The organism is Leisingera sp. SA32 (assembly GCF_056033425.1).
The window spans coordinates 110,110-165,587 of the sequence record NZ_JBVYHB010000009.1; the positions used below are offsets into that span (position 1 = coordinate 110,110).

The 55,478-nt window shown below is 64.7% G+C and carries 55 protein-coding genes (2 of these 55 only partly in view); 31 read left to right on the forward strand and 24 right to left on the reverse strand.

Annotated features, from left to right (window positions below; translation table 11 throughout):
* The 5 genes from AC0IPL_RS14110 to fabA all read right to left on the reverse strand — a co-directional run.
* Positions 1-185 carry the 5' end (the start) of a TetR/AcrR family transcriptional regulator gene (locus AC0IPL_RS14110; RefSeq protein ID WP_474275188.1) on the reverse strand. It extends 433 nt beyond the left edge of the window, so 185 of the gene's 618 nt are visible here — the first part of the coding sequence; its start codon is at positions 183-185; its stop codon lies beyond the left edge, outside the window.
* A complete protein-coding gene (locus tag AC0IPL_RS14115; RefSeq protein ID WP_474275190.1) occupies positions 182-814 on the reverse strand; it encodes an HD domain-containing protein in 633 nt (210 codons plus the stop codon). Before AC0IPL_RS14115 ends, AC0IPL_RS14110 begins: the two co-directional genes overlap by 4 nt.
* 146 nt (positions 815-960) lie before the next feature.
* Entirely contained in the window at positions 961-1,752 is a 792-nt protein-coding gene (locus AC0IPL_RS14120; protein WP_474275191.1) for an enoyl-ACP reductase FabI, read from the reverse strand.
* A gap of 5 nt (positions 1,753-1,757) precedes the next feature.
* Positions 1,758-2,987 carry a beta-ketoacyl-ACP synthase I gene (fabB, locus tag AC0IPL_RS14125; protein ID WP_474275192.1) on the reverse strand — a complete coding sequence of 410 codons (1,230 nt, stop codon included), beginning with the start codon at positions 2,985-2,987 and terminating at the stop codon, positions 1,758-1,760.
* Between the two features lie 45 nt (positions 2,988-3,032).
* Positions 3,033-3,542 (reverse strand): bifunctional 3-hydroxydecanoyl-ACP dehydratase/trans-2-decenoyl-ACP isomerase, encoded by a 510-nt coding sequence (gene fabA / locus AC0IPL_RS14130; RefSeq protein ID WP_474275194.1) that lies wholly within the window; start codon positions 3,540-3,542, stop codon positions 3,033-3,035.
* A 216-nt stretch (positions 3,543-3,758) separates the two neighbouring features.
* On the opposite strand from fabA, the gene irrA reads away from it, so the two are divergent.
* Complete coding sequence (gene irrA / locus AC0IPL_RS14135; protein ID WP_474275195.1) at positions 3,759-4,175, forward strand: iron response transcriptional regulator IrrA; 417 nt, start codon at positions 3,759-3,761, stop codon at positions 4,173-4,175.
* On the opposite strand, the gene AC0IPL_RS14140 is transcribed toward irrA, so the two are convergent.
* On the reverse strand, positions 4,140-5,069 hold the full coding sequence (locus AC0IPL_RS14140; RefSeq protein ID WP_474275197.1) for a LysR family transcriptional regulator: 930 nt from the start codon (positions 5,067-5,069) through the stop codon (positions 4,140-4,142). The two genes, irrA and AC0IPL_RS14140, sit on opposite strands and share 36 nt — an antisense overlap.
* Before the next feature lie 98 nt (positions 5,070-5,167).
* Between AC0IPL_RS14140 and AC0IPL_RS14145 the strand changes: the two genes are divergently transcribed.
* Positions 5,168-5,965, forward strand: a complete 798-nt coding sequence (locus tag AC0IPL_RS14145; RefSeq protein WP_474275199.1) for a phytanoyl-CoA dioxygenase family protein — start codon at positions 5,168-5,170, stop codon at positions 5,963-5,965.
* A gap of 109 nt (positions 5,966-6,074) precedes the next feature.
* Here AC0IPL_RS14145 and tolA read toward each other — a convergent pair whose 3' ends face one another.
* From tolA to AC0IPL_RS14170, 5 genes are read right to left on the reverse strand one after another with little or no spacing between them, the layout of a single operon-like run.
* On the reverse strand, positions 6,075-6,905 hold the full coding sequence (gene tolA / locus AC0IPL_RS14150; protein WP_474275200.1) for a cell envelope integrity protein TolA: 831 nt from the start codon (positions 6,903-6,905) through the stop codon (positions 6,075-6,077).
* Positions 6,902-7,285: an ExbD/TolR family protein gene (locus AC0IPL_RS14155; RefSeq protein WP_474275201.1), complete on the reverse strand. Its 384-nt coding sequence runs from the start codon at positions 7,283-7,285 to the stop codon at positions 6,902-6,904. The genes tolA and AC0IPL_RS14155 overlap by 4 nt, the downstream gene beginning before the upstream one ends.
* Positions 7,286-7,295: 10 nt before the next feature.
* Entirely contained in the window at positions 7,296-7,673 is a 378-nt protein-coding gene (locus AC0IPL_RS14160; RefSeq protein ID WP_474275202.1) for an ExbD/TolR family protein, read from the reverse strand.
* A 5-nt stretch (positions 7,674-7,678) separates the two neighbouring features.
* On the reverse strand, positions 7,679-8,671 hold the full coding sequence (locus AC0IPL_RS14165) for a MotA/TolQ/ExbB proton channel family protein (protein WP_474275204.1): 993 nt from the start codon (positions 8,669-8,671) through the stop codon (positions 7,679-7,681).
* Positions 8,668-9,720 (reverse strand): siderophore-interacting protein, encoded by a 1,053-nt coding sequence (locus AC0IPL_RS14170; RefSeq protein ID WP_474275205.1) that lies wholly within the window; start codon positions 9,718-9,720, stop codon positions 8,668-8,670. The genes AC0IPL_RS14165 and AC0IPL_RS14170 overlap by 4 nt, the downstream gene beginning before the upstream one ends.
* A 282-nt stretch (positions 9,721-10,002) precedes the next feature.
* Between AC0IPL_RS14170 and rimO the strand changes: the two genes are divergently transcribed.
* The 6 genes from rimO (at position 10,003) to rpsA (ending at position 18,754) form a co-directional block, all read left to right on the forward strand.
* Positions 10,003-11,421, forward strand: a complete 1,419-nt coding sequence (gene rimO / locus AC0IPL_RS14175; protein ID WP_474275207.1) for a 30S ribosomal protein S12 methylthiotransferase RimO — start codon at positions 10,003-10,005, stop codon at positions 11,419-11,421.
* A 127-nt stretch (positions 11,422-11,548) separates the two neighbouring features.
* On the forward strand, positions 11,549-12,001 hold the full coding sequence (locus AC0IPL_RS14180; RefSeq protein ID WP_474275209.1) for a MarR family winged helix-turn-helix transcriptional regulator: 453 nt from the start codon (positions 11,549-11,551) through the stop codon (positions 11,999-12,001).
* Between the two features lie 35 nt (positions 12,002-12,036).
* Positions 12,037-15,234, forward strand: coding sequence for a 2Fe-2S iron-sulfur cluster-binding protein (locus AC0IPL_RS14185; RefSeq protein WP_474275211.1), 3,198 nt, complete (start codon positions 12,037-12,039; stop codon positions 15,232-15,234).
* Positions 15,235-15,384: 150 nt separating this feature from the next.
* The gene (zigA, locus tag AC0IPL_RS14190) at positions 15,385-16,587 is read left to right on the forward strand and encodes a zinc metallochaperone GTPase ZigA (protein WP_474275213.1); all 1,203 of its coding nucleotides are present in this window, start codon (positions 15,385-15,387) and stop codon (positions 16,585-16,587) included.
* The gene (locus tag AC0IPL_RS14195; RefSeq protein WP_474275215.1) at positions 16,580-16,870 is read left to right on the forward strand and encodes a DUF6525 family protein; all 291 of its coding nucleotides are present in this window, start codon (positions 16,580-16,582) and stop codon (positions 16,868-16,870) included. The genes zigA and AC0IPL_RS14195 overlap by 8 nt, the downstream gene beginning before the upstream one ends.
* 201 nt (positions 16,871-17,071) lie before the next feature.
* Positions 17,072-18,754 (forward strand): 30S ribosomal protein S1, encoded by a 1,683-nt coding sequence (gene rpsA / locus AC0IPL_RS14200; protein WP_474275217.1) that lies wholly within the window; start codon positions 17,072-17,074, stop codon positions 18,752-18,754.
* 155 nt (positions 18,755-18,909) lie between these two features.
* Here rpsA and AC0IPL_RS14205 read toward each other — a convergent pair whose 3' ends face one another.
* The gene (locus AC0IPL_RS14205) at positions 18,910-19,641 is read right to left on the reverse strand and encodes a hypothetical protein (protein ID WP_474275219.1); all 732 of its coding nucleotides are present in this window, start codon (positions 19,639-19,641) and stop codon (positions 18,910-18,912) included.
* A 279-nt stretch (positions 19,642-19,920) separates the two neighbouring features.
* Entirely contained in the window at positions 19,921-20,583 is a 663-nt protein-coding gene (locus tag AC0IPL_RS14210) for a ZinT family metal-binding protein (RefSeq protein WP_474275220.1), read from the reverse strand.
* A gap of 317 nt (positions 20,584-20,900) precedes the next feature.
* Here AC0IPL_RS14210 and ihfB point away from each other — a divergent pair, with 317 nt between their 5' ends.
* The 4 genes from ihfB to trpB all read left to right on the forward strand — a co-directional run bounded on the left by ihfB (position 20,901) and on the right by trpB (position 23,972).
* Positions 20,901-21,185: an integration host factor subunit beta gene (gene ihfB / locus AC0IPL_RS14215; RefSeq protein WP_222478932.1), complete on the forward strand. Its 285-nt coding sequence runs from the start codon at positions 20,901-20,903 to the stop codon at positions 21,183-21,185.
* Positions 21,185-21,535: a lipopolysaccharide assembly protein LapA domain-containing protein gene (locus AC0IPL_RS14220; RefSeq protein ID WP_474275222.1), complete on the forward strand. Its 351-nt coding sequence runs from the start codon at positions 21,185-21,187 to the stop codon at positions 21,533-21,535. The genes ihfB and AC0IPL_RS14220 overlap by 1 nt, the downstream gene beginning before the upstream one ends.
* Before the next feature lie 7 nt (positions 21,536-21,542).
* A complete protein-coding gene (locus AC0IPL_RS14225; protein WP_474275224.1) occupies positions 21,543-22,196 on the forward strand; it encodes a phosphoribosylanthranilate isomerase in 654 nt (217 codons plus the stop codon).
* 516 nt (positions 22,197-22,712) lie between these two features.
* Positions 22,713-23,972, forward strand: a complete 1,260-nt coding sequence (gene trpB, locus AC0IPL_RS14230) for a tryptophan synthase subunit beta (protein ID WP_474275226.1) — start codon at positions 22,713-22,715, stop codon at positions 23,970-23,972.
* An 89-nt stretch (positions 23,973-24,061) separates the two neighbouring features.
* Here trpB and hmuQ read toward each other — a convergent pair whose 3' ends face one another.
* From hmuQ to ychF, 3 genes are all read right to left on the reverse strand, one after another.
* The gene (gene hmuQ / locus AC0IPL_RS14235) at positions 24,062-24,382 is read right to left on the reverse strand and encodes a heme-degrading protein HmuQ (protein ID WP_474275228.1); all 321 of its coding nucleotides are present in this window, start codon (positions 24,380-24,382) and stop codon (positions 24,062-24,064) included.
* A gap of 178 nt (positions 24,383-24,560) precedes the next feature.
* Positions 24,561-24,938, reverse strand: a complete 378-nt coding sequence (locus tag AC0IPL_RS14240; protein WP_474275230.1) for a DUF2237 family protein — start codon at positions 24,936-24,938, stop codon at positions 24,561-24,563.
* Positions 24,939-25,134: 196 nt separating this feature from the next.
* Positions 25,135-26,232, reverse strand: coding sequence for a redox-regulated ATPase YchF (gene ychF, locus AC0IPL_RS14245; RefSeq protein WP_474275232.1), 1,098 nt, complete (start codon positions 26,230-26,232; stop codon positions 25,135-25,137).
* A gap of 204 nt (positions 26,233-26,436) precedes the next feature.
* Here ychF and AC0IPL_RS14250 point away from each other — a divergent pair, with 204 nt between their 5' ends.
* The 12 genes from AC0IPL_RS14250 (at position 26,437) to AC0IPL_RS14305 (ending at position 35,116) form a co-directional block, all read left to right on the forward strand.
* Positions 26,437-26,934, forward strand: a complete 498-nt coding sequence (locus AC0IPL_RS14250; RefSeq protein WP_474275233.1) for an acyloxyacyl hydrolase — start codon at positions 26,437-26,439, stop codon at positions 26,932-26,934.
* A gap of 95 nt (positions 26,935-27,029) precedes the next feature.
* Positions 27,030-27,821 (forward strand): tryptophan synthase subunit alpha, encoded by a 792-nt coding sequence (trpA, locus tag AC0IPL_RS14255; protein ID WP_474275235.1) that lies wholly within the window; start codon positions 27,030-27,032, stop codon positions 27,819-27,821.
* Between the two features lie 77 nt (positions 27,822-27,898).
* Positions 27,899-28,642 (forward strand): hypothetical protein, encoded by a 744-nt coding sequence (locus tag AC0IPL_RS14260; protein ID WP_474275236.1) that lies wholly within the window; start codon positions 27,899-27,901, stop codon positions 28,640-28,642.
* Between the two features lie 145 nt (positions 28,643-28,787).
* Complete coding sequence (locus AC0IPL_RS14265) at positions 28,788-29,954, forward strand: alpha-hydroxy acid oxidase (protein ID WP_474275238.1); 1,167 nt, start codon at positions 28,788-28,790, stop codon at positions 29,952-29,954.
* 127 nt (positions 29,955-30,081) lie between these two features.
* Positions 30,082-30,717, forward strand: coding sequence for a 50S ribosomal protein L25/general stress protein Ctc (locus AC0IPL_RS14270; RefSeq protein ID WP_474275240.1), 636 nt, complete (start codon positions 30,082-30,084; stop codon positions 30,715-30,717).
* Positions 30,718-30,874: 157 nt separating this feature from the next.
* A complete protein-coding gene (locus tag AC0IPL_RS14275; protein ID WP_474275242.1) occupies positions 30,875-32,116 on the forward strand; it encodes an NAD(P)/FAD-dependent oxidoreductase in 1,242 nt (413 codons plus the stop codon).
* A gap of 77 nt (positions 32,117-32,193) precedes the next feature.
* The gene (gene pth, locus AC0IPL_RS14280) at positions 32,194-32,880 is read left to right on the forward strand and encodes an aminoacyl-tRNA hydrolase (RefSeq protein WP_474275244.1); all 687 of its coding nucleotides are present in this window, start codon (positions 32,194-32,196) and stop codon (positions 32,878-32,880) included.
* 20 nt (positions 32,881-32,900) lie between these two features.
* On the forward strand, positions 32,901-33,821 hold the full coding sequence (locus AC0IPL_RS14285) for a nucleoside hydrolase (RefSeq protein WP_474275246.1): 921 nt from the start codon (positions 32,901-32,903) through the stop codon (positions 33,819-33,821).
* A gap of 309 nt (positions 33,822-34,130) precedes the next feature.
* Positions 34,131-34,262, forward strand: coding sequence for a hypothetical protein (locus AC0IPL_RS14290; protein WP_474275248.1), 132 nt, complete (start codon positions 34,131-34,133; stop codon positions 34,260-34,262).
* A gap of 3 nt (positions 34,263-34,265) precedes the next feature.
* Positions 34,266-34,409: a hypothetical protein gene (locus tag AC0IPL_RS14295; protein WP_474275297.1), complete on the forward strand. Its 144-nt coding sequence runs from the start codon at positions 34,266-34,268 to the stop codon at positions 34,407-34,409.
* 14 nt (positions 34,410-34,423) lie between these two features.
* Entirely contained in the window at positions 34,424-34,780 is a 357-nt protein-coding gene (locus AC0IPL_RS14300; protein WP_474275250.1) for a cupin domain-containing protein, read from the forward strand.
* Between the two features lie 81 nt (positions 34,781-34,861).
* On the forward strand, positions 34,862-35,116 hold the full coding sequence (locus AC0IPL_RS14305) for an RraA family protein (protein ID WP_474275252.1): 255 nt from the start codon (positions 34,862-34,864) through the stop codon (positions 35,114-35,116).
* Positions 35,117-35,244: 128 nt separating this feature from the next.
* On the opposite strand, the gene AC0IPL_RS14310 is transcribed toward AC0IPL_RS14305, so the two are convergent.
* From AC0IPL_RS14310 to AC0IPL_RS14320, 3 genes are read right to left on the reverse strand one after another with little or no spacing between them, the layout of a single operon-like run.
* Complete coding sequence (locus tag AC0IPL_RS14310) at positions 35,245-36,525, reverse strand: TRAP transporter large permease (RefSeq protein ID WP_474275254.1); 1,281 nt, start codon at positions 36,523-36,525, stop codon at positions 35,245-35,247.
* Positions 36,522-37,085, reverse strand: a complete 564-nt coding sequence (locus AC0IPL_RS14315) for a TRAP transporter small permease (RefSeq protein ID WP_474275256.1) — start codon at positions 37,083-37,085, stop codon at positions 36,522-36,524. The genes AC0IPL_RS14310 and AC0IPL_RS14315 overlap by 4 nt, the downstream gene beginning before the upstream one ends.
* 60 nt (positions 37,086-37,145) lie before the next feature.
* Positions 37,146-38,126 (reverse strand): TRAP transporter substrate-binding protein, encoded by a 981-nt coding sequence (locus AC0IPL_RS14320; protein WP_474275258.1) that lies wholly within the window; start codon positions 38,124-38,126, stop codon positions 37,146-37,148.
* Between the two features lie 256 nt (positions 38,127-38,382).
* On the opposite strand from AC0IPL_RS14320, the gene AC0IPL_RS14325 reads away from it, so the two are divergent.
* The 7 genes from AC0IPL_RS14325 to AC0IPL_RS14355 all read left to right on the forward strand — a co-directional run bounded on the left by AC0IPL_RS14325 (position 38,383) and on the right by AC0IPL_RS14355 (position 50,094).
* Complete coding sequence (locus tag AC0IPL_RS14325) at positions 38,383-39,558, forward strand: L-rhamnonate dehydratase (protein ID WP_474275260.1); 1,176 nt, start codon at positions 38,383-38,385, stop codon at positions 39,556-39,558.
* Entirely contained in the window at positions 39,555-40,466 is a 912-nt protein-coding gene (locus AC0IPL_RS14330; protein WP_474275262.1) for a dihydrodipicolinate synthase family protein, read from the forward strand. Before AC0IPL_RS14325 ends, AC0IPL_RS14330 begins: the two co-directional genes overlap by 4 nt.
* A gap of 1 nt (position 40,467) precedes the next feature.
* Positions 40,468-41,169 (forward strand): GntR family transcriptional regulator, encoded by a 702-nt coding sequence (locus AC0IPL_RS14335; RefSeq protein WP_474275264.1) that lies wholly within the window; start codon positions 40,468-40,470, stop codon positions 41,167-41,169.
* Positions 41,170-41,190: 21 nt separating this feature from the next.
* Positions 41,191-42,198, forward strand: a complete 1,008-nt coding sequence (locus AC0IPL_RS14340; protein WP_474275266.1) for a 4-hydroxythreonine-4-phosphate dehydrogenase PdxA — start codon at positions 41,191-41,193, stop codon at positions 42,196-42,198.
* Positions 42,195-43,706 (forward strand): aldehyde dehydrogenase (NADP(+)), encoded by a 1,512-nt coding sequence (locus tag AC0IPL_RS14345; RefSeq protein WP_474275268.1) that lies wholly within the window; start codon positions 42,195-42,197, stop codon positions 43,704-43,706. Before AC0IPL_RS14340 ends, AC0IPL_RS14345 begins: the two co-directional genes overlap by 4 nt.
* Before the next feature lie 162 nt (positions 43,707-43,868).
* On the forward strand, positions 43,869-49,373 hold the full coding sequence (locus AC0IPL_RS14350; RefSeq protein ID WP_474275269.1) for a hypothetical protein: 5,505 nt from the start codon (positions 43,869-43,871) through the stop codon (positions 49,371-49,373).
* A 13-nt stretch (positions 49,374-49,386) separates the two neighbouring features.
* On the forward strand, positions 49,387-50,094 hold the full coding sequence (locus AC0IPL_RS14355; protein WP_474275271.1) for a CpXC domain-containing protein: 708 nt from the start codon (positions 49,387-49,389) through the stop codon (positions 50,092-50,094).
* A gap of 6 nt (positions 50,095-50,100) precedes the next feature.
* On the opposite strand, the gene AC0IPL_RS14360 is transcribed toward AC0IPL_RS14355, so the two are convergent.
* The 5 genes from AC0IPL_RS14360 to AC0IPL_RS14380 form a co-directional block, all read right to left on the reverse strand.
* Entirely contained in the window at positions 50,101-50,802 is a 702-nt protein-coding gene (locus AC0IPL_RS14360; protein WP_474275273.1) for a FadR/GntR family transcriptional regulator, read from the reverse strand.
* 144 nt (positions 50,803-50,946) lie between these two features.
* Positions 50,947-52,473, reverse strand: a complete 1,527-nt coding sequence (locus AC0IPL_RS14365) for a tripartite tricarboxylate transporter permease (RefSeq protein ID WP_474275275.1) — start codon at positions 52,471-52,473, stop codon at positions 50,947-50,949.
* Between the two features lie 3 nt (positions 52,474-52,476).
* A complete protein-coding gene (locus AC0IPL_RS14370; protein WP_474275277.1) occupies positions 52,477-52,926 on the reverse strand; it encodes a tripartite tricarboxylate transporter TctB family protein in 450 nt (149 codons plus the stop codon).
* 185 nt (positions 52,927-53,111) lie between these two features.
* Positions 53,112-54,077: a Bug family tripartite tricarboxylate transporter substrate binding protein gene (locus tag AC0IPL_RS14375; RefSeq protein WP_474275278.1), complete on the reverse strand. Its 966-nt coding sequence runs from the start codon at positions 54,075-54,077 to the stop codon at positions 53,112-53,114.
* 507 nt (positions 54,078-54,584) lie between these two features.
* A protein-coding gene (locus tag AC0IPL_RS14380; RefSeq protein ID WP_474275280.1) for an aldehyde dehydrogenase (NADP(+)) crosses the window boundary here: on the reverse strand, positions 54,585-55,478 show its 3' portion. 627 nt of this gene lie beyond the right edge of the window; only the last 894 of its 1,521 coding nucleotides appear in the window; its start codon lies off the right edge, out of view — the gene reads right to left on this strand; it ends in the stop codon at positions 54,585-54,587.

Here is a 55,478-nt window from a genome sequence, read left to right on the forward strand (position 1 = left end):
GCGCCCAGGAACATCTGCTCCTTGCTGCCAAAGGCGGCATAGAGGCTGAGCCGCACCAGCCCCGTAGCCCGCGCCAGGTCGTCCAGAGAGGTTGCAGCAAATCCCTTGCTGCGGAAACAGTCGACAATCGCCTCTCGCACCGCGGTCTCGTCGAATTGGCGCGGCCGCCCGCGGCCGCGGCTCATTCGGCAAAATCCGCGCCGTGCAGCATGTCGCAGAAATGCGGCACCGCAAAGCCGGGCACGTTGCGCTGGGCGATGTCGGTGCCGAAATTGTGCAGCGCGGTCATTGGTTTGCGGGTATAGACCCGGCTCAGAGCGTCTTCCATGGCCCGTTTGAACCCCAGACGCGGGTAGGCGTCAAGCAGCTGCTCCATCACCTCTGGCGTGATCTGGTCGTGCGGCAGCACGCCAACATCCACCCCGGCGCCGATCTGCACCAGCGCCGCCTCCGGCGACTTCTTCTGCGGAATCGAGAAGGTCGTGTGCAGCGCAATCGCGTCCCAGACCCGGTCAATGCGGGACTGCTCGACGTTCTGGCGCGCCAGGAACGCCGCCGCCGCCTCGGCGCCATCAACCTCGAAACGGTCGTCACCCTGATGCGCCTCTGTCAGGCCCAGATCATGCAGCATGGCGGCAACGTAGAACAGTTCCGGATCATAGCGCAGCCCCGACTGGCGCGCGGCCAACACGCCAAAGGCATAGGTGCGGCACACATGGTTGTAGAGGAACGGCTGGCTCGCCATGCGCGCCATCTCGGCGGCGGCGGTGCAAAGCGCGGTGTCGGGAATGGTGATGTGATCACTGAGACGCATGTCGAATTCCTGCTGAAGTGGCGTTCCTTTGTTTTCATGCGACTCGATATATAAATAGAAGCGACGGCAACGCGCAGCAGGAGCGGGCGTAAAAGAAAAGGCGCCCCGAGGGGCGCCTTGGCTTCGTCGCGACTGACAGCAGAGGTTTACAGGTGATCCTGCTGAGGCATCCCCAAAACGTGAAAACCTCCGTCCACCCGAATGATTTCACCGGTGGTGTAGGCGCCGGCGTCCGAGGCCAGGTAAACCGCGGTGCCGCCCACCGCCTCAAGCGTTGCGTTGGAGCGCAGCGGCGCATTCTGCTCGGTGTGCTTGTAGGTCTTGCGCGCACCACCAATGGCAGCCCCTGCCAGCGTTTTCATCGGACCGGGGGAGATCGCATTCACCCGGATGCCATCCGGGCCCAGATCGTTGGCCAGATAGCGCGTTGCGGCTTCCAATGCCGCCTTGGCGACGCCCATCACGTTGTAGTTCGGCGTCACCCGGTTGGAGCCGCCATAGGTCAGCGTCAGCAGGGTGCCGCCGTTTTCCTGCATCATCGGATAGGCGCGGCGCGCCACCTCGATGAAGGAATAGGCGGAGATGTCCATCGAGTTCTTGAAGTTGGCCCGGCTGGTGTTGATGAACCGGCCGGTCAGTTCTGTCTTGTCGGAATAGGCAATCGCATGGACCGCGAAATCAATCGTCGGCCATCGCGCGCCCAGCTGGTCAAAGGCCGCATCCAGCGACGCGTCATCGGTCACGTCCACGTCGACCATGAAGTCCGAGCCAACACTGGCGGCCAGCGGTTCCAGCCGCTTGCCAAAGGCCTCTCCCTGATAGGTAAAGGCCAGTTCGGCACCGGCATCGGCCATCGCCTTGGCAATGCCCCAGGCAATCGAGCGTTCGTTGGCCACACCCATGACCAACCCGCGCTTGCCGCTCAGCTGTCCTGCCATCTTGCTTATTCCTTGTACTTGCTCAGGACCATGGAGCCATTGGTGCCGCCAAACCCGAAGCTGTTGGTCATCACCGAATCCAGTCCGGCGTTTTCCACCAGATCGGTGGCGATCTCGCCCGGCTGGATGCCTTCGGCGAGGGTGTCGACATTGATCGACGGGGTGATGAAATCCTTGTCCAGCATCAACAGGCAGAAGATCGCCTCCAGCGCGCCGGCGGCACCCTGGGCGTGGCCGGTCATCGACTTGGTCGAGGAGATCGGCGGCACTTTTCCGTCACCAAATACCCGGCGTGCGGCCTCGACTTCGCCCACGTCACCCACGGGGGTCGAGGTGCCATGCGCATTGATGTAATCGACCTTGCGGCCCTCGGGCAGGGACTGTAGCGCCAGCCGCATCGCCCGCTCGCCGCCCTCGCCTGACGGGGCCACCATGTCATGCCCGTCGGAGGTCGCGGCAAAGCCGGTCACCTCGGCATAGATCTTCGCGCCACGCGCCAGCGCGTGCTCCAGATCTTCCAGCACCACGATGCCGCCGCCGCCCGAAATCACGAAACCGTCGCGGTCCTGATCGAAGGCGCGCGAGGCTTTCTCGGGCGTGTCGTTGTACTTGGAGGACATCGCGCCCATGGCGTCGAACAGGCAGGACAGCGTCCAGTCCAGCTCTTCGCCGCCGCCGGCGAACATCACGTCCTGCTTGCCCATCATAATCTGCTCCGCCGCGTTGCCGATGCAGTGCAGCGAGGTCGAACAGGCCGAGGTGATCGAGTAGTTGATGCCCTTGATCTTGAAGGCGGTCGCCAGGTTGGCCGAAATCGTCGAGGACATGCATTTCGGCACCGCGAAGGGCCCAATACGCTTGGTGGCACCGGTTTTCAGCACCACCTGATGCGCGGCCAGCATCGCGCTGGTCGACGGGCCGCCGGACCCTGCCACCAGGCCAGTGCGCTCATTCATGACCTGATCGTCGCTCAGGCCCGCGTCGGCGATTGCCTGGCTCATGGCGATATGGGCATAGGCGGCACCGGCCCCCATGAAGCGCAGGGTGCGCTTGTCCACGTGCTCGGCCACGTCGATCTTGAGCGTGCCCGCGACCTGGCTGCGGAACCCATGTTCGGTCATCTCGGGGCTGGCGACGATGCCGGATTTGCCCGCTTTCAGCGAGGCGGTGACTTCTTCGGCATTGTTCCCGATGGAGGAGACGATCCCCAATCCGGTGACGACGACGCGGCGCATTAGCGTACTCCTGTTTCTCTGCGGTTGGTCTCGTGCGAAAGCGGCTCAGCTTTCGGACAGGGCCACCTTCATGTCCTTGACCTGGTAAATCACGTCACCATCGGCCTCGACGATGCCATCGGCAACGCCCATTGTCAGACGGCGGGTCTGAAGGGCCTTGGTGAAATTGATGCGGTAGGTCAGCATCTTGCGGTCCGGGCGCACCATGCCGGTGAGTTTCACCTCACCCACACCCAGCGCATAGCCGCGGCCCTGCCAGCCACGCCAGCCCAGGTTAAAGCCGGTCAACTGCCACAGACCATCGAGCCCGAGGCAGCCCGGCATGATCGGATTGCCGGGGAAGTGGCAGTCAAAGAACCACAGGTCCGGGGTGATGTCGAACTCGGCGATCACATGGCCCTTGCCATGCTCACCGCCATCGCCGGAAATCTCGGTGATGCGGTCCATCATCAGCATCGGCGGCGCCGGCAGCTGGGCGTTGCCCGGCCCGAACAGCTCTCCCCGTGCGCATTTTAGCAAATCTTCCTTGTCAAAACTGCTGGGGTAATCGGCCATCCGGAACTCTCTCTCGCCATTTGGGTCTGGTATTTATATCTGGCCCCCTGTAGCACCCGGCCTCAGGGTCCTGCAAGGGGACCCCACGTCACTTCCTGCGCTCAATCTGCCACAGGCGGGCCGGAAAACGACGCGGAGCTGCAAATGAATTTCATTTGAAATCCCCCCAAAGGTGCTCCTATATATACGGTCAGCAACGCGATGCAGGAACTGCTCATGACGCCAAACAGCGAAGAAGTGGCCACACGCTGGCTGACCGACGCCGGGCTGCGCCCCACCCGGCAGCGGGTGGCGTTGGCTGAACTGCTGGTGGGGGACGGCAAGCACCGCCACATCACCGCCGAAAGCCTGTTTGAAAGCGCCCAGAAAAAAGGCGCGGCGGTGTCACTGGCCACCGTCTACAACACGCTGCGCGCCTTCTGCGATGCGGGTGTCTTGCAGGAAATTCCGCTGGACGGCTCCAAGAGCTATTTCGACACCAACACCCACGACCACCCGCATTTTTTCTGGGAGGATGAGGGCCGCGTCAGCGATGCGCCCGCCCAGCAGCTGGTCATCAAGAAGCTGCCTGAGGCACCCGAGGGTATGGAGATCGCCTCAGTCGATGTGGTGATCCGCCTGCGCAAGGTCTGAGCGCCCGCGGCTCAGCGCCTGGCACAGAATGTCATGCGCCGTTTCGGTCAGGGACCCTTTTGGCAACGGTGCGTGGGCGGCCAGAATCACCGGTTCCTGCGCCTCCGGGTCGCGGACCGGCACCGCGCGCAACGGTTTTGCGTCATAGCTGATGCCGCCCGGTGGCAGGCTGTAGCTGATACCGACGCCTTCGTCATTGGCGGCAAGGCTGCGCAGCAGCTCCAGCGTATCGGCTCTGTGGGCGATGCGCGGCACCAGCCCCTGCGCCCGGAACAATCCCAGCATATGCTGCACCGACAGGCCTTCCTGTGACAGCACCAGCGGTTGAACCGCCAGCTCTGCCAGTGTCAGGCTGGGCCTTGCCGCCAACGGATGCTGCGGCGGCACCAGCGCATGTGGGCTCAGCCGGTCCAGCTCGCTGCGGCTGAAGCTAGCGTCGAGACCCAGGTCATAGGTGATGGCCAGATCCGCCTCGCCGGCCGTCATCGCCGCGATCAGCGGCTGGAATGCGCAGCTGCGGTGGCGGATCTCCACATCTGGCAGGGCATGGCGTAGCGCCTTCAGCGCCGGGGCCAGCAGAAACGGCGCCAGATCGGAAAAACACAGCAACACCAGCCGCTGCTGCGCCGCCACCGCGCCGGGGTCCTCCAGCCGTGCAGCCTGCTCCAGCAGCTGGGCGGCCCGCTGCGCGAACCGTTGGCCTTGCGGCGTCACCGCCAGCGCCGCGCCGCGGCGGCGCAGGAACAGGCTGTGGCCCAGATGCGCCTCAATCCGCGCCAGCGCCGCCGACAGCGCCGGCTGGCTGACGTGCAGCGCCTCGGCGGCCGCCGACAGGCTGCCGTGGTGGGCCACCGCGCAGACATATTCGTAATGGCGCAGGGTTAGATATAACATGTGCCGAAGGGTATCTTAATCAGATATGATTTGAAACTATGTCTATGGGCGCGGCAAGTAGAGGCATCACTTATGCCCAATCACCAGCGGAGACAGCCATGGTTCACCCCCTCATCACCCCGGAACACGTCGAAGGGTTTCAGCGCGACGGCGCCGTGCTGATCCGCGGTCTGTTTGCCGATCAGGTCGACCTGTTGCGCGCCGGCGTTGCCGCCAACATGAAGACGCCTGGCCCCTATGCCTCAAACAACGAAAAGGCAGGCCACACCGGACGGTTTTTTGACGACTACTGCAACTGGACCCGGATCCCGGAATTCCAGCAGGCGATCGCGCAATCGCCGGTGGCCGAGGTCGCCGCCGACCTGATGCAATCCACATCGGTGCAGATGTTCCATGACCACGTGCTGGTCAAGGAACCCGGCACCTCGATGGCGACTCCGTGGCACCAGGACGGGCCGTATTACTTCGTCGAGGGGCGGCAGACCGTCAGCTTCTGGTCGCCGCTGGATGTGGTCACCGACGCCACCCTGCGCTGCGTGGCCGGCTCTCACAGGTGGGAGAAGGAGGTGCTGCCCACCCGCTGGACATCACAAGCGGATTTCTTCCCGGATGAGGGCCAGTACATGGCGGTGCCGGACCCCGACGCTGAGGGCATGACGGTGCTGGAATACGCGATGCAGCCGGGCGATGCGGTGGCCTTTAACTACCGCACGCTGCATGGCGCGCGCGGCAACACCAGCAGCACCCGCCGCCGGGCGTTCTCATTGCGGCTGGTGGGGGACGACGCCCGCTACGTGGAGCGTCCGGGCCCGACCTCGCCGCCATTTCCGGGCCATGACATGCAGCCCGGCCAGCGTCTGCGTGAGGATTGGTTCCCGGTTCTGTTGCAGCGCTGACGCGTCGGGGACGCAAGGGGCGGGAGGGGGCGTTGCCCCCTCAGGCCGTCCGGCCTTCACCTCCAGAAAGCTTTTGGCAAAAGGCAGGGCCGGGCGCGCCCTTCTGGAGTCATCGGCTGAACTGGATCGGCAGGTTGAAGCTCATCTGTGCCAGTTTCAGCTGTTTTGGCGCGGCCGGGAAGCGTCCGGCCCGTTTCACCGCCGAGAGCGCGGCCTGATCCAGTGTCGCATCGCCGGAGGATCGCGCGATGCGGCTGCCCAGCAGCTGGCCGCTGCGGGCCACGGTCAGATGGACCACGACCTTGCCGGTCCCCTTGCCGCGCGGCGTGCGCCGGGCCACCCTGGCACGGATCTTGGCGCCCCAGACGTTTTGCAGCTTGGCCTGGCGTCCGGCATCGGCCGTCGCCGCCTGAGCGCCGCCTGCCTGCCCTGCCTGTGCGCCGCCGCCGGAACCGGCGGCCTTCTGCTCCGCGCGCCCGGCAGAGGTCTCCGCGGCGTTCTGCGCCTTTTGCGGACGCGGCTGCGGCTTGGGGGTCGGTTTGGGGGCGGGCTTTGGGTCCGGCTTGGGCTGGGGCTTTGGCGGCGGCGGCGGTGGTGGGGCGGTGTCGACCTGCGGAGCCGCGCTCCGCTGCGGTTCGCTCAGGGCGATCAGTGCCGCCGCGCGGGGTGTTCGTGCCAGCTCGAACTGTGGCAGTACCGGTGTGCGGGCCCGGGGCAGCGGCTCCGCCATTTCGGTTTCCAGCTGCGGCTGGGTTTCGGGTGGGCGCTCCCAGGCGTCCACCATATTGGCGATCGTCTCCGGCGCGGCCTGGATCGAGACCATGGCCTCTCCGCCCGAACCGCTGGATTTGGCACCGCTGTCCGGGGCGCTGCTGAACAGCGCCACATGGATCACCCCGGCAAGCGCGGCAAAGACAATGAGTTCCGCGGTGCGTTTCATGGCTGCCGCACCACCAGTTCCGCATGGCTGAGGCCCGCCTCGGCCAGTTGACGCAGGATGGCGGCCAGGGCGCTGGCCTCCAACCGGGCGTCGGCGCGCAGCTGCACCACCGGGCTGTCGGCACTGGCTGCGGCCAGCGCGGCCAGCGCCGCATCGCCGTCGTTGCCGCCGTAGTGCAGCCTGCCGTCGGCGCTGATGAACAGCACCGGCTCTGCCTCGGGTTCGCCGTCCAGCGCTGCATCGGGCGGGGTGACCTCGAACGGTTCCGGTTCAGCCAGACGTGAGGTCATCAGGAAGAAGATCAACAGCAGGAACACCACGTTGATCATCGGCACGATGCTTTCCCCGCGGGGGCGGCGGGGCGGGTCGGTCAGATCCATCTGCTGCTCCTCATTCCACCAGTACGACGTTGGTAAACCCCGCCTGCCGCAGCAGCGCGGTGACCTCTGTTATCCGTTGCAGGTTGGCACCGTCCCGGCCGCGCAGGATCAGCATGTCGGTGGAAGTTTTCGTCAGCGGTGCCAGCGCCTGCGTCAGGTTGCTGTCGGCCACGGGCACGCCGTTCACATCCAGGTTGTTTGCGCCGATGCCGATCAGCCGCGGCGGCCCGTCATAGGTGCCGCCCTTGCCCGCAAGCGGCAGCTGCAGCACCGCGTCCGTGCCAAAGCGCGACGCCAGCATGAAAAAGACCAGCAGCAGGAACACCACGTCAATCATCGGTGTCAGGCTGGGCTTGCGCCGGGGCTTGTGGGCTTGGGTGAACTCCATCCGGGTTACTCGGCGGCCAGTTTCAGTTGCTGCGGTTCCGGCGCCACGAAGATCCTTGTGGCGCTGTCCTCAACGTCGCGACGGATGCGGGCGATCACCGCCTCGAACCAGGTCAGCGCCGCCGAGGCGGGGATCGCCACGGCCATGCCGGCCGCCGTGGTCAGCAGCGCTTCCCAGATGCCACCGGCCAGCAGCGCCGGGTCGGCCTTGGACCCGGCCGCCTGCAACGCCTGAAAGGCGGCGATCATGCCCAGAACCGTGCCCAAAAGGCCCAGCAGCGGCGCGATCGTTGCGATCAGCTCCAGCGCCCCCAGACCGGTGCTGGCACTGGCCAGATGCAGCTTGGCCACCCGCGCGGTCTCCTCGCGGGCACGGTCCTCCGGCAAAGTCGCGCTGGCGGTCAGCGCGGCGGCGACAACGCGCGAGCGGATGCCGCGGCGGCCCTGGACGATGGCCAGCGCAGCCTCGGCCTCGCCGCGTTCATAGGCGTCGACGGCCCGGCCCGCCTTGCCGCGCGACCAGGCGCCGATCAGCGCCAGCCGCCAGATCTTCCACAGGATCAGCGCCAGGGTGGTCACCGAGAGCGCCGCAATCGCCCAGATCGACGGGCCGCCGTCGCGCAGGAAAGTCACCGCCTTGGCAGAGGCATCGCGGGCCATCGCCGCCAGTTCCTCCTGCCGGGACAGGGGCGCAGGCGCTGGGGCAGGCGCGGGCGCTGTCGTCGCCGGGCTGTCTGTCGCAGCCTCCTGCTGGACTGGCGCATCGACTGGCACCGTCGCCTGCGGCGATGCGGGGGCGGCGGGCGGTGCGTCCGTTGCCGCCGGGATCAGCGGCGCCACAGCCGGTGCGCCGGAGCCGTCACCGGGCAAAAGACCCTCGCTGCCCGGCGCGTCCAGCGCGATGAAGGGGACCGGCGGTGTGGCGGGGGCGTCCTGTGCCAGCAGGGCAGGGGGGCTCATCAACAGCGCTGCAAGTGCTGCGGAGAAACGAAGGGTCATGACTTGCTCCAATAGGCTGCAATATAGGTGGTGCCAGGGTCGGCCTGCACGTCCTTGACCGCCTTGCGCAGCTGCTGTGCTTGCGACTTTTCGGCGGCAAACCACAGGAAATGGTCGCGATTTAGGGGCCAGGCCGCCAGCGCCCGTGCGGCCAGCGCATCGCCCTCGCGCCGGTCCAGCCAGCGGAGGGTCATGCCCGCCGGGGTGCTGAGCGGATAGCCGCACGCCGCGCCGCCATCGGCCAGCACAGTCGCCGCGCCGCAGGCATCGGCGGGCAGGCTGTCCAGAGTGCGGGCGATCGCGGGCAGGGCGGTTTCATCCCCATAGATCAAAAGCTTGCGCGCTGCGGGTATGCCGCCGCCGCCCGGTCCGGCAATGGCCAGCCGGTCGCCGGGCTTGGCACTGCGCGCCCAGGCGGTGGCGCGGCCACCCTCGTGCACAAAAAGGTCGAACTCCATCTCGCCGGTGCGATGACAGATCCGGCGGGTGGTATAGACCGGCCGGTGCAACGCTGCGTCACCCTTGGGCCAGATCGTGGCACCGTTTTCGCCCAGCCACGGCCACTCCGGCGCCGCAGCGCCCGTGGGCGGGAGCAGCAGCCGGAAATGGATGGCATCATCCTGAAAGCCGCTGAGGTCGCCGCCCTGAACCTGCACACGCACAAAGCTGCGCCCCAGTGGCGTGACCGACTGGACGGTGGTGAAATGCACGTTCGGCGGCAGCGCGCCCGCTGCCTCGCCGCCCTGCCAGCGCAGAGCGTCGGCGGCCTGCGGGTGCAGGTCGCGCAGCTGCGCGACGAAACTGTCCTGCAACATCTGTAGCCGGTCGGGCAGGGCGGCGCGCAACCGGATTGTGCTGCCGCCGGGCTGTGCTTCGGCCTGCATGCATCCAAAATCGCGCACCTCGACAACCAGCCGAGCGGCGGTGTCCTCTGGAAGGTCCAGCCCGTAGCTCTGCGCCTGCGCCCGCATGCCACCGGCCAGGTCGGCAAAATCCAACCCGGCCAGCACCGCACGGGAGTCCATCGTGAATGTCGGATTGATCGTCATCTCGGGCCTTCCCTGATGCCAGCAATGCCGCAGGATCGTCCTCGCGCGGCGGTGCCGGTTCCGGGGTGTCCTGACAGCTGTTCGATTGTGCGTGGCTGGGCACGGCGGCGGGATCTATACGCCGGGGCCGTAGCTGGAGACGCGCCTGATGGCGCATCGCTGCGCCTAAAATAACCAAGTTCTTTTGTCAAGAAACTTGTCGCGCGGCGTCGGGCCGCTCAATCCGCGCCGCGCGGCATTCTGTCGTTCCCAAACCCCGCGCCGCGCGGTATATGCGCGCGCATGACCAGTGATGCGCCCAGCAACCCGCCCAGCCTCCGCCCCGATATTGCACCGCAGCCGCAGTTCCGGGATGCCCCGCGTGATGACCAGCCGACGCTCGGCATGGTCTCGCTCGGCTGCCCCAAGGCGCTGGTGGACAGCGAACGTATCCTGACCCGCCTGCGCGCCGAGGGCTATGGGATCTCGCCCGACTATGCCGGCGCCGATGCGGTGATCGTCAACACTTGCGGCTTCCTCGACAGCGCCAAGGCCGAAAGCCTGGAGGCGATCGGCGAGGCGCTGAAGGAAAACGGCAAGGTGATCGTCACCGGCTGCCTGGGCGCTGAGCCGGACTATATCCGCGAGCACCACCCGCGCATTCATGCGGTCACCGGCCCGCACCAGTATGAACAGGTGCTGGACGCGGTGCATTCCGCGGTGCCGCCCAGCCCGAACCCTTACGTGGACTTGCTGCCTGCGGCGGGGGTGAAGCTGACCCCGCGGCATTTCAGCTATCTGAAGATCTCCGAGGGCTGCAACCACAAGTGCAAGTTCTGCATCATCCCCGACATGCGCGGCAAGCTGGCCTCGCGCCCGGTTCACGCGGTGCTGCGCGAGGCGGAGAAGCTTGTCGAGGCCGGCGTTCGCGAACTCCTGGTGATTTCGCAGGATACCTCGGCCTATGGGCTGGACCGCAAGTATTCGACCCATCCGTGGCGGGGCGAAGAGGTGCGCAGCCACATTCAGGATCTCAGCCGCGAACTGGGCCGTCTGGCCCCGGCGGAGGACCTGTGGGTGCGGCTTCACTATGTTTACCCGTACCCCCATGTACGCGAGCTGATCCCGTTGATGGCGGACCCGGACAACGCTCTGCTGCCCTATCTGGACATTCCCTTCCAGCACGCCCACCCGGACGTTTTGCGCCGCATGGCGCGGCCTGCGGCGGCGGCCAAGACGCTGGACGAGATCCGCGCCTGGCGCGAGACCTGCCCGGACATCACCCTGCGCTCCACCTTCATCGTCGGCTACCCCGGCGAGAGCGAGGCCGAGTTCCAGCACCTGCTTGACTGGATGGACGAGGCGCAGCTCGACCGCGTCGGCTGCTTCAAATACGAAAACGTCGATGGCGCGCGCTCCAACGATCTGCCGGACCACGTGCCGGAGGAGGTCAAGCAGGAGCGCTGGGAACGCTTCATGGAGAAGGCGCAGGCGATCTCCGAGGCCAAGCTGGCGGTCAAAGTGGGCCAGACCATGCAGGTGATCGTGGATGACATCGACGCGGACGGCATCGCCACCTGCCGCACCAAGGCAGACGCGCCGGAGATCGACGGCAACCTGTTCATTGATGAGGGCACCGAGGGGCTGAACCCCGGTGATCTGGTCAATGTCATCGTGGACGAAGCTGGCGAATATGATCTCTGGGGCGCGCGCGCCAGCTGACCGGCAGCGCCGACCCCGTTAATTTGACTGAACCGGCCCGCCCCGTGTGGGCCGGTTTTGCATTGGCATCAGGGGGCGGAGATTTTTCTGGCGTTTCACGGTGAAATAGTTGACAGTGTCAATCATCATGACAGATGACCGTTTCCAACTCCACAGCTCACTGGGCTATCAGATCACCATGCTGGCGCGGGTGATCGAACGTCGCTTTGAACAGCGCATCGCGGAATACGGGCTGACCCGCCCGATGTGGTGCGTCTTGCTGGCGGCCGGGCAGGAGGGGCTGCACAGCCCGTCCGAGATCGCAGACTTCATCGGCATCGACCGCACCGCCACCTCGCGCACCCTGCGAAAGATGGAAGAGCGCGATTTCATCACCCGCGGAAGCGGACAGGGCGACGGGCGCTCGATCCACGTCACCCTGCGCCCCCGTGGCCGACAGGCGCTGGAGGCGGTGCTGCCGATCGCGGCAGAGAACGCCGCCCATTTCGAGGCCAAGCTGACCGCGCAGGAACTGCACCAGCTGCGCGCCACCGCTGTCAAACTGCTGCGGGACGAGCCGCGCATCGTCTCCAAACTCTAACCGCTCCCCCAGCGACCGAACCGCAAGGAAGAACCATGGGCAAACTGTTTTCCTACCGTAATCGCCCGGTGCATCTGGGTGCCTACCCGATGGAAACCCTGGCCCGGCAGGCGTCGGCCTCTGCGCTGGATGCCATACCTGTGCTGCCGCAGACCCGTTTCCGCCGCGCGGATGCCCCGCTGTCGATCGTGAACGCCATGCGCGACTATCAGGCGATGCTGGACGCCACCCGCGAAGGGCCGGTGAAACGCGACCGCGCCGAGATCCCTGCCGACCCGCAAGAGCGCACCGACCATCTCAAGGCCTTTGGCTATTTCTGCGATGCGTCCATCGTCGGCACCTGCGCGGTGCCGCCGTCGGCCTGGCTGGACACTCCGCTGGCCAACCCGGACGTGGACGCGCTGGCCGATGCGCTGCGCAGCAAGCAGACCAAGACCTTTGCCTCGGGCATCGACGCGGTGATGGCGACCCTGCGCGAAACCATGGATGCACCGCCTGCCAGCTGCTGCAACCATGATAACGCGCTGGTCTTCCTGTACGAATTCCCCCGCGACCCGGCGGCGGATGAGGACGGCACCGACTGGCTGGCGGACGCGCAGGACCAGCGCGCCTGCCTGCGCGCGGCGGAAACCGTGGTGACGCTGGCCAGCTATATCCGTCTCCTGGGCTGGGAGGCCCGCGCCCATACCGGTGCTGCGACCGATGCTCATCTGGCGCAGCTGGCGGTGCAAGCGGGGCTTGCCACCTACGAGAACGGCGAGTTGGTGAACCCCTTTCTGGGCAACCGCTTCGGCATCGCTGCCGTCACCACCACGCTGGAGCTGGCCCATGACCTGCCGCTGGTGCCGGGCCAGAAACCGGGGTTGGGATACCGTTACGGGTTTGGCCGCCACGCCAAAAGTGCCGCCAATCGCGATCCTTTTGCCAAACGCCGCTTTGCCGATGGGCCGCACCCGTTTGAAACCCTGAAGCGAGTGGACGACCCGACAACATATATTGATGAGGTCAACGTCGCCCGCGTGCCCAAACGCGCCGACATGTTCGCCCGCACCCTGTTTGGTGACCTTGGCAAAGGCCCGCAAGAGGCCGCCAAGAACGGCAACTACGTGCGCAAATCCTCCTCGGCCTTCGCCTTCCGCTTTTCCCTCGCCGCCTTTGTGCTGTTGCAAGACGGCGAAGTCGCGCCCGAGGTTCATCCCTCTGCCACGGACGCCGTTCGAAACGCCGCCAATATCAAGGCCACCGCCTATTTCCTGGGCTGCGATGCCGTCGGCATCTCGCGCTGCCCCGACTGGGCCTATTATTCCCATGACGCGGCGGGCGAAAAACTGGATCCCTACCACGAAAACGCCATCAGCATCATCATCGACCAAGGCCACGAGACGATGGACGGTGCCTCCGGCGACGACTGGATCGCCTGCGCGCAGTCTATGCGCGCCTACCTCAGGTTCTCGCTGCTGGGCGGGGTGATCGGCCAGCAGATCCGCAATCTGGGCTATTCCGCCCGCGTCCATTCGGTGATGGACGGCGAGGTGCTGCAACCGCCCCTGCTGCTGCTGGCCGGGCTGGGGGAGGTCTCGCGCATCGGCGAGGTGATCCTGAACCCCTTCCTCGGGCCGCGACTGAAATCCGGCGCCATTACCACCAACCTTCCGATGACCCACGACAAACCGGTGGACTTCGGCTTGCAACGGTTCTGCGAGGCCTGCAACAAATGCGCCCGTGAATGTCCCTCCGGTGCCATCACCGCCGGACCAAAGCTGATGTTCAACGGCTACGAGATCTGGAAATCCGACAGTCAGAAATGCACCACCTACCGGGTCACCGTGCCCGGTGGCGCGATGTGCGGGCGCTGCATGAAAACCTGCCCGTGGAACCTCGAGGGGCTGTTTGCCGAGGCGCCCTTCCGCTGGGCCGCGATGAACGTGCCGGGCAGCGCACCGGTGCTGGCGAAACTGGACGATGCGCTGGGCAACGGTGAGGTCAACACGGTCAAGAAATGGTGGTGGGATCTGGAGATGGAGGACGACGGCGCCTATCTGCCGTCGAAACACCCGGTCAATGCCCGCAAACTGTCCAAGGAGCTGGACCTGAAATACGAGGATCAGACGCTTGCGGTCTACCCAGCGCCGTTGGCGCCGCCGCCCTATGCCTGGCCCGCGCCGATGGACCGCGAGGCGGGGATCGCCGCCTATGAGAACATGATAACCGCGGAAGAACACAAACGTCGCCGCGCCGCAGGCCAGCCGCCTGAACATGTCTATGCCGCCGATCAGGGGGATGCGCCGGTGATCCGGGTGAAGCTGTCCAAGGTCGAACATATGACCGATGCGGTGACCAAGTATGAATTCTCCATGCCTGATGGGTCGCCTTTGCCGCCCGCCACCGCAGGCGCGCATATCGACGTTGTGGTGGCGCCGGAATATTTCCGCCAGTACTCGCTGTCGGGGGATCCCGCCGATACCTCAAAATACCAGATCGCGGTGCTGCGCGAGGATGCGGGTCGGGGCGGGTCCAAGCTGCTGCACCGGATCTTCGAGGAAGGCCGCATGGTCTTTGTCTCCAGGCCCATCAACCACTTCCCGCTGCACGAGGATGCGGAGAAAACTTACCTGATGGGCGGCGGCATCGGGGTGACGCCGATGATCGCCATGGCGCATCGTCTGCACGCGCTGGGGCGGGATTTCGAGTTCCGCTATTCCTGCTCCCAACAGGCCAATGCCGGTTTCCTGAACGACCTGACGCAAGTGCCATGGGCCGACAAGGTGCATCTGCATTTTTCCGATCAAGGAACCCGCGCCGACCTGGCGCAGGTGCTGCAATGGGCGCCGGGCCGCCATGTCTACACCTGCGGGCCGGAGGCCTACATGCAGGCGGTGCTGGACACCGCCCGCGACAATGGCTTCCCGGAGGAAAACCGCCATATGGAATACTTCTCGGTGCCGGAGCAGCCCGAGTATGAAAACCACGACTTCACCCTGAAGCTGGCGAAATCGGGTCGCGAGATCATGATCCCTGCCGACAAGACCGCCACCGACGTGCTGGCGGAGGCGGGTATTCATGTCGATGTGAAATGTTCTGACGGCATCTGCGGGGTCTGCAAATGCGGATTGATCTCGGGCGATGCCGAACACCGCGATTTCGTGCTATCCAACAAGCAGCGCGAGGACGCCATCATCCTGTGCCAGTCTCGCGCCGCAGAGCCGGGCGGCGTGCTGGAGGTGGACCTCTAACCACCCGCCACGCAATTTTCTTGATCGAGAAAACTTTTGGCCCCGCCCGAGGCATCCGGCGGGGTGATCCCGGCGACGGGCTTGCCGGCGGCGGGCAGGGGTGCTATGCGCGTCGCTAGAGTTGTTATGATATAACATAAAGGGTCTAGCATGACGGACAACAGGCTGCCGGTGACGGTGCTCTCCGGCTTTCTCGGGGCGGGCAAGACAACGCTGCTCAACCATGTTCTGAACAACCGCGCGGGCCGCCGGGTGGCGGTCATCGTCAACGACATGAGCGAGGTGAACATCGACGCCGATCTGGTGCGCGGCGACACCGCGCTGTCACGCCAGGACGAAAAGTTGGTGGAGATGACCAACGGCTGCATTTGCTGCACCCTGCGCGACGACCTGCTGCAAGAGGTCCGCCGCCTCGCCGCCGAGGGGCGGTTTGACTATCTGTTGATCGAAAGCACCGGCATCGCCGAACCGCTGCCGGTGGCCGCGACCTTCGATTTTCGCGATGCCGAGGGCAACAGCCTGTCCGATGTGGCGCGGCTCGACACGATGGTGACGGTGGTCGATGCGGTAAACCTTCTCAAGGATTTCTCCAGCCATGACTTCCTCAGCGACCGCGGCGAAAGTCTCGGCGAAGAGGACGACCGCACCCTGGTCAACCTGCTGACGGACCAGATCGAATTTGCCAATGTCATCATCCTCAACAAGGTCGCCGACGCGGGCCCGCATCAGACACAGGCGGCGATCACGGTCATCAAGGCGCTGAACCCGGATGCGGAGATCATCCAGACCGACCATTCGCAGGTCGATGCCAGTCGCATCTTCAACACCGGCCTGTTTGATTTCGACCGCGCCCATGAACACCCGCTCTGGGCCAAGGAACTCTATGGCTTTGAGCACCACGTCCCGGAAACAGAGGAATACGGCATTTCCTCCTTTGTCTACCGCGCCCGCCGCCCGTTTGATCCGGCCAGGATTCATGCCGCGCTGAACGGCGACCTGCACGGGGTGATCCGGGCCAAGGGCCACTTCTGGGTCGCAAGCCGCCCCGACTGGGCGGCGGAATTCTCGCTGGCCGGGGCGATCTCCTCTGTGCGGCCGATGGGGCTGTGGTGGGCGGCGGTGCCGACCGAACGCTGGCCCAGCCGCCCCGAGGCCCGCAGCGAATTCCTGCGCAACTGGGACGAGGTCTGGGGCGACCGCCGTCAGGAGCTGGTGTTCATCGGCGCAGGTCTCGACCCGGCCGCGCTGCGCGCGCAGCTGGATGCCTGTCTGATGCCCGACACTGCGGAAGGGCTCGATCCTGCCTGGGCAGACCTGGACGACCCGTTCCCGGGGTGGCGGCGCAATGGCTGACCGCCGCGCCCGGCGCAACCTCAACAGCACCCTGCGCCGCCGCCGCAGGGTGGGCGACCCGATGCAAACCTACGACGCGTTGCCCGCGCCGCTGCGCCGCTGGCTCGCTGCCGCCTGTCTGCCCTGGAGCCCGGCCTCGGCGCTCAAGCTGTGGCGCAAGGCGGGCGGCAGCCGCGATCCGGCGGCGGCCCTGGCCCGGCTGGATGCCGCCGAACAGGCGCTGTTGCAGCGCGACGCGGGTGTGTGGCAGGACAGGGGCCGCACCTCTGCCCCCTTGCGCTGAGCCGGGAATCCGCTTATACGCGCGCTGTCGAGACAGGACGGCCAACGTCCGGGTGACATGTCTGAGCAGGGCTGGGGACTACCTCGGCCCTTTGTGTTTGTTTGATCGGACATGTTCCGGGCCACGTTCTGGACTGGCTAACCAAGACCGGCGGAGACAACCGCCCGGCCGGAAAACTTAGCAAAGGAAACCTGAGACCTCATGGCTCAAAACACATCGATGGAGGAATTCGAAGCCCTCCTGAACGAAAGCTTCGAAATGGACACCCCGGACGAAGGTTCGGTTGTCAAAGGCAAAGTGCTGGCAATCGAAGCCGGCCAGGCCATCATCGACGTCGGCTACAAAATGGAAGGCCGCGTTGATCTGAAAGAATTCGCAAACCCCGGCGAAGCGCCCGAAATCGCAGTTGGCGACGAAGTTGAGGTTTACCTGCGCGCAGCAGAAAACGCCCGTGGCGAAGCCGTCATCTCCCGCGAGATGGCCCGCCGCGAAGAAGCCTGGGACCGCCTGGAAAAAGCCTACGCAGACGACCAGCGCGTCGAAGGCGCGATCTTCGGCCGCGTCAAGGGTGGCTTCACCGTCGATCTCGGCGGCGCCGTGGCCTTCCTGCCCGGCTCCCAGGTTGACGTACGCCCCGTGCGCGACGCCGGCCCGCTGATGGGTCTGAAGCAGCCGTTCCAGATCCTGAAAATGGACCGTCGTCGTGGCAACATCGTTGTGTCCCGCCGTGCGATCCTCGAAGAGTCCCGCGCCGAACAGCGCGCCGAAGTCATCGGCAACCTGTCCGAAGGCCAAGCGGTCGACGGTGTGGTCAAGAACATCACCGAATACGGTGCGTTTGTTGACCTGGGCGGCGTTGACGGCCTGCTGCACGTCACCGACATGGCATGGCGCCGTGTGAACCACCCCTCCGAGATCCTGTCGATCGGCGAAACCGTCAAGGTTCAGGTCATCAAGATCAACAAGGAAACCCACCGTATCTCCCTCGGCATGAAGCAACTGCAGGAAGATCCGTGGGATCTGGTTGGCGCCAAGTACCCGCTGGCCTCCGTGCACAAGGGTCGCGTCACCAACATCACCGATTACGGTGCATTTGTTGAGCTGGAGCCTGGTGTCGAAGGTCTGGTCCACGTCTCCGAGATGTCCTGGACCAAGAAGAACGTGCACCCTGGCAAGATCGTCTCCACCTCGCAGGAAGTGGACGTCATGGTTCTGGAAATCGACGGTGCCAAGCGCCGCGTGTCCCTGGGCCTCAAGCAGACCATGCGCAACCCGTGGGAAGTGTTCTCCGAGAACAACCCCGAGGGCACTCAGGTCGAAGGCGAAGTCAAGAACATCACCGAATTCGGTCTGTTCATCGGCCTCGAAGGCGACATCGACGGCATGGTTCACCTGTCCGACCTGTCCTGGGACGAGCGCGGCGAAGATGCGATCCAGAACTACCGCAAAGGCGATGTGGTTCAGGCCGTTGTCTCCGAAGTGGACGTCGACAAAGAGCGTATCTCGCTGTCGATCAAAGCTCTGGGTGGCGACAAGTTCGCAGAAGCGGTTGGCGGCGTGAAGCGCGGCTCGATCGTGACCGTGAACGTGACCGCCATCGAAGACGGTGGCATCGAAGTGGAATATGAAGGCATGAAATCCTTCATCCGCCGCTCCGACCTGGCCCGTGACCGTGCCGACCAGCGCCCTGAGCGTTTCTCGGTTGGCGACAAGGTCGACGTGCGCGTCACCAACGTCGACTCCAAGACCCGCCGCCTGGGCCTGTCCATCAAGGCGCGCGAGATCGCGGAAGAAAAAGAAGCTGTCGAGCAGTATGGTTCCTCGGATTCCGGCGCATCGCTGGGCGACATCCTGGGCGCCGCTCTGAAGACCGGCGACGAGTAATCGTTCCGGCCTTCTGGCAGACAAGACAAAGCCCCGCAGGACACTGCGGGGCTTTTTTTGTGTGATGCGCTGTCTGCTCAGCGTGGTGTCCGGGCGGTGCAAGTCTTCTCGCCGGGACGAGAAGGCGACGCGCAACATCCTGCGACCGGGGTGAATCAGACAAGAAGTAGGATTGCAGCGTAGCCGCCCAGCCCGACCGCGAACGGCAGGAAACGGCTTTTGCGCTCCTCGGGCAGTTCTTCTTTAAGGACATTCAGCACGACGCCGCCTGCCAGAAAGGCGAAGAAGAATCCGATGACCAATTCGGACAGGCTCATAAACGTGCCAAGACACCAGCCGACCATGACCGCGGCGGCGAGGAACCAGCGGCCGCGTCGATCATAGTGGTTCCTGTTATCCTCTCGAAGACCGAAATCGTTCGTCACAAAGTGCAGGCTCATGGCCACGAAGTAGATGACCAGCGACCCTAGGCCGGTTTCTTCCCGATGCAGCAGCAGGTAGCCGATAAGCACGTTGTAAAGGCTGAACGAACCGATGTGCAGCCAGAACACATTTGCTTCGACCGCGTCGCTGTCGCTTGTGCTGCGCGAACGGCTGCGAGAGACCTTGGCGGCGCGTTCGAGACCGTAGAAGACCCCCAGACCCGCAAGTGCGACAAGGTACACCCATCTCTCGGCCGCCTGTTCGGTCAGGCCCAGACCATCAGCGAACGTTTCGCGGTGCGCGCTCAGCTCGGGCAGAATGTGCAGGAAAACATAGGCAACGGCGACCCCACCGGCAGCGGAGAGCCAGCGACTGCGGGGCACCGCTTCGAGAAAGCGCAGCTTGTGGATGAACAGGTGGATCGCGGCGAAGGTCCCAGCGAAGACGGCGGTGAGGTACATCATTACCAAGAAACGGCCATGTCGCTGGAAAGGTTCCAAAGTCGGCGTATGCGCAAGAAAAGCTTCGTGCCAGAACCGGAGTTTTGTTCAAGGGCAGCTAAGCGCCTTGCCCGCCACGCCAATCGCCGCCTGCCGCACGTGCGCACACAGCGCGCGCAGCATGACTGCTCATTTCGGGCTGGCGACGTCCTTACCAACGCTCTTTTGAATGCAGGACTGGCAGGAACAATTCGGGGCGGGCAGGGCCTGGCCTGAATTCCGCTCCGCCCCGTCTGGCGCGACTTAGTGCGCCAGCATATCGTGCAGGATGTCCTCGCCGCTCATCGACGCCGGGTAGTAGGTTGGCCAATTGGTCAGCTCCTTCAGCACCTCGGCGCGGTCGTCACCCCAGTACAGGTGGTAATGGCTGACCTTCTTGGGCGCGATGTGGTGGTCGCTGAACTGGATATAGCCGGGCGCTGCCGCGTCGCCGCTTTCCTTCTTGAAGACATAGCGCACGCCGCGGTTGCCCTTCTTGTAGGTCAGGACCTCATGCCCGTCGGACACGTAGGTACCGCTCACGCGGCCCGCATCACTGGTGAAAGTGACAGTCTGCCCGTCGATGCGAATGGCATCGGTATCGGTGCCATACCCGGTGGTGTAATAGGCGCGATACTCCTCAACCGTCTTGCTGCCATGCGCGGCGCGGTCCTTCAGCACCGGATCCAGGGTGCCGTCCTCCAGGTAGGTAAACACCGATTGCCAGTCGCCTTCCCAGTCGGACAGGGGGCGCGGCTGGATCTCGGCGTCCTCAAAATACCCTTTGTAGATGCGCTTCTCCGCCTCGGTCTGTGTACGGCTGTGGTCATGGCTGTGGGTGTTGGCAGCAGCCGCAGGCAGCGCCGCCGTCAGCAGCAGCGCGCCAGCCGCAAGGGCGGGCAGGGAGATCAGTTTTGTCTTGGTCATGCGAGGGTCTCTTTCTGTATGTAATAACATAACAGTATCCGCATAAAACGTTTCCCGCCTTCATGCAAGTGCGGCGCGTCCCAACCGCGGCCCAAGCTGCCGAATCATGCAGCGCGGCGTTGCATCCCACCGCCGCCGATGCCGCATTGCGGCGGCGATCTGTAGCCCGGTTATGGGGGGCAGGGGGGGCGAAACCTGGCCGATAGGCCCGGAATACCCCGCCCCGGCGCCGGCATTTTATTCCCCTGCCACTGGTTTTTTCCTATACTCTCAGAATAATAGCCGAGATAAACCGGTGACCTGGGAGGAAACAGACGATGATCCGCTCTGAACTCATTCAGAAGATTGCAGACGAAAACCCGCACCTGTATCAGCGGGACGTAGAGAGGATCGTGAACACGGTGTTCGAGGAAGTGACCGATGCCATGGCGCGGGGCGACCGGGTAGAGCTGCGCGGTTTTGGTGCCTTTTCGGTCAAGAAGCGGGACGCACGCGTCGGCCGCAATCCCCGCACCGGTGAAACGGTCAATGTCGAGGAAAAACATGTGCCGTTCTTCAAGACGGGGAAACTCTTGAGGGACCGCCTGAACGGGAAAGCCTGATGCGTTACATTCGCTACGCGGTTCTTGCGGCCCTGGCCATTGTGCTGGTGTCGGTATCTCTGGCCAACAGCACCGTGGTCCAGCTTCGGCTGATGCCCGATGCGCTGGCCGATCTCTTCGGCTTCAACCACGGCATGGCGCTGCCGCTGTTCGTGGTGGTGCTGGGCGGGGTGGGTGTTGGTCTTGTGATCGGCTTCCTGTGGGAGTGGATCCGCGAGCACAAACACCGCAGCGAAGCCGCGCAAAAGGCGCGCGAGGCGCGAAAGCTGAACCGCGAAGTAAAGCGCCTGAAAAGGCAGAAGCACGAGGGCAAGGACGAGGTCCTGGCCCTGCTCGACGACGCGGGTTGACCCGGGGATGACGGACATCCGGGTCAAGATCTGCGGGCTGCGCACGCCCCGGGACATGGCCGCTGCCGCCGCGGCGGGGGCGGGCTATGCCGGTCTGGTGTTCTTTGCCAAATCGCCCCGCCACGTCAGCATCGATGCGGCTGCCGCGGCGGCAGCGGCGGCCCCCGTGGGCCTGTGCAAAGTGGCGCTGACGGTCAATGCCAGCGATGCCGAGCTCGATGCGATCACCGCTGCGGTGCCGCTGGACATGCTGCAACTGCACGGCCGCGAGACGCCGCAGCGGGTGGCAGAGGTCCGCGCGCGCTACGGGTTGCCGGTCATGAAGGCGGTGGGCATCGCCGATGCGTCGGACTTGCCGCAGATTGCCGATTATGAACAGGTGGCCGACCAGCTCCTGATCGACGCCAAGCCGCCTAAGGATGCTGTGCTGCCCGGCGGCAACGGCCTGGCGTTTGACTGGCGGCTGCTGGCAGGGCGCAAATACTGGCAAAAACCCTGGATGCTGGCCGGAGGGCTGACCCCGGAGAATGTCGCAGAGGCAATTCGCATGACCGGCGCCCGCCAGGTCGATGTCTCATCGGGGGTCGAACGTGCGCCCGGCGAAAAACACGCGGACCTGATGGACGCCTTCACCAAGGCCGCCCACGCCGCCCGCGCCTGATCCCTGCGCATCTTTGCTGGCGGCAGCGGGCCTGTCGCCTGTCGCCTGTCGCAGATGCGTATTTGGAGAAAGATGAAAGCAGAAGCGCTGCGGCTTCATCATTCCAAAAATACTCATATGACGACGACCGCCGCCAGATGCTCCGCCCCAGGTGTTGCGCAGCCAGCGGACGCAGGTCTGAGGCAAATTTAAGGGGCACCTGTCACACTCGTGCGCGATCGCGATCACAGCCGGGTCTGACTCGCCCGGCAGCATGGAACAGGGCCCCGTGGCAGGGGCACGCAGAGACAACGTTTAGCGTGCGGGAGGAACCTCCCGTCCCGCCTCCGCCTCTTTGGCGGCGCCGCCATTCTTTACTCCCCCCGCAATGGGGACAGGCCAGCAGGCAGGAAACCGCAGCAGCACACCGGCAGGGCCAGGCCCGGCGCCGGGCAAATCCGCGTGCGCAATCTCCCTTTACCAAGGCCGCGCCGCGCTATACTCAGGGCAAGCGCTGCGAAAGTGAGAGGGAACACCATGGCCGATGATCTTTTCAACAGCTTCATGAACGGGCCGGACGAACAGGGCCGCTTTGGCATCTTTGGCGGGCGCTTTGTGTCCGAGACCCTGATGCCGCTGATCCTGAGCCTGGAAGAAGAATACAACCGCGCCAAGGATGATCCCTCCTTCTGGGCCGAGATGCAGGATCTGTGGACCCATTATGTCGGCCGTCCCAGCCCGCTGTATCACGCCGAACGGCTGACGGCGGAACTGGGCGGCGCCAAGATCTACATGAAGCGCGACGAGCTGAACCACACCGGCGCGCATAAGGTGAACAACGTGCTGGGCCAGATCCTGCTGGCGCGGCGTATGGGCAAGACCCGGATCATCGCCGAAACCGGCGCCGGCCAGCACGGGGTGGCCACCGCCACCGTCTGCGCCAAGTTCGGGCTGAAATGCATCGTCTACATGGGCGCCCATGACGTCAAACGCCAGGCACCCAACGTGTTCCGCATGCGCTTGCTGGGCGCCGAGGTGATCCCGGTGACCTCTGGCCGGGGCACGCTGAAGGATGCGATGAACGACGCGCTACGCGACTGGGTGACCAATGTCCGCGACACGTTTTACTGCATCGGCACCGCTGCGGGGCCGCACCCCTATCCGGCAATGGTGCGCGATTTCCAGTCGATCATCGGCAAGGAAGTCCGCTGGCAGCTGGCCGAGCAGGAGGGCGAAGGCCGTCTGCCGGACACCGTGATTGCCGCGATCGGCGGTGGCTCCAACGCCATCGGCCTGTTCCACCCGTTCCTGGACGACCCGTCGGTAAAGATCATCGGCGTCGAGGCTGGTGGCAAGGGCGTGGATGACCGGATCGAGCATTGCGCCTCGCTGACCGGCGGCCGTCCGGGTGTGCTGCATGGCAATCGCACCTATCTGTTGCAGGACGAGGACGGCCAGATTCAGGAAGGCTATTCGATTTCCGCGGGTCTGGATTATCCCGGCATCGGGCCGGAGCATTCCTGGCTGCATGACACCGGCCGCGCTGAATATGTGTCGATCACCGACAAGGAGGCGCTGGAGGCGTTCCAGGTCAGCTGCCGCACCGAAGGCATCATCCCGGCGCTGGAGCCCTCTCATGCGCTGGCGCATGTGATCAAGATCGCGCCGGACCTGCCATCGGACCACATCATCGTGATGAACATGTGCGGCCGCGGCGACAAGGACGTCTATACCGTCGCCAAGCATCTCGGCTTTGACATGTCCGACACCGAGGAAGGCCGCACCTTCGAGGAGTGAGCCCGCCCCACAGAGGCAATGATAAAGGCGCCCACGAGGGCGCCTTTGTCGTTCTGGGTCATGCCGTTGGCGGGTCAGCTCCCCGCGGCTCAGACCTCGTGCAGCACGGTCTCGAACCCTTCGAACTGCGGATGCCCCATGATCGGGCTTTCGCCCTCGCGCTTGCCCGCGTTGCGGTGGGATGCGCGGAAGTGTTCGGATTTGGTCCAGGCCTCGAAATCCGCGCGGCTGTCCCAGATCACATGGCTGGAATACAGCCGGTGATCTTCACCTTCTGGGCCTTTCAGCAGGCGGAATTCGCGAAAGCCCGGCACCTCTTTCAGGCGGCTTTCACGCGCGGCCCAGATGGTTTCGAAATCGGCTTCGCGGCCAAGGCGGATCTTGAAGCGGTTCATGGCGATATAGCTCATGCGGAGCGGCCTTCCTGTGCTGTGCGGCGGGTACCAGAGGAAAGGCTGGCAGCGGCGAGGGTCCGGCAGGCTGGCTTGGCGACGCAGTTACGGCAGCGCGGCGCAAAGGTCAATGCACCGCTCAGACGGTTCCTGACAGGCGGTTCCTGTCATGCGGGGACCGCGCAGCCGCGTTTGGTCAGGCGGGATCCGCGGCATAGGATTGCAGCATGCGCAGCGGCACGATGTCCAGGGCGCGCTGGTGGGTGGCCTCCAGATGCACTCGCGGTGCGCAGCCCTCGTCCGCCGCTTGCAGGAACCGCGCGGCGCACAGGCACCAGCGGTCGCCGGGCTGCAGGCCGGGGAAGCTGAATTCGGGCCGCGGGGTCGACAGGTCGTTGCCGACGTATTTCGAGAACGCCAGGAACTCCGCCGTCATCACCACGCAGACGGTGTGGCTGCCATGGTCTTCGGCGCAGGTGTTGCAATGGCCGTCGCGGAAGAAACCGGTCAGCGGCGCGGTAGAGCAGGGGGCGAGCGGGCCGCCTAGGACGTTAATGCTGGTGTCTTTTTGCATGGTACAGCCTGTGTTTCCTGCGGATGCCGGTGACTCTAGCGCAATTGCTGGCGGGTGCCCGGATTTTCGGCACCCTGCCACCATCATGGCAAAGCGGCGCGCCGGGTCAATCCCCTGTACAATCCGGGCTTTGGAGCAAAAGAAAACCGCCTGCCAAGGTCTTGGCAGGCGGCGCGCAGTTTCGTGGAAGGGCTGCTCAGGTGTTGAACAGGAAGTGCAGAACATCGCCATCCTTGACGATATAGCTCTTGCCCTCGGCGCGCATCTTGCCCGCTTCCTTGGCCCCCTGTTCGCCGCCTGCGGCGATAAAATCGTCATAGGCGATGGTTTCAGCGCGGATGAAGCCCTTCTCGAAATCGCCGTGAATGACGCCCGCTGCCTGCGGTGCCGCGGTGCCGGACCGGATGGTCCAGGCGCGGGCTTCCTTGGGGCCGACGGTGAAATAGGTTTCCAGATGCAGCAGCTCATAGCCGGCGCGGATCAACCGGTCGAGACCAGCCTCGGCCAGGCCCATTTCCTCAAGGAACATCTGGGCTTCATCGGCATCCAGCTGGCTGATTTCCTCTTCGATCTGGGCCGAGATGATGACGTGGCTGTTGCCCTGTGCCGCCGCCATGTCCGCCACTTTGGCGGAATGTTCGTTGCCGTCGACCGATTCCGACTCACCGACGTTGCAGACATAGAGAACCGGCTTGGTGGTCAGCAGCTGCAACATCGCCCAGGCCTTGGCGTCCTCGGCGTCGACCTCGACCAGGCGGGCGGGCTTGCCGTCTTCCAGCATCGCCTGCGCGGCGGCCAGCAGACGGTCCTGCTGCTGGGCTTCCTTGTCGTTGCCCTTCAGCTTGCGCACCAGGTTGGCGCGGCGCTTCTCGATGCTTTCCAGATCCGCCAGCATCAGCTCGGTCTCGATCACCTCGGCGTCGGCGACCGGGTTCACATGGCCGTCCACATGGGTGACGTCACCGTCCTCAAAGCAGCGCAGAACATGCGCGATCGCGTCGGTTTCGCGGATGTTGGCCAGGAACTGGTTGCCGAGGCCCTCGCCCTTGGACGCGCCCTTCACCAGGCCCGCAATGTCCACAAAGGTCATCCGGGTCGGGATGATCTGCTTGGACTGCGCAATCGCTGCCAGCTTGTCCAACCGCGCGTCCGGCACGGCCACCTCCCCCACGTTGGGTTCGATCGTGCAGAACGGAAAATTGGCCGCCTGCGCCGAGGCGGTCTTGGTCAGCGCGTTGAACAATGTCGACTTACCCACATTAGGCAGGCCAACGATTCCCATTTTAAAGCCCATTTCGGCCTCCTGATGCCACTTGGGAGCCGCTTCTAGGCAGTATTGCCCCCTGTCGCAAGGCACCAGTGTCGAAGCTATGGGCGGTTTTCCCGGCTGTGCGGAGGTGCACAGGTCACATGCTTGTTGCAATTGCGTGAAGCGACTTGGAAAATCGCAAAAGAATTTTATTTGAGCATCAAGACTTTGCATTGCACGAGGGGCATCATGACAAAAACAGCTTTGCTGGCAGCGGCCATGTCCGCGTCCATGGCGGCGCCGGTGGCCGCACAAGAGTTGACGCTCGGCGCCGGTTACTCCCGCTACTCCCGCGATGGCGCTCGCGACAGCGCCCTGTTCACGGCGGAATACACGGCGCGCCCGTTTCATCAGGGCACCGTCCTGTCGGCGCGGCTGGGTGGCGCGCTGGAGGTGCAGGCCGAGGGCGACGCCTTTGTCGGGCTGGGCGTCAGCGGTGTGTTCGATCTGGACAACAACTGGTTTGTAGAAACCAGCGTGATGCCGGGGGTCTACCACGAAGGGTTTGCCGGCAACGACCTCGGCTCGACCTTTGAAATCCGCAGCCTTCTGGCGGTGGGCAAACGGTTCGACAATGGCCGGGCGGTGTCGCTGGCGATCAGCCACAAATCGAATGCCTCCACCGCCGACCAGAACCCGGGCGTCAATGCGCTGACGCTGCGCTGGCATATGCCGCTCGGGGGCTGACCGGCACATGGCGCGGCCCGGCTGGCGGGCGCGGGATTGATTTCTCGCGCAACATTCGGCACACCGGGGCGGACAGATTTCAAAAGGCCCGCCCCATGACCCGCATTGACGCCAAATTCGCCGACCTGAACGCCGCCGGCAAGAAAGCCTTTGTCACCTATGTGATGGCGGGGGATCCCGATTACGACACGTCTCTGGAGGTGGTGAAGGGGCTGCCCGCGGCGGGTGTCGACATCATCGAACTGGGCCTGCCTTTCACCGATCCAATGGCGGATGGACCGACCATCCAGCTGGCCGGGCAACGCGCCCTGGACGGCGGCATGACGCTGGAGCGCACGTTGCAGCTGGCCGCGGACTTCCGCAAGGAGGACGACACCACCCCGATCGTGCTGATGGGCTACTACAACCCGATCTACAACCGCGGCGTCGACACGTTTCTGGCTGACGCCAAGGCGGCGGGCATTGACGGGCTGATCGTGGTCGACCTGCCCCCCGAGGAAGACGACGAGCTGTGCATCCCGGCCCAGAAGGCGGGGTTGAACTTCATCCGTCTGGCGACCCCCACCACCGATGACGCGCGCCTGCCCAAGGTGCTGCAAAACACCTCCGGCTTTGTCTACTACGTCTCGATCACCGGCATCACCGGCGCGGCAGAGGCCGAGGCCGGCGACGTCGGCCCCGAGGTTGCCCGCATCAAGGCCGCGACCGATCTGCCGATCATCGTGGGCTTTGGCATCAACACGCCGGAAAAGGCGGAAAAGATCGCTTCGGTCGCCGATGGTGCGGTGGTGGGCAGCGCCATCGTGAGCCAGATCGCCTCCGGCAAGTCGCCGGAAGAGGTGCTGGCCTTTGTCAAGTCGCTGGCTGACGGCGCGCACAAGGGCTGAGCGCGGCAAACACCGCTTGGCGGGTGTTGACCGCCAAGCGCTTGATACGTTTCTTTGACAACAATTTTGGATCTTGCATGTTTCAGATGTATGCTCGTGCCATCCGCGTGTTCTGTGCGAGCTTTCCGCTGTTTGCAATGTTTGCGGCTTTGGCGGTAGCGCTTGATGTCATTGCCGAGATTGCCGGGTCCAGAAGCGGTGTTTTGGTCGCAAGCCTTTTGGTGTTTGCTTTTGTAAGCCTGTTCAGCCACCGCCTGCTGCTGAGCGGGCAAAAAGCGGCTGTTTCTGATGTGTTCAAGCGGCAGCCGATCGGGCCGCTGGCCGGGCCGCAGAAGCCTTTTATGTTGAGATTGGGTGGCCTTTGGCTGGTCGGCTTTCTGGCTTGGGCGTTTTTCGCGTGGCTTCTTTATGGGATTGTTCCGGGGCCTAAACGGACCCTCCCTGTGGTTGTCATGATGCTTGGGGTCTTTCCTGCGGGGCTGCTGGTCTATGTTGTTCTGGCCTTGTTTGGCACGGCTTTGCCCGCGGCGGCGGCGCTGCAGGATGCTCGGTTCTCTACGGCTTTGCAGCGTGGCAAACAGTCCTTCTGGACGACGCTGCTGTTGTTGCTGACAGGGAACGGGTTGTTCACCCTGGCCTCGTTCGCCGGTGTCATTTTTTTGGGAAATCACCTGTGGGAAGATGCGCCCAGAGCCGTAACACTGCTGTTCGATTTCCTTGGCCAGCTGGCTGGACTGTTCGGCATTCATCTGACGGCGACCGCGCTGTGTATGGCATATGAGGGCGCCGGGCCGCAGACAGCGCCCGAAACCGCCGCCTGAAGGGCATAGACCATTCCCAGCGGGCCGCAGAGCCGCACCAACGGGTGCGGCTTTTCGCGTTTTCAGCCTGCGGCAAAGGCGCCGTTGATTTTGACCTTCGGGATTGGTAAGGAAATTTTACCAGATCAAGGCGGGAGAATGGCCGGTGCCGGTAATCACCAATATCAACGACCTCAAGCGCATCTATGAACGCCGCGTGCCGCGGATGTTCTATGATTATGCCGAAAGTGGCAGCTGGACCGAACAGACCTTCCGCGACAACACGTCTGACTTTGACCAGATCCGCCTGCGCCAGCGGGTGGCGGTGGATATGTCCGGCCGCTCGACGGCGGCCCAGATGATCGGCCAGGACGTGGCGATGCCGGTGGCGCTGGCACCGGTGGGGCTGACGGGGATGCAGCACGCGGACGGTGAGATCAAGGCGGCAAAAGCGGCCGAGGAGTTTGGCGTGCCCTTCACGCTGTCCACCATGTCGATCAACTCGATCGAGGAGGTGGCCGAGGCGACCTCTAAACCCTTCTGGTTCCAGCTTTATACCATGAAAGATGAGGATTACATCCGTCGCCTGATCCAGCGGGCCAAGGATGCCAACTGCTCGGCGCTGGTGATCACGCTGGATTTGCAGATCCTGGGCCAGCGCCACAAGGATCTGAAAAACGGGCTGTCGGCCCCGCCCAAGCTGACGCCGAAAACCATCGCCAACCTGATGACCAAATGGGCCTGGGGCATTGAGATGCTGGGCGCCAAGCGGCGCAACTTCGGCAATATCGTTGGCCATGTGCAGGGTGTCTCCGACACCTCGCAGCTCGGGGTCTGGACGGCGGAACAGTTCGACCCGGCGCTGGACTGGACCAAGGTCGAAAAGCTGATGGAGATGTGGGGCGGCAAGGTGATCCTCAAGGGGATCCTTGATGCCGAGGACGCGCGCATGGCCGCCAAGCTGGGCGCCGACGCCATCGTGGTGTCGAACCACGGCGGGCGGCAGCTGGACGGTGCGCTCAGCTCCATCCGCATGCTGCCGGAGATCATGGATGCGGTCGGCGGTGACGTCGAGGTGCACCTGGACAGCGGCATCCGCTCCGGCCAGGACGTGCTGAAGGCGCTGGCTCTGGGGGCCAGCGGCACCATGATCGGCCGCGCCTTCGTCTATGGCCTGGGAGCGATGGGGCAAAAGGGCGTCACAACGGCGCTGGAGGTGATTCGCAAGGAGCTGGACACCACCATGGCGCTTTGTGGTGAACGCCGCGTGCAGGATCTGGGGCGCCACAACCTGCTGGTACCGCAGGATTTCGGCGGGCGCTGGCAGGATTAATGCCGCCGCGCTGGCCGCGCTGTGGGCTTTGCCCCTTCCCAAAGGCGGCGTTCCGGTCTATAGGCACGGCTTCACGCGGGGTGACAGCCTTGGAGGCACCCCGCCCTAGATATATTGGAGAATAGACATGGCAAAAGAGATTCCTGATCTCGTCGCCGAAGTACGTGCGGGGACGGGCAAGGGCGCCGCTCGCGCAGCCCGCCGCGCAGGCATGGTTCCCGGCGTTGTCTACGGTGGTGATGTGGACCCGGTTGCGATCCAGATCCCGTTCAACGTGCTGCTGAAAAAGCTGAAAGCCGGCCATTTCAAGTCCACCCTGTGGAACCTGAAGGTCGAAGGTCAGGACGACGTGCGCGTGATCTGCCGCGACGTGCAGCGTGACGTGGTGAAGGACCTGCCGACCCACTTCGATCTGATGCGCCTGCGCCGCACCTCGAAAATCAACCTGTTGATCCCGGTTGAATTCATCAACGAGGAAGAGGCCCCCGGCATCAAGAAGGGCGGCATGCTGAACGTCACCCGCCCTGAGGTTGAGCTGGTCGTGACCGCCGGTGACATCCCCGAGAAGCTGGTTGTCGACCTGGCCGGTCTGAACATCGGTGACGTCGTGACCATCTCCTCGATCGAGCTGCCCGAGGGCTCCAAGCCGACCATCGACCGCGATTTCGTGATCGCCAACATCGCATCCCCCGGCGGCCTGACCGCATCGGATGACGACGAAAGCGACGCCGATGAGGTCGAAGCGACCGAGGTCGCTCAGTAAGACCTGCCCTTTGATGGGACAGATTTGCGGGCTCCCGTTTCGGGGGCCCGTTTTTTGTGCCCGTGTTCCTATCCTGTGTTTTTAGTCCGGCGGCAGATTGACAATTGCGCACGGCGCTGCCCCTCTGGCGGCAGCTGTCAGTATCACGGAGGCACGGATGGCGGAGTATGACATGGCCATCGCAGGCGCCGGGATCATCGGCGTGTCTTGCGCACTCTGGGCGCGGATGCGGGGTTTGCGGGTGCTGTTGGCGGATCCCAACCCGCCGGGCAGCGGCACCAGTTCCGGCAATGCCTGCACGCTGGCAACCTATGCCTGCCTGCCGGTTAATGCACCTTCGGTGTTGCGCAGCCTGCCCAGCCTGATGCTGTCCGGCGACAGCCCGCTGGGGGTGTCTTACACCCATGCGGTGACGCACCCGCGCTGGATGCTGCCGTTTCTGGCCAATTGCCGCTCCGGACCGTCGGCGCGGATCGCCGGGCATCTGGCGGCGTTGATGGACCATGCCGATGACGGCATCGATCCGCTGATCGAGGCGGCGGGCGCGCAGGATCTGGTGGAATGCCGCGGCCAGCTGTCGGTCTGGTCCACCGCCGAGGGCGCCGCTGCGGCGGACGCCGATCTGGCGCGCCGCCGCGCCCTGGGAGTCACCTGGCGGGAGGTCACACCTGCGCAGGCGCAGGCGATGGAGCCGGGGCTGAAGCTGCCGATCCGGCGCGCCGTGCATTTTCCCGAGGCCCGCCACCTGCGCGACCCGCAGGCGTTGATAACCCGGATGCACCGAGCGTTCGATGAGATGGGCGGCGCGACCCTCACCGCGTCCGTGGAGGCGGTGGAGGCCGACGGCAAAGGCGTGCGCCTGCAGGCTGGCGGGCAGAGCCTGACCGTCGATCACGCGGTGATCGCCGCTGGTGCCTATTCCCGCCAGATCCGCGGCGCGGGCACGCAGCGGCTGCCGCTGGGCACCGAGCGCGGCTATCACCTGATGTTCGGCTCCGAGGGCCACCGGGTGACGCGCCCGGTTGGCTGGGCGGAGGGCGGCTTTTACGCTGTACCCCATGCCGATGGCCTGCGCCTGGCGGGCACGGTGGAGATCGCGGGGCTGGACGCGCCGATGAACAATCGGCGGCTGGACTATCTGGCCCGGCGCGGTGCCGAAATGCTGGGGCCGTTGCCCGCCCCCTCGAGCACCTGGCTGGGCCGCCGCCCGACGATGCCGGATTCGCTGCCGGTGTTGGGCCGCAGTGCACAGTCGCCGCGGCTGCTGTATGCCTTTGGCCACCAGCACGTCGGCCTGACGCTGGGCGGGCTGACCGGGCGGCTGATGGCCGATCTCGCGCAGGGGCGTGATCCGGGACTGGATCTTGCCCCCTATGCCGCCAGCCGCCGCTACGCCTGATCCGCCGTCAGCACTGGATTTCGGTGCCGGGATAGGGCATCACCTTGGGCCACGGAAAACACACGCGGGCAGACCCCATGAAACTCTTTGTCGGCCTCGGGAATCCCGGCCCGAAATACGAACGCAACCGCCACAACATCGGCTTTATGGCGCTGGACCAGATCGCCGCCGACCATGGCTTCAGCCCGTGGAAGGCCAAGTTCCAGGCGCTGCTGTGCGAGGGCAGCCTGGGCGGCGAAAAGGTGCTGCTGCTGAAGCCACAGACCTTCATGAACCTCTCCGGCCAGTCAGTGGGCGAGGCGATGCGGTTCTACAAGCTGACGCCCGCCGATGTGACGGTGCTGCATGATGAGCTGGATCTGGCACCGGGCAAGGCGCGGATCAAGCAGGGCGGTGGTCACGCGGGCCACAATGGCTTGCGCTCGATCCATTCGCATATTGGCGCCGACTATGGCCGGGTGCGGCTGGGCATCGGCCATCCGGGCCACAAGGACGCGGTGGCAGGCTATGTGCTGCGCGATTTCCCCAAGGCCGATGAGGGCTGGCTGGACGACCTGATGCGCGGCATCTCTGACGGGGCGGCTGAGCTGGCCCGCGGTGACGGCGGCAAGTTCATGAACGCGGTGGCGCTGCGGGTGGCACCGCCGCGCAGCTCCACCACCAAGCCCAAGGGCGAGGGCAAGGCCGGGACCAAGGCTGCCAAGGAAGACCCCGCGGCCGACACCCGCTCGCCGATGGAACGGCTGATGGACAAATTCAAGTGACGCCGCAGGAGGCACGACAAATGGTAAAGCTGATTATCGACACCGATCCGGGCATCGACGATGCGATGGCAATTTTCTACGCCGCCGCGGCACCGGATATTGAGCTTTTGGGCCTGACCACGATCTTCGGCAATGTGACCACGCCGACAGCCACCCGCAACGCGCTGCGCCTGCTGGAGGCCGCGGGGCTGGATCTGCCGGTGGCCCAAGGGGCTGAGGCGCCGCTGGTGTTGCCGCCCTTCACCCCGTCGGCGCATGTGCACGGGGCAGAGGGCTTTGGCGATATCCCTGCCGAAACCCCCAAGGCCGAACCTCTGGCGGAGGACGCCGCCGATTTTCTGTGCCGCATGGCGCGCGACCACAAGGGTGAGCTGGTAGTCTGCCCGGTTGGTCCCCTGACCAACATCGCCCTGGCGATGCAGCGCGATCCTGAATTCATCAAGAACGTCAAAGGTATCGTCATCATGGGCGGCTCGCTGGAGGAGGGCGGCAACATCACCCCCCACGCCGAGGCCAATATCTACCACGACCCGCATGCCGCGGATGTGGTCTGCACCGGTGGCGACAAGGTGGTCTTCGTCGGCCTGGACGTCACCCACCGCATTCTCTGTGTGCCCGAGGATTTTGCCGCCATCGCTGCCAGGTCGCCGCGCCTGGGCAGCATGCTGCAACAGATGTCGCATTTCTACATCAAGTTCTATCTTGAGGTGGCCGGGCTGAACGGCTGCTCGCTGCATGACCCGGCGGCGGTGATCGCCTGCACCCACCCCGACCTGTTCGGCACGCGGCAGGTGCCGCTGCGGGTGTCCTGCGAGGGCGAGACCTCAGGCGCGACCCTGGCGGCGCTGGACAGTGGCCGCGATCCCGTCAACGTCTGCATGACGGTTGAGGCCGATGCGGTGAAGGATCTGTTCCTGAAACGGCTGTCGCTGCTGCCCTGATAGGCATCTGAACGGCATCTGGTCGGCAAAGAACCGTCTGCAAAATCACCCCCGGCCCGCGGTTGGCCGGGGGCAACAGCACCGCGTGCGCGCTGCCGTTGCTGTCAATAGAGCCCGGAAAGGGTTCTGATTTTCCCCGATAAAGCTCCCATGACGCCCGATCTTGTGCGCGTTCCGCCGCCCATGAGGCGTATGCGGGCGGCGCCAGCATTCAGGAAACTTCTGCCACCCATAGCTTTGCTCTATTTGCGCGCGATCCGGCTTCGGGTTTTTTTGTTCCAAACAAACAGCCCAGCAGGAGAACCTCCAATGAAACACGCTCTCTCATCTCTCAAGCGTGGCATGCTGGCGGCATGTCTCGTTGCCGTCACCCCGGTCGCCACCCTGGCCGCCGATGTCACCATCCGCCTGGGCCACGTGCTGCCCGAAAGCCACAGCTGACACATCGCCGCCAGCGGCTTTGCCCAAGATGTCGCCGAGCGCACCGAAGGCCGGGTGCAGATCGAGGTCTTCCCCTCGGGCCAGCTGGGCAGCGAAAAGGGAGACATCGAGGGGCTGCTGAGCATCCTCGACGTCTACCGCAAATGACGCTGCGGCCGGAGATGAAGCAAGTTGCATCGGTCGATCCGGTGCAGCTTTTCGACATTGAGCAGAAGGAGCTGTTCTCCCCGGCCGCGTGCGGTGACGGCTACGTCAAGCCGAGCGTGACCACCGGCAAGAAGGGCGCCAAATCCCTTGCCCACAGCCACCCGCGCGAGGAGGTGACGCTGACCCTGAAGGGCGAGGCGGTGCTGCGGGCCTGCGGCGGGGAGTACCACATGACCGAAGGCACCGCAGTGCGGCTGCCGCCGGGGTTGGATCACACGGTGGAAGTGCTGTCGGACGAATGGGGGGTGGTCGCCGTCTATTGCGACGAATGCATGCTGTGCCCTGGACCGGAAGGGGTCCTGAAACCATGAAACTGACTGACGGGTCGCTGCGGGCGGCCAACCTCATTGACCGGGCGGCGCGCTGGAGCGGTGCTGCGCTGGTGACCACCTGTGCCGCGATGGTCGCCGGCTACCACCAAGCTGCGCCGCCTGGGCGGCGACATCAACGTGCCGATCAGCTGCGGCGGCGTGCGAGTGCGACCCGGCGACATCGTGCTGGCGGATGAGAACGGGGTGGCGGTTCCGGACCCGAAACAGGCCGCGCACCATGCCGAGCGCGTCCGCCGGATGCAGGCGGATGAGGGCTCCATCCTGGAGCGGCTGTCGGCGGGTGAGACCCTGGCGCAGATCACCGAGGCGCAGTAACGCGCGGGCCGGGTGCCGTCGGTTTTTCATGAGCGAAAAAGGATATGCCCTGACAGGCCGGGTCTGACCGGGCTGTCAGGGCGAGTTTCTGCGGGCCGGACGCGTGTGGCGGCCCGCAGGAGGGGAGGTCAGTCGAGGTAGCCTGTCAGCGCCAGCGAAACCTGCGGCACATAGGTGACCAGCAACAGGATCAGCGCCAGCACGCCGATGAACGGCAGGTTGGTGCGTGAGGTTTCCCAGATCCCGGCCTTGGCAATCGAGCAGGAGGTGATCAGAACCGAGGCGACCGGCGGCGTTTGCTGACCGATGGCCAGGTTCAGCGTCACCATGATGCCAAAGTGAATCGGGTCGATGCCCACCGCGTTCACCAGCGGCATCACCACCGGCACCACCAGGATGATCGCCGCCGCCCCGTGCAGGAACATGCCCAGCACCAGGAGCAGCAGGTTGAGAAGCGCCAGCACGATCAGCGGGTTGGTGGTGATCTCGGTGATCTCGGCCGCCAGCGTCTGCGGCACCTGTGCCTGGGTCAGGAACAGACCCAGCGCGGCGGAGGTGGAGACCAGCAGCATCACGATACCGGTCTGGCTGACGCCCTCCAGCATGGTCTTGCGCAGGCGCGATGGGTCCAGATCGCGGTAGACGAAGAGGCCGATCACCAGCGCGGCCAGCACCGCGAGCCCTGCGCCTTCCGTCGCGGTGACGAGGCCAGAGAAGATGCCGCCGAGGATGATGACCGGCATGGTCAGCGCCCAGAACGCTTCCTTGAAGGTTTTCCAGACGTAGCCGAGGTCGAAACCTTCGGCGCGGGGGAGATCATAGCGCACCGCCAGCACCCAGGTTACCAGCATCAAGAGGAACGCGCCCAGAAGGCCCGGCACCACGCCGGCCACGAACAGTTTGATCACAGAGGTTTCCGCAATCGCGCCATAAAGGATCATCGGGATCGACGGCGGGATGATGATCGCCAGCGAGGCGGAGGAGGAGGTGATCGCCGCCGCCAGGGTGCGCGAATAGCCGCGTCGTTTCATCTCGGGGATCAGCACGGTGCCGGTGGCGGCCACATCGGCCACCGCCGAGCCGGAGATCTCGGCAAAGACCATCGACACGCCGATGTTCACCATGCCCAGCCCACCGCGGATGAAGCCGATCAGTGCGGTGACAAAGTTGATGAGCCGCACCGAGATGCCGGAGGTGTTCATCAGGTTGCCCGCAAGGATGAACAGCGGGATCGCGATCAGCGGGAAGGAGGTGGAGCCCGAGTAGAGCTTGATCACCATGTCGTTGAGCGCGTTCGGGCCAGAGGTGAGCAGGAAGCCCCCCATCGACACCACGCCGATGGCCACCGCGATCGGCACGTTGATGAGGATCAGCGCAATCAGGACAACCGTCGTCAGCAGCAGGATCATTTGATGCCCTCCTTGTGGGCAAGTGCGGCGGTTTCGGCCTCGGCCTCGGCGATCGCCTGTTCGATTTCGGCATGTTCCGGGTCGATGCCCTCAGCCGCGGCGCGCAGGGCGCGGGGCAGGGTCAGCAGGGTGCCGATGATCATGATGACAGAGGCAATCGGGATCACCGATTGCACGATGTCCAGCGTCATCCAGCGCAAGGACAGCAGCGAATCCCATTTGGCCACCGCCAGCACCGCGTTGCCGTACCAGGCGACGACGGCGAAATAGGTGATGACCAGCAGTTCGGAGAACAGCGCCAGTGCCACCGCCAGATGCCGCGGCAACGCGGTGACGAGGCCGGAGAAGCCCATGTGCTGGCGCAAAAACACCGCATAGGCGGCGCCGAAATAGGTCAGCCAGGCCAGCAGAACGCTGGCGATTTCATCATACCATGCCGGCGAGGCGCCAAGGTATCGCATGGTGGTCGCATAAACGACCGACACCGCCAGGATCACCAGCAGCAAAAGGCAAATCGTCTCGATGGCCCGTAAAAGTATGCGCTCGATCTGTGCGATCATGCCCACCTCCAGTCTTGTGAGTGCCCCGGCCGGGGGTGCCGGGCCGGGGCGTGGGTGTTGTTACTTGGCCAGCTCTTGCGCGCGCACGACCAGCGCGTCGCCGCCCGGAACCTGGTTGGCGAAGGCGTCATAGATCGGCGCGGAGGCGGCGATGAAGGCGGCTTTGTCGGCCTCGTTCACCTCAACCCCGGCAGCGCGGACCTTTTCGACCAGTTCGTTGTCAGCGGTCTCCCCCTGGGCCAGCGACCAGTCCTGCACCGAGGCGGCGATCTCACTGACAGCGGTCTGGACATCGGCCGGCAGTTTGGACCAGGTCTCGGCGCCGGTGGTCAGATAGGTGGGCGAGTAGACGTGGCCGGTCAGGCTGAGGTAGCCCTGCACCTCCTGGAAATTGGCGCCGACGATGTTGGTCAGCGGGTTTTCCTGGCCGTCCATGGTGCCGGTTTGCAGCGCCACGAAGACCTCGGAGAAGGACATCGGCGTGGGGTTCGCGCCCCATTCCTTGAACATCGACACCCGCCATTCCGACGAGGGGGTGCGAATCTTCAGCCCGTCGAGGTCGGCGGGGGTGTTGATGGGGCGGGCGCTGTTGGTGATCTGGCGGAACCCGTTCTCCCAGGTCGACAGCACCTTGAGGCCCGCTTTCTCGGCCAGCGGCGCAAGATCGGTCTGCACGATCTCGGCGTCGATCGCCTTGAGGTGGGCGCGGTCCTGCACCAGGAAGGGCATGTCGAACAGGGCAAATTCCGGCGCGACGTTGGTCATGATCGAGGAGATCAGGGTGAAGTCGACGGTGCCCAGACGCAGCCGCTGCATCAGCTCCTTTTCGTTGCCAAGCTGCGCATCGGCGTAGAATTCCACCTTATGCGCGTCGCCCAGCCGGGTCTGAAGCTCCTCGGCGAAGCGGGCCGCGCTTTTGCCCTGAAGGCTGTTCGAGGCGGCGCCGACGGCCACGATATAGGTCTCTGCCGCGGCGGGCACGGCAATGGTGAGGGTCGCGGCGGCGAGGCTCGCGCTCAGGGTCTTGGTCAAGGTTTTCATAGTGTCTCCTCCGGTGTGTTTTGAACGTCCTGCCGCATCCGCGACGCCGTCTTGGGGTGTTTGTACAGGGCAGACGCATCTGGCGGAAAGCCGCCTTTCTGCGCCGCGCCGTGTCCCCCTCGTTTTTTGGCGCTTTAGCATTTTGGCATTCCAAAATACCATTACCATGTTACAACGGATGTCAACATGATTCGTGTCCCAGCCGCCGATCACCGGCGCCGGACACAGCGCCAAATGAGAGAAAGGGGAGTCCTGAATGACCAAGATCAAATCTGTTCGAACCCGAGTCTGGAGCTGGAAGGGGCCGACCGTTCCGCCCACCGGGAACTTCTGCACCAACGCCTCGGACGCCCTGTGGACCAAGGGCGATGCGATGGCGTCGTTCCGCTTTCACCAGTGGCTGACCTGCGAGGTGGAGACCGAGGACGGCACCATCGGCATCGGCAATGCAGCCCTGGCGCCGACGGTTGTGAAACAGGCGATCGACGACTGGTACGCGCCGCTGGTGATCGGGGAGGATCCCTTTGACTACGCGTACCTGTGGGAAAAGATGTACCGCCGCAGCCACGCCTGGGGACGCAAGGGCATCGGCATGACCGCGATGTCCGCCATCGACATCGCGATCTGGGACTTGATGGGCAAGCTGACCGGCAAGCCGGTGTTCAAGCTCCTGGGCGGTCGCACCAAGGAAAAGATCCCGGTCTATTATTCCAAGCTCTATTCAGGCTCGGTCGAATCGATGCAGGCCGAGGCCGAAGAGGCGATGAAGAACGGCTATACCGGCTACAAGACCCGGTTCGGCTTTGGCCCCAAGGACGGCATGGCGGGCATGCGCGAGAACCTGAAACGGGTGGAAGCGCTGCGCGAGGTCATTGGCTATGACAACGACCTGATGCTGGAATGCTACATGGGCTGGAACCTGGATTACGCCAAGCGGATGCTGCCCAAGCTGGAGAAATACGAGCCCCGTTGGCTGGAAGAGCCGGTGATTGCCGACGATGTGGCAGGCTATGCCGAACTGAACGCGATGGGCAGCGTGCCGATTTCGGGTGGCGAGCATGAATTCTCTGTCATCGGCTGCGCCGAGCTGATCAACCGCCGCGCGGTCAGCGTGCTGCAATATGACACCAACCGGGTCGGCGGTATCACCGCGGCGCAGAAGATCAACGCGATTGCCGAGGCGGCGCAGATCCCGGTGATCCCGCATGCCGGGCAGATGCACAACTACCATCTGACCATGGCCAACGTGAATTGCCCGATTGCCGAATACTTCCCAGTGTTCGACGTCGAGGTCGGCAATGAGCTGTTCTATTACATCTTCGAGGGTGACCCGGAGGCGGTGGACGGCTTCTTGCAGCTGGATGATGACAAGCCGGGGCTTGGCATTGAAATCACCGACAAACACCTGCACAACTTCGAGATTACAGAATGACCACATATTCCGGTATCTGGCCCGTCGCACCGACCCCGTTCCACCCGGACGGCACGGTGGACTACGAGGGCATGAAACGCGTCATCGACTGCATGGTCGATCAGGGCAGCGATGGCATCTGCATCCTGGCCAACTTCTCGGAGCAATTCCTGATCACCGATGAAGAGCGCCGCAAGCTGACCGAAGTGTCGCTGGCGCATATGGCAGGCCGCCTGCCGGTGATCGTCACCATCAGCCATTACGCCACGCAGATCGCCGTGGCGCGTGCCCAGCATGCCAAGGACCACGGCGCGGCGATGGTGATGATGATGCCGCCCTACCACGGCGCGCTGCTGAAGGGCTCTGCCGAGCAGACGTACGAGCAGTTTGCTCGCGTCGGCGATGTCGGCCTGCCGATCATGGTGCAGGATGCGCCTTTGTCCGGTGTCGATCTGCCGGTGCCGCTGCTGGTGCGGATGGCGCGCGAGATCGAAATGGTAAAGCTGTTCAAGATCGAATGCCCCCAGGCCGCCGCCAAGCTGCGTGATCTGGTGGCCGCGGGCGGCGATGCCATCGAAGGCCCGTTTGACGGCGAGGAGGCGATCACCCTGCTGGCGGATCTGGAGGCCGGTGCGACCGGTGCCATGACCAGCGCGATGATCCCCGATCAGATCAAGCCGGTGCTGGATCATTTCGCCGCGGGCGATCTGGATGCGGCGACCGCCGCCTATGCAAGGGTTTTGCCTGCGGTGAACCATGAAAACCGCCAATGCGGCTTCCGCTCTGCCAAGGCGGCAATGGTGGAGGGGGGCGTGATTGCCTCGGATTTCTGCCGCCACCCCATCGCGCCATTGCATTCGCAGACAAAGGAGGCTCTTTTCCGACTGATCCGGCCGCTGGATCCGGTGGTGCTGACATGGGGCAAATGACATGAGCAAGAAGGCTGAAATCTCCGACCTGGACACCAGTGAACTGGCCCTGGCGCGCCCGCGTGCCACGTTGGTCGAGATTGCGGCCGACAAGCTGCGCGAGCTGATCCTGCTGGAGAAGCTGCCTGCGGGCGCGCAGATCTCGGAGCGGGATCTGGCGGCGGCGCTGGGCATCAGCCGCACGCCGCTGACCAAGGCGCTGACCATTCTGGAGCAGGACGGGCTGATCGAATATTCGGTCACCCGCCGCCCGCAGGTGGCCAACCCGCCGATCCGCGAGATCGAGGAGAACCTGGTTGTGATGGGCGCGCTGGAGGCACTGGCGGGCGAGCTGGCCTGTGCGTCCATCACCGAGGAGGAGATCGCCAAGGTGATCGACTGCCAGCAGCGGATGGAGGCCGAGGACGGCAGCCTGACACCGCTGGAATCCTTCCGGCTGGACATGGAGCTGCATGAAACCATCGTGCAGGCCAGCCGCAATGCGCCGCTCATTGATACCCATCAGAAATACAACGCGCGCCTGTGGCGGGCGCGTTTTCAGTCTTCGCAACGCCAGTCGGGTCGCGAGCAGACCTTTGCCGAACACCGCGCAATCGTCGAGGCGCTGAGCCGACGCGATGCCAAGACCACCTCCACCGCCCTGCGCCGCCATCTGGCCTCGGCTGTGAGCAACATCAGAAACGCCCTGCGCGACGCGCGTTAGGGCCGACGAAACGGAGTAGACATGTCCCCAAGGATTGGACTTATTCCCGGTGACCCCAGCGGCATCGGGCCGGAACTGGTCGCCCGGCTGCTGGCCGAGGACTGCATCGCAGAGGCCGATGTGCTGCTGATCGGCGACCGCCATGTGTTTAAACTGGGCCAGGCGCAGGCCGGGCTGAGCCACGAGATGACGGCAGTGGATGCCGCCGCCGCAGACTGGACCAAGGTGGACGGGCTGGCGCTGCACGAGATGCAGACCCTGACGCCGGACGAGGTGGTGCTGGCCGAAAGCACCGAGGCTTCGGGCCGGTCCACCCTGCGGGTGCTGGATCAGGCATTGGCGTTTGTGCAGCAGGGGGTAATCGACGCGATTGTCTTTGCGCCCTTCAACAAGGCCTCGATGCATATGGCCGGGATCGGCCATTCGGACGAGCTGCACTACATGGCCGAGAAGCTGGGCGTCAGCGGTTATATCTCGGAGCTCAACACGCTGGACGGCATGTGGACCAGCCGCGTGACCAGCCATATCGCGCTGAAGGATGTGGCCGATGCCATCGATGCCACCCGCATCGAGGAGGCGACCCATCTGATCGACCGCACCCTGCGCCGCGCCGGGTATGAGCGCCCGCGCATCGCGGTGGCGGCGTTGAACCCGCATGCGGGCGACGGCGGCAACTTTGGTCGCGAGGAGATCGACGTGATCGAACCGGCCGTGCGCCACATGGCGGGCGGCCAGATGGCGGTCACCGGGCCGCTGCCCTCGGACACCGTGTTCCTGAAGGTGACCCGCGGCGAGATCGACGCGGTGGTGACCATGTATCATGACCAGGGCCAGATCGCGCTGAAGCTGTTGGGCTTTGACCGCGGCGTGACGGTGCAGGGCGGGCTGCCGGTGCCGGTAACCACCCCGGCGCATGGCACCGCATTTGACATCGCGGGCCGCGGCGAAGCCGATGTGGGGGCCACCCGCGCCGCCTTCGAGATCGCCTGCAAGATGGTCAGCAACTGGCAAAAGGAGACTGCGGCATGAGCTTTCAACCGCATGGAAAACATTTGATCGCGGGCGAATGGATCGCCCACAGCGAGACCTTCCGCTCGGAGCCCGCCAGCGGTACGGCGCATGCCTTCAGCCGCGGCACACCGGCGCTGGTAGAGCAGGCTTGCGCGGCCGCCGAGGACGCGTTCTGGAGCTATGGTTACAGCAGCCGCGCTGACCGCGCCGCCTTCCTGAACGCCATCGCCGATGAGATCGAGGCGCGCGCCGAGGCGATCACCGAGATTGGCTGCCAGGAGACCGGCCTGCCGGAGGCGCGGCTGAACGGCGAGCGCGGCCGCACCACGGGGCAGCTGCGGCTGTTCGCGCAGCATATTCTGGACGGGGCCTATCTGGACCGTCGCCACGACGCGGCGCTGCCCGACCGCCAGCCGCTGCCCCGGCCCGAGCTGCGCATGGTGCAGCGCCCCATCGGCCCGGTGGCGGTGTTTGGTGCGTCCAATTTTCCGCTGGCGTTCTCCACCGCGGGCGGCGACACCGCGGCGGCGCTGGCGGCAGGCTGCCCGGTTGTGGTCAAGGGGCACTCCGCCCATCCCGGCACCGGCGAGATCGTGGCCGAAGCCATCCATGCGGCGGTGCAGACATGCGGCATGCCGGCGGGGGTGTTCTCGTTGATCCAAGGTGGCCGACGCGATGTCGGCCAGGCGCTGGTGCAACATCCGTTCATCAAGGCTGTGGGCTTCACCGGCTCCTTGGCGGGCGGGCGGGCGCTGTTTGATCTTTGTGCCCAACGGGCCGAGCCGATCCCGTTCTTCGGTGAGCTGGGCAGCGTCAACCCGATGTTCGTACTGTCCGAGGCGCTGGCGGCGCGCGGCGCGGAGATCGGTGCGGGCTGGGCGGCCTCGCTGACCATGGGCGCGGGACAGTTCTGCACCAATCCCGGTGTCGCGGTGGTGGCATCCGGTGCTGCGGGCGATGCCTTTGTGCAGGCGGCGGCAGCGGCGCTGGAAAAGGCACCCGCGCAGGTGATGCTGACCGACGGCATCGCGCAGGCCTATCGCGACGGCAAGGCCCGCTTTGAGGCGGCCGATGCGGCGCGTCCGGTGCTGGTAACCGACAGCGCCGAGCGCAGTGCGCGGCCGAACCTGTTTGAAACCAGCGTTGAGGCCTATCTTCAGGACCACAGCCTGGGCGAGGAGGTCTTTGGCCCATTGGGGCTGGTGGTGCGGGTCGAGAACCTGGCCGAAATGGAAACCCTCGCGCGGGGGCTGGAGGGGCAACTGACCGTGACCTTGCACATGGACGCGGGCGACACGGATGCCGCCCGTGCGCTGTTGCCGATTGCCGAGCGCAAGGCCGGGCGGGTGCTGGTCAACGGTTTTCCCACCGGGGTCGAAGTGGCGGACAGCATGGTGCACGGCGGTCCCTATCCGGCCTCGACCAACTTTGGCGCCACTTCGGTTGGCACGCTGTCGATCCGGCGCTTTGTGCGGCCGGTCTGCTATCAGAACCTGCCGGAAGCGCTGTTGCCCGAGGATCTTTGAGCGACGGCCACATCGTACTTTACCCAAGGCCCGCGCCGGTTGCGCGGGCCTTTTTTGTTGGCGGGTGTCGGCCGGGCGCGGCGGGCCAGGATTGTTGACAGCTTGCCCTTGCGTCACGCAGGCTTGGCAGATCCCGGTATTTGTTAATGAGGATTCTGTCGCATGCCCCTGGACAAAACAGCCGCTGAACAGCTCAAGGGAGATATTGCTGCCGCGCGCAAGCGGGCGCTGAACTTCGGTTTTTGCCTGGCGTCCAAGCCGGAAAACAGCGCCTTTGAGATCCACCGCATGAAAAAGCCGGAGCTGCTGCGCAAGGCGGCGAAGAAGAAGGCGGGCACGGCGAAGCTGCTGTATGGCACCATGACGGTCGACGGGCGGGTGTTGAACCTGAACTGCGCCGAACCGCCCAAGGAGGCGATGGCGAAACGGGTCAAGGCCTTCCTCAAGAGCAACGGCATTTCGATGAAGGTGCAGCTGTTCGACATGTCGGGCGAGCTGCTGGAGGGTGACGACGAAGCTGCGGCGGACGCCGAGGCGGAGACCGGCGCGGATGCGGCGACGCCAAGCCCGGAGGCCGACCCGGCGCCGCAGGATCTGGCGCAACGCTGGCTGGCGGCGCGCCGGAAGATGGAGCCGCATGTGCTGGAAGCGCTGAAGTTGCAGACCGGGCTGACCACCAAGATCGGCGCGGTCTGGGCCTTTGCCAATGAAAAGGCGGAAGGTGACGCACCCGATTATGCCGCGGCGGTCAAGGCGATGGGCCCGTTGGCGGGATTGATCGCGCAGGCCCGCGCCGAAGGAAAATCCGAGGCCCAGGCCGCAGCCGAGGCGCGCAAGGAGGATGTGGACGACAGGCTGGACCAGCTGAAAGCCGACTGCGATATGGCGATCGCGCGGCTGCGCCCGGCGATCGACGCGCGGCTGGCGCAGAAGGCGGAGGGCGATGCCAAGCTGCGCCAGGCCTGGATGCTGGCGCAGGACAAGGCCGCCAACGGCGAGCATGCGACTGCGCTGGAACTGCTGAAACGCATCGGCGCGCTCTTGGGACAGCAGCCGACGGCCACACCCGCGGCGCCGGAGTCCGCGTCTGAGCCCGAGCCCGGAAAACTGGGGGCGACGGCGCTGATGGTCAAGGAGATCGCGGCGGCCCGGCAGGCCGTGGTGACGGCCCGTGGCAAGGTCGCCGATTTCCCCGACACGCCCGCGCCGGACTGGGCAGGCCAACTGGACGAGGCCGCGGCTGCGCTGGAGGGTCTGGAAGACACCGCGGCCGAAGCCGAAGTCGAGGCGGTTCTGGAGGATGCGCAGAACAAGGTCGAGGCGGTGTTGGCGGACATGGGGGCTGCGCTGGCCGAACGCGAGGCCTGGCAGAAGGAGGCGGCGGTCTTTCGGGAACGTCTGAAGATCCTGGAAAGCCACCCGATGCAGGCGACACCGCCGATTGGCGGCGCTGGCGGCAAGATCGAGGAAATCACCGACGCGCTTGCGGCGGCCACAGCCGCGGCGGCGGCAGAGCGCACATATGTGGCGGGCAAGGCAGAGCTTGAGCGGCTGCGGGGGCTGGCGGACAAGGCCGAAACCCAAGCCGATGAACTGGCGCATTACACCGAGATCGCCAAGGGCCGAAAGCTCTTGTTCGACGCGCTGCCTGCCAGCGCACCGGCCGGTGCGCATACGTCACTGGTTGAGGCGCTGGCGTTGGTCAAATCCACCTGGGCGGCGGCCGAGGCGCATAAGGCGGCGGGTGAATTCAAAGAGGGCGTTGCCAAGCTGAACGAGATGCGCCGCGCCCATGCGGACTATGTCAGGTTGGACACGTTGCATGGCAAATACCACAATCGACGAACACGGTGCCGCACCGACCTGGATGCGTTCAAGGTCGGGATTGATGCGCTGAAGACCAAGGCGGAGGCGGTCGAGGGGGCGGATTGCTCCGTCGAGCGGGGGATTCACAAGGTGGTGGCGACCCTGGAGGCAAGCTATGCGGCGGCCACGGTGGACAGCCTGGGCTATCGCGGCGCGCACGAGAAGCTGGGCGCTGATCTGGGAGTTCTGTACCGCGTGCTGCACCCCAGGAAGACGGCGGCGACCAGTTATGTGGCGGCGTTGGAGAAATTCGACACGGCGCTGACCAAGGCGCCGATGCGGCTGAAGACCCATCCCGGCGTCGCGGGCATCCGCGAGTATGTGAACCTGATGGAGCGCGACCTGAAGGACGCCAAGGAGGCGGCGGCAAAGTTCAAGTTTGGCCTGGCCGAAAAGCTGTATCAGGCCACCGCACCGAACTGGGCGGCCTGGGATCAGCTGGCCAAGGAGTACCAGCAATACAAGGACGCCTACGACCGGGTTCATCCCAAGTATGAGGAGGCGATCAAGGATGAGGGGTTTCACACCAACACCTTCTTTGATGCCGTCGATGTGGCTGATGCGATGAATGCGGCCGAGGCGGCGATGGTGGCCAAGGATTACCTGCGCGCCAAGGCAGAGCTGGAGGCGGCCGAGGCGCTGATCACCTACTACGAAACGCTGAAAGCCAAGGACGCGGAGCGGCAGCAGCTGCTGGAGGGCAGCGACGAGACACTGGCTGATGTGGGGCAGGATTTCGACGCCGCCTACAAGGTCTTTGCCGATCTGCGTCAGATGGTGGTGGCGGCGGATGCCGACACCCTGCTGGAGAGCGACGTGCAGCGTGCCGATGCCGAGGCCAAGAAGGCGCAGGACGCGCACAGCGGCGAGGGCGCGGATGCGCAGCAGATGGCCAAGGATCTGCGCGCGGCGATCGCGATCCTGGAGCCGCTGGTGCTGAAAGCCGAGCGCGCCAAGGCCTATAAGGCCGCGCTTGAAAAGGTCACGCAGGAGATCGCGGCGCTGAAGGCGCTGCCAGCGGATCAGAAACCCGCCGCCAAAGACGACTGGGAGGCGATGGAGCAGCTGGTGGCGGAGGCCAAGGACGCGGTGAAGGCACCGGCGTTCGATTTCCAGGCAGGCGAGGCCCAAATGAACGCGGCCCTGCGCCGGGGCCGCGATGCGCGCAAGAAGGCGGAGCTGAACCCGAAGATCCAGGCGCTCTTGGACGGCAATCCTGGCACCAACGTCTTGATCACCTTTTACCAGGGGGTGGCCAACGGGGCGGTGCTGTTCGCCAAGGAAATGAAGGTCTGCGAGGATTTCAACAAGCAGGTGGAAGATCTGAAGGCTGCGGGCGATTACGTGCAGGCCTATGAGGTGGCCAAAACCGCGAAGTCGCAGATCATGCCGCTGTACCGCAAGAAGACTGAATACGATGCGGCGGTGGCGGCCTACACCAACGACGTCACGCCGCTGAAGGCCATCTTTGACGGCTATGACCAGATCGTGAAGGATCAGCGCAAGGACAAGATCGCAGAGCTGGAGGCGGGCTATCAGAAGATGATGGCGGACCATGACTTTGCGGGGGCCAAGCGGCTATGCTTCAACATCCAGATGGAGATCTGGGGCTGCATGGGCCATCAGAAGACGCTGGACCCTTGGAAAGCCGCCCGCCAGATCGCGGCGGACCGCATCAAAGATCTGGACGACGCGAAGAACGAAGCGGTGACCGAGGACCTCGCGGCCTTGGACAGGCTGCTGGCGGAGGCGGACGAGAAGGCGGCGGCCTTCAAGTACAAGGAGGCGCGCAAACTGGTGGCGCCGATCAGCGACCGGGTGACGGAGCTGCTGGCGCGGGCCGAGAGCTGTCGGCTCTATCTGGTTGCGAAAGCGCTGGCTGAGGAAAAGCTGGCCACGCTAGAGGACAAGGCGCAGATCGCGTCTCTGAAGGCGCGGGTGGAGGCCAAGATGGCCAACGCCGAGACCCGCGCCGCGGAGAAGGATTACGCCGGTGCCAAGCGGCTGCTGGACCAGATCCCCGATGATGTCGCCCAGGCGCTGGCGGTCGACACTCAGAATGCCGCGCTGACGGCGCTGTCCGACAAGGTGACGGCGCTGGGCGAAGGCGACACCCCGGCGGTGCAACAGGCGGTGGAGGAGGCCCGGCAGCTGGTCACGCAACTGGCCGCAACCGAGGGCAAGGCGTTTGTGCTGCCGCGGCTGATCCCGGTCAGCAAAGCGCTGAAAGCGGCAGAGGCCAAGGCGGCGACCGACGGTGCTGCTGCCAAGAAGCTGTTGCGGGCGATCACTGCGACCTGCGTGGAGCTGCAAACCGCGTTGTGGCATTTTCAGCAGCTGCAAACCATTGCCGACCGTGCCGAAGCACGGGCCGAACGGCTGGAGCAGGACCACCCCGGCAAGGCCCATGTTGCGCAGGATGTGGCGGCGATCCGGCCGCGGATCGCGGCGCTGATCTCCGACGCCGTGGCCACGGGGGAGACCGCGCCGGGCTTTGCTGCGGCTGAGGCGATCTTTGCTGACCTGGTCACGGTGTCGACCAACCGGGATGGGTATGAGGCCTACAAGACGTTGGCGGACGACTTCGCCGCCCGCTTTGCGGTGCTGGACACGCACGCGCATCGCTATGCGATCAAGGCGGCCCTGGATCAGATGCGTCAGCTGTTGGCCGATGCGGCCGGCGATGCGGCGCAGAACGATTTCGACGCGGCGCAGAAAAAGCTGGGCCAGGTGAAGACGTTGCTGCTGGACGCCGAGATCGAGGTCAAGCTGCGCAGCAACGAGGTCCCCAGTGCGGATCAGTTGAAAACCCTGATGCAGCGCGAAGACGGGCTGAAGAAGCTGGATGACATCGTGAAGGGCACCGCGGACGGCGAAGGGCTGGACGAGGTGACCAAGCGCGAGGTGCTGAAGGCCGCCTTCGAGGCGCGCTTTGGCTGCCGCCTGGTGGTGGCGAATGCGGATCTGACCCTCTGGGCCAACATGGGCGACAAGGGGCCGAACCTGCAGCGGATGTATGAAACCATGAGCCTGCTGCCGCCCACCGATACCGAGGTGAACGACAGCTTGATGGAGTACTGGACCTCGGAGGAGGGGGGCGGGTCGTCCTTTAACGGAGCCAGCAAGAAGGCCAAAGTGCGCGAAGGCAACACCAAGTACTCCTGGGATTACCGGTTCGGCGACCCCTATGAGGTTGGCGACGACGTCGACCCCAGATGCGTGCCCGCAAACACCGACCCGGTGGAGGCGCTGGACTGGAACACCATCCACGAGGTGGGCCATTCGGTCGATGACAGCCATAATTATATGGAAAAGAACGGCAAGGCGCTGGCGGGGTGGGAGTTCCATTTTGGGGATTTTTCGCCGGTCGCCAAGGCCATCGCCGAGCATTACGAGCACGACTATGGCTATGCGCTGGCCTATGTGTCGGGCAATTCCGACCCGCCGGTGCCGCCCGCCCCGGAGGGGGTGGCAGCGGATGTCTGGGAGCGTCGCCGGATCCGGGTGGTGTCCCATATCGACGACTGCCGGGAATCCCGGCAACCCTGGATGAGCGCCGCAGCGGCCAAGTCGCTGGCCGTGAAGGTCGGCGGCAGCGACCGCATTTATCACGAAGCCTACGACGGGCGCTGGGTCAGCTATGATGCCGCGGCCCGCAAGGAGGCGATCACCGGTTATCAGTTCCGCGCCCCTGCCGAGTGGTTCTCGGAGCTTTATGCGGCCTACCACTGTCACAAGCTGGGCGGCCAGCATCCGGCGGTGGCCTGGCTGGAGAAACTCTCGCCCAGACAGCAGCCATAGGAGGCGTTTCGCCATGTCCCTTTTTGTTTCCATGCATGTCGACTGCCCTGAGTGCGGCCATACGGCCACGATGGATGCGGTCGGCAGTGTCAACGCCGACCGTCGCCCGGACCTGCGCGACGACATCCTGAAGGACAATTTCCAGATCATCTCCTGTAGCAGTTGCGGCAGCGACTTCCGGTTGCAGCCTGAGTTCAATTACCTCGACGTGGAGAATGGGTTGTGGATCCTGGCGCTGCCGTCGGCGCAGGTGATCGAGCATCTGGCCGCGGCGGAGCGGGCGGCGACGCTGTTTGCGACCTCCTATGGCGCGCAGGCCACCGGCGCGGCGCGGCAGGTGGGCGACGGGCTGGCCTGTCGGCTGACCTTCGGCTGGCAGGCGGTGCGCGAGAAGATCCTGCTGGCGGTGGCGGGGCTTGACGATGTGGTGGTGGAATTGATGAAGCTGGACCTGCTGCGGCGGATGCCGGAGGCGCATCTGGATGTCGGCTGCGAGCTGCGGGTAACGGGGGTGGAGGCGGAGCGGCTGGAGATGGCCTGGCTGCGCAGCGACAGCGAGGCGGCGTTGCAGTTCATGTCGGTGGAGCGCAGCGCCTATGACCGCATCGCCGGCAGCCCCACCGATTGGGCGGCGGTGGCCGACCTGTTGCGGGACGGTCCGTTCGTCGACATGCAGAAGCTGTTTCTGGGCTCGGGCGGCGATGCCCACGCGGCGCAGTAGCCCGGTCTAGCTGTCCTGGGTGCCGACGAACATCCGGTCCTTGGCAGCGGTGATGTGGTGGCGCATGGTGGCCTCGGCCACCTCGGGTTGTTGCAGGCGAATCGCCTCCAGCACCGCGCGGTGTTCGGCCAGCACCAGTTCCTGGCGCGCTGGCGTGTCCAGCAGCGTCAGCGAGCGCGACAGCTTGACCCCGAAGGCGATCTGATCGCCCAGCGACTCCAGCACGGAGGCAAAGAACGGGTTTTTCGTCGCGCGCGCGATTGCCAGATGCAGCATCTGGTCGGCTTCGACCCCCATGGCGTTCTGTTCATAGGTCTGTTCCATCACCTGATAGGCGTGGTCCATCGCGGCCAGATCCTCGTCGTCGCGGCGACGGGCGGCCCAGGCGGCAGCCGAGCCCTCGACGTCGATGCGGAATTCGTAACAGCGCTGCACGTCGGAAATCGATTCCAGGGGCGCAAAGCTGACCAGCTGGCGGTCGGGCTGGCGCAGCACATAGCTGCCGGAGCCGCGCCGGGACTGGATGATGCCGTCATCGCGCAATCGCGACAGCGCGGCGCGCACGATGGGGCGGGAGACGCCGAAGCTCTGCGCCAGCACCTCCTCTGCGGGCAGGCGGCTGTGCACCGGGTATTCTTCGTCCAAGATCTGAGCCAGCAGCTGATCGTAAACCTGATCCGCCAGCGAAGGGCGTCGTGTCTCTGCCAACGTGGTCTCCTTTTGTTTCGGTTCGGGTCGGGGCGCTGAGGCCGGGGTCCGTCCTTTATAGGCGGAAATGTCGCCGTTGGAATGGCCCGGCGGGGCATCTGCCGCCGAGCCGGTGATTTTGCCGGACTGCCTGACGCGGCCCGGTTACTTGGCGTTGGCGGCAGCGGGTCTTTCGGCCGGTTTTCGGATCAACAGGAAGTAGACGAAAACCAGCGTCAACAGCACGAAGAACAGGCTGTCAAAATTGGTGAAGAAGGTGGTCGGATCGCCGTTGGACAGCGCCAGAGAGCGGCGCAGGAATTCCTCAAGGTTGGGCCCGAGGATATAGCCCAGCAGCATGGTGATGACCGGAAAGCCGTTGCGGCGCAGGTAGAAGGCCAGCACCCCCATGGCCAGCGCCATGAACATCTGGAAGGTCGAGTAGGTGGCCACATAGCTGCCGACCACCGCCAGCAGCGCGATCACGGCATAGAGCACATCCTTGCGCAGGGCGACGATGCGGATGAAGTAGGGGCCGATCAGGTAGAGCGTCAGCGGGATCAGCACCACGGCGCTGAACAGGAGCGCGGCCAGCATCGGCGCGATCAGCCCGGCCTGTCCGGCCATCAGCTGCGGTCCCGGCTGGATGCCGTTGATGACAAGCACCCCCAGCATGATTGCGGTGATCGGGTCGCCCGGAATGCCGAAGGTCAGCATCGGCACCATTGCGCCACCGCAGACGGCGTTGTTGGCGCTTTCGGAGGCGACGATGCCCTTGGGGTTGCCCTTGCCGAAGCTTTCCGGATCGTCAGAGGTGCGCACGGCCTCGGTATAGGCAAGGAATGAGCCCATCGAGCCGCCGGCCCCCGGCAGCGTGCCGACGAAATAACCGATCAGGCAGGACTTCAGATAGCAGCCCAAACCGATTTTGCGGATGTCTGCCAGCGGCGGCAGGAAGTCGCGGCGTTTGATCTTGACCTTGTCCGCGGCCGCGGTGAGCAGGCTGGTATCGCGCGAGGCGCTGGCCTGCATCAGCACTTCCGCGATGGCGAAGGTGCCGATGATCACCGGCATCAGGTCGATGCCCGCGGTCAGGTTGGCATTGCCAAAGGTGAAGCGGGTGACCGGCTCCATCGCGTCCAGGCCGACGGTGGCCAGCATCAGCCCGATGCAGGCGGCCAGCCCGGCCTGCGCCACCCGGCCGCGCTGGGCGATCACCACGACGATGAGCGCGAAGGCGAGCAGGGCGAATTTGCCGGTGGTTTTGACCAGCAACGACAGCTCGGCCACGAAGGGCGCGACCGCGATCAGCAGCAATGCGCCGACGGCACCGCCGAACATCGACCCCAGCGCCGCATGGCCAAGCGCCAGCGCGCCCTTGCCCTGCTGCTGCATTGGATAGCCGTCCAGCGCCGTCATCATCGACGAAGGCGCACCGGGGATATTGATGGTGGTTGCGGTGATGCTGCCGCCGCACATGCCAGCCATGTATATGCTGGCGCAGGCCATCAGCGCGGTCTCGACGTTGAGCGTGTAGGTCAGCGGCAGCAGCAGCGCCATCGCCAGGGTGGCGGTGAGGCCGGGAATGGCCGCGAAGATGGTACCGATCACGAAGCCCAGGACCACATAGGTCAGGTTCATCGGCTCCAGCAGCAGGGAAAAGCTGCTCAGGACAAGGAAGATGAAATCCATGGTTTACCCCCAGAGCGTCGGGAGGCGGACCCCGAACAGCTGCTGAAACATGACATAGGCGATCCCGGTGATCGCGGCGGCGATGGCGGCCTTTTGCAGCGGCTTTTCGAACGAGGAAAACAGCACGATGAGCGCAAAGACAAAGAGGCCGGAGGAGAGGAAATAGCCGAGCGGCTTGAAGCCGAGGATGTAGAAGAAGATGGCTGCAACGACCCAAAGATGGGTGTGGTTGCGCGGATTTTGGGGGGCGGGTGCGTCGCTGCCGCTGCGCAGCTGTTGCAGGATCAGGGTCGCGCAGAACAGGATTGCGGCGGCGCCGACCAGGATCGGAAAGAAGGACGGCGTCAGGCCGCTGTCGGAGGTCGGCGCGCCCAGGCTGAGCGCCGAGATGAGGTAACCGGCCGACACTGCAAGGGCGGCATAATAAGGCAACAGCTGCCTGTTCATGAACATCGTCTTCTCCCGGACTGGGGTGGTGGTGCGTGAGTGGGTGTTGGCGGATCGGTCAGGGCGGGCCTGGCGCCATGTCCCCGGCAGGGCGCCGGAGACATGGGGGATCAGCCTGCAAGAGGGCGGGTCAGGGCCGGTTGGAAAGCCCTGTCACACAAAGGAGTGTACGGAGAGGGTACGGATCTGGTTCAGAGGTCCAGTTCGTCCATCAGCGAGAAGGTCTTTTCCTGCAAGGCATCCTTCCAGGCGGCGACCTCGTCAGAGCCGAGCCAGTCGGGGGTGACGCCGACCTGTTGGAGCCAGCCCTGGAATTCTTCGCTGTCGTAGGCCGTCTTGAAGGCCGCTTCGATCGTGTCCAGCGCCGCCTGCGGGGTGTCCTTGGGGGCGGCGAGCACGATGAAGCTGCCGGTTTGCAGGTCATAGCCCTTGGAGGCGATGGTGGGCACATCGGTGTAGGTCAGGTTCTGCACCGAGGTCAGCTCTACCACGCCCTTGGCGTCACCGGATTCGAGGATGCCGCTGAAATCGCCGAGGCTGGAGATCGCCGCGTCCAGCTCCCCCGAGAGCAGCGCCTCGGCTTCGGCGGCGGAGGAGCCGGCATAGGTGATGACGTTGAAATCGACACCCAGCAGCTTTTCCAGCTGGTTGGCCGACAGATACGGGCCGGAGCCTTTGGGCGCGACGCCGAGGCGGACCTTGCCGGGGTTGGCCTTGGCGGTCTCGATCAGTTCTTCAAAGCTGTCGATGCCGGAATGTTTGGAGACCACGATGGCGTCGGCCTCGCTGGTGATGCGGGCGATCAGGGCCATGTTGTCCAGCGAGTAGCCCGGCACCATCTGGCCGCGGGGCAGGGTAATGATGCTGTCATAGGTCATCACGCCAACGGTGTGGCCGTCGGGTCGGGCGTTGGTCATCTGCATCAGGCCAGTGGCGGTGACCGCACCGGCGATGTTTTCGACGTAGATGGATTTGGGCAGTTCCTGTTCGGCAATGTTGCTGATCTTGCGCGAGATCGCATCGGCGCCGCCGCCGGCCGGCCAGGGCACAATCAGGCGGATGTCACGGGCGGGAAAATCCGCCGCAGCAAGCGAGCTACCGATGATGCAGGCACCAAGCGCCAGCGTCAGTTTGCTTTTCAAGCTTTTCGAAAACATGGGTCTGTTCCTCCTAAACAGATGTCGCAGTCCGGGTCGGACTGTCACGTTGCAGGGCCAAAGCGGCCTGTTGCGCCTGGGTGGCCAGGCGCTGCGGGTCGGGCGGGGTCTTTGAGATCAGCAGGCAGGCTGAACGGGTTGTGGTGGGGCTGCTGCCCCTGGCGTGTGCCGGGCGGTCCGGGCGTCAGATTCGACCGATGACATCCTCCCTCATGCTGCCTGGTCTGGGCCTATCGGAAAGTCGCAGCGCTGGGCTGAACCTGCCTGAAGGCGATGAGTCACAGTACTAAGCGTGAAATTACAAATCAACGCTAAAAATTACTAATATGGCAAAAATCACCACGGATTAAGCGCATATCTGTAATTTTGATGGACAAAAATAGGCCGGTACACGGTCTTGGTCACGGTGCTCCGGCCGATCTGGGATAATCTGTAAAGGTGCCAAGCTGCCCCGGTGGTCTGCCCGATGCCGACGGCCCGCCGGTGCTGGCGGGCCGTCGGGGGGGCTCAGGTTGAGACGAGGTCGGTTGGCAGCAACGCCTCTGGCAGGTTTTGATAGCAAACCGGACGCAGGAAGCGGCGGATCGACAAGGTCCCGACAGAGGTGGCGCCGAAATTGGTGCTGGCCGGGTAGGGGCCGCCGTGCACCATTGCGTCGCAGACCTCGACCCCGGTGGGAAAGCCATTGGCCAGCACCCGGCCTGCCATGCGCTCCAGCACCGGCAAAAGGTCCCGCGCCAGAGCAAGATCATCGTCATCCATTTGCAGGGTCGCGGTCAGCTGTCCCTTAAAGCTGCGCGCGAGGGTCAGCAGCTCCTCCGGGCTGTCGGCGCGGATCACCAGGCCCAACGGGCCAAAGACCTCCTCTGCCAGGTCGTCGTTTGACAGCCAGCGGTCGGCGGAAACTTCAAACAGCTGCGGCGTAGCCGCACGGCCCTCGCAGGGCGGCGGCAGCAGGGTTTTCACCCCGGCGCCCTCGGCCACCCGCCGCGCACCGTTGCGGTAGGCCTCGGCCATGCCGTCGGTCAGCATGGTCTGGGCGGCCACCTCGGCAAGCGCATCGGTTGCGGATTGCACAAACGTGTCGGCGTCCGGCCCGTCGAGGACAAGGGCGATGCCCGGATTGGTGCAGAACTGTCCCGCGCCCATGGTCAGGCTGGCGGCCCAGCCACAGCCCAGCTCTACTGCGCGGGTTGCGGCTGCGGCGGGCAGAACGAACATCGGGTTGACGCTGCCCAGCTCGCCGAAGAAGGGGATCGGCTCCGGCCGCGCGGCGCAGAGATCGAACAGCGCCCGGCCGCCGCCGAGGCTGCCGGTGAACCCAACCGCCTTGATCCGCGGGTCGGTCACCAACGCGGCGCCGACGGTACGGTTGCCGCCCTGCACGAGGCTGAAGATACC

Coding starts and splice junctions, on each gene's coding strand:
- AC0IPL_RS14115 (WP_474275190.1), bottom strand. CDS start 814: ATGCGTCTCAGTGATCACATCACCATTCCCGACACCGCGCTTTGCACC.
- AC0IPL_RS14120 (WP_474275191.1), bottom strand. CDS start 1,752: ATGGCAGGACAGCTGAGCGGCAAGCGCGGGTTGGTCATGGGTGTGGCC.
- fabB (WP_474275192.1), bottom strand. CDS start 2,987: ATGCGCCGCGTCGTCGTCACCGGATTGGGGATCGTCTCCTCCATCGGG.
- fabA (WP_474275194.1), bottom strand. CDS start 3,542: ATGGCCGATTACCCCAGCAGTTTTGACAAGGAAGATTTGCTAAAATGC.
- irrA (WP_474275195.1), top strand. CDS start 3,759: ATGACGCCAAACAGCGAAGAAGTGGCCACACGCTGGCTGACCGACGCC.
- AC0IPL_RS14140 (WP_474275197.1), bottom strand. CDS start 5,069: ATGTTATATCTAACCCTGCGCCATTACGAATATGTCTGCGCGGTGGCC.
- AC0IPL_RS14145 (WP_474275199.1), top strand. CDS start 5,168: ATGGTTCACCCCCTCATCACCCCGGAACACGTCGAAGGGTTTCAGCGC.
- tolA (WP_474275200.1), bottom strand. CDS start 6,905: ATGAAACGCACCGCGGAACTCATTGTCTTTGCCGCGCTTGCCGGGGTG.
- AC0IPL_RS14155 (WP_474275201.1), bottom strand. CDS start 7,285: ATGGATCTGACCGACCCGCCCCGCCGCCCCCGCGGGGAAAGCATCGTG.
- AC0IPL_RS14160 (WP_474275202.1), bottom strand. CDS start 7,673: ATGGAGTTCACCCAAGCCCACAAGCCCCGGCGCAAGCCCAGCCTGACA.
- AC0IPL_RS14165 (WP_474275204.1), bottom strand. CDS start 8,671: ATGACCCTTCGTTTCTCCGCAGCACTTGCAGCGCTGTTGATGAGCCCC.
- AC0IPL_RS14170 (WP_474275205.1), bottom strand. CDS start 9,720: ATGACGATCAATCCGACATTCACGATGGACTCCCGTGCGGTGCTGGCC.
- rimO (WP_474275207.1), top strand. CDS start 10,003: ATGACCAGTGATGCGCCCAGCAACCCGCCCAGCCTCCGCCCCGATATT.
- AC0IPL_RS14180 (WP_474275209.1), top strand. CDS start 11,549: ATGACAGATGACCGTTTCCAACTCCACAGCTCACTGGGCTATCAGATC.
- AC0IPL_RS14185 (WP_474275211.1), top strand. CDS start 12,037: ATGGGCAAACTGTTTTCCTACCGTAATCGCCCGGTGCATCTGGGTGCC.
- zigA (WP_474275213.1), top strand. CDS start 15,385: ATGACGGACAACAGGCTGCCGGTGACGGTGCTCTCCGGCTTTCTCGGG.
- AC0IPL_RS14195 (WP_474275215.1), top strand. CDS start 16,580: ATGGCTGACCGCCGCGCCCGGCGCAACCTCAACAGCACCCTGCGCCGC.
- rpsA (WP_474275217.1), top strand. CDS start 17,072: ATGGCTCAAAACACATCGATGGAGGAATTCGAAGCCCTCCTGAACGAA.
- AC0IPL_RS14205 (WP_474275219.1), bottom strand. CDS start 19,641: ATGATGTACCTCACCGCCGTCTTCGCTGGGACCTTCGCCGCGATCCAC.
- AC0IPL_RS14210 (WP_474275220.1), bottom strand. CDS start 20,583: ATGACCAAGACAAAACTGATCTCCCTGCCCGCCCTTGCGGCTGGCGCG.
- ihfB (WP_222478932.1), top strand. CDS start 20,901: ATGATCCGCTCTGAACTCATTCAGAAGATTGCAGACGAAAACCCGCAC.
- AC0IPL_RS14220 (WP_474275222.1), top strand. CDS start 21,185: ATGCGTTACATTCGCTACGCGGTTCTTGCGGCCCTGGCCATTGTGCTG.
- AC0IPL_RS14225 (WP_474275224.1), top strand. CDS start 21,543: ATGACGGACATCCGGGTCAAGATCTGCGGGCTGCGCACGCCCCGGGAC.
- trpB (WP_474275226.1), top strand. CDS start 22,713: ATGGCCGATGATCTTTTCAACAGCTTCATGAACGGGCCGGACGAACAG.
- hmuQ (WP_474275228.1), bottom strand. CDS start 24,382: ATGAGCTATATCGCCATGAACCGCTTCAAGATCCGCCTTGGCCGCGAA.
- AC0IPL_RS14240 (WP_474275230.1), bottom strand. CDS start 24,938: ATGCAAAAAGACACCAGCATTAACGTCCTAGGCGGCCCGCTCGCCCCC.
- ychF (WP_474275232.1), bottom strand. CDS start 26,232: ATGGGCTTTAAAATGGGAATCGTTGGCCTGCCTAATGTGGGTAAGTCG.
- AC0IPL_RS14250 (WP_474275233.1), top strand. CDS start 26,437: ATGACAAAAACAGCTTTGCTGGCAGCGGCCATGTCCGCGTCCATGGCG.
- trpA (WP_474275235.1), top strand. CDS start 27,030: ATGACCCGCATTGACGCCAAATTCGCCGACCTGAACGCCGCCGGCAAG.
- AC0IPL_RS14260 (WP_474275236.1), top strand. CDS start 27,899: ATGTTTCAGATGTATGCTCGTGCCATCCGCGTGTTCTGTGCGAGCTTT.
- AC0IPL_RS14270 (WP_474275240.1), top strand. CDS start 30,082: ATGGCAAAAGAGATTCCTGATCTCGTCGCCGAAGTACGTGCGGGGACG.
- AC0IPL_RS14275 (WP_474275242.1), top strand. CDS start 30,875: ATGGCGGAGTATGACATGGCCATCGCAGGCGCCGGGATCATCGGCGTG.
- pth (WP_474275244.1), top strand. CDS start 32,194: ATGAAACTCTTTGTCGGCCTCGGGAATCCCGGCCCGAAATACGAACGC.
- AC0IPL_RS14285 (WP_474275246.1), top strand. CDS start 32,901: ATGGTAAAGCTGATTATCGACACCGATCCGGGCATCGACGATGCGATG.
- AC0IPL_RS14290 (WP_474275248.1), top strand. CDS start 34,131: ATGAAACACGCTCTCTCATCTCTCAAGCGTGGCATGCTGGCGGCATGT.
- AC0IPL_RS14300 (WP_474275250.1), top strand. CDS start 34,424: ATGAAGCAAGTTGCATCGGTCGATCCGGTGCAGCTTTTCGACATTGAG.
- AC0IPL_RS14310 (WP_474275254.1), bottom strand. CDS start 36,525: ATGATCCTGCTGCTGACGACGGTTGTCCTGATTGCGCTGATCCTCATC.
- AC0IPL_RS14315 (WP_474275256.1), bottom strand. CDS start 37,085: ATGATCGCACAGATCGAGCGCATACTTTTACGGGCCATCGAGACGATT.
- AC0IPL_RS14320 (WP_474275258.1), bottom strand. CDS start 38,126: ATGAAAACCTTGACCAAGACCCTGAGCGCGAGCCTCGCCGCCGCGACC.
- AC0IPL_RS14325 (WP_474275260.1), top strand. CDS start 38,383: ATGACCAAGATCAAATCTGTTCGAACCCGAGTCTGGAGCTGGAAGGGG.
- AC0IPL_RS14330 (WP_474275262.1), top strand. CDS start 39,555: ATGACCACATATTCCGGTATCTGGCCCGTCGCACCGACCCCGTTCCAC.
- AC0IPL_RS14335 (WP_474275264.1), top strand. CDS start 40,468: ATGAGCAAGAAGGCTGAAATCTCCGACCTGGACACCAGTGAACTGGCC.
- AC0IPL_RS14340 (WP_474275266.1), top strand. CDS start 41,191: ATGTCCCCAAGGATTGGACTTATTCCCGGTGACCCCAGCGGCATCGGG.
- AC0IPL_RS14345 (WP_474275268.1), top strand. CDS start 42,195: ATGAGCTTTCAACCGCATGGAAAACATTTGATCGCGGGCGAATGGATC.
- AC0IPL_RS14350 (WP_474275269.1), top strand. CDS start 43,869: ATGCCCCTGGACAAAACAGCCGCTGAACAGCTCAAGGGAGATATTGCT.
- AC0IPL_RS14355 (WP_474275271.1), top strand. CDS start 49,387: ATGTCCCTTTTTGTTTCCATGCATGTCGACTGCCCTGAGTGCGGCCAT.
- AC0IPL_RS14365 (WP_474275275.1), bottom strand. CDS start 52,473: ATGGATTTCATCTTCCTTGTCCTGAGCAGCTTTTCCCTGCTGCTGGAG.
- AC0IPL_RS14370 (WP_474275277.1), bottom strand. CDS start 52,926: ATGTTCATGAACAGGCAGCTGTTGCCTTATTATGCCGCCCTTGCAGTG.
- AC0IPL_RS14375 (WP_474275278.1), bottom strand. CDS start 54,077: ATGTTTTCGAAAAGCTTGAAAAGCAAACTGACGCTGGCGCTTGGTGCC.